The sequence below is a fragment of the Phenylobacterium sp. genome (assembly GCF_019636135.1).
GTDB lineage: Bacteria > Pseudomonadota > Alphaproteobacteria > Caulobacterales > Caulobacteraceae > Phenylobacterium.
Genome location: NZ_JAHBYD010000035.1, coordinates 1 through 45,274 on the forward strand (window position 1 = coordinate 1; position 45,274 = coordinate 45,274).

Annotated in this window: 43 protein-coding genes and 3 tRNA genes; 24 read left to right on the plus strand and 22 right to left on the minus strand. The window is 71.3% G+C overall.

Going from position 1 to position 45,274, the window contains the following annotated elements:
• Positions 1–45 precede the first annotated feature (45 nt).
• Positions 46–447, minus strand: coding sequence for a hypothetical protein (locus KF737_RS19600; protein WP_296459123.1), 402 nt, complete (start codon positions 445–447; stop codon positions 46–48).
• 156 nt (positions 448–603) lie between these two features.
• On the opposite strand from KF737_RS19600, the gene KF737_RS19605 reads away from it, so the two are divergent.
• From KF737_RS19605 to KF737_RS19615, 3 genes are all read left to right on the plus strand, one after another.
• The gene (locus KF737_RS19605) at positions 604–1,422 is read left to right on the plus strand and encodes an acyl-CoA thioesterase II (protein ID WP_296459126.1); all 819 of its coding nucleotides are present in this window, start codon (positions 604–606) and stop codon (positions 1,420–1,422) included.
• A gap of 157 nt (positions 1,423–1,579) precedes the next feature.
• Complete coding sequence (locus tag KF737_RS19610) at positions 1,580–2,386, plus strand: RNA methyltransferase (RefSeq protein ID WP_296459236.1); 807 nt, start codon at positions 1,580–1,582, stop codon at positions 2,384–2,386.
• A 59-nt stretch (positions 2,387–2,445) separates the two neighbouring features.
• Positions 2,446–4,845 (plus strand): ATP-binding protein, encoded by a 2,400-nt coding sequence (locus KF737_RS19615; RefSeq protein WP_296459129.1) that lies wholly within the window; start codon positions 2,446–2,448, stop codon positions 4,843–4,845.
• A gap of 436 nt (positions 4,846–5,281) precedes the next feature.
• Here the strand turns inward: KF737_RS19615 and KF737_RS19620 are convergent, their stop codons facing one another.
• Both KF737_RS19620 and KF737_RS19625 read right to left on the minus strand, forming a co-directional pair.
• On the minus strand, positions 5,282–6,073 hold the full coding sequence (locus KF737_RS19620; protein ID WP_296459132.1) for a class III extradiol ring-cleavage dioxygenase: 792 nt from the start codon (positions 6,071–6,073) through the stop codon (positions 5,282–5,284).
• Positions 6,074–6,107: 34 nt separating this feature from the next.
• Entirely contained in the window at positions 6,108–6,683 is a 576-nt protein-coding gene (locus tag KF737_RS19625) for an NADPH-dependent FMN reductase (protein WP_296459135.1), read from the minus strand.
• A 124-nt stretch (positions 6,684–6,807) separates the two neighbouring features.
• On the opposite strand from KF737_RS19625, the gene KF737_RS19630 reads away from it, so the two are divergent.
• Positions 6,808–7,734: a LysR family transcriptional regulator gene (locus KF737_RS19630; RefSeq protein ID WP_296459137.1), complete on the plus strand. Its 927-nt coding sequence runs from the start codon at positions 6,808–6,810 to the stop codon at positions 7,732–7,734.
• Positions 7,735–7,738: 4 nt separating this feature from the next.
• On the opposite strand, the gene KF737_RS19635 is transcribed toward KF737_RS19630, so the two are convergent.
• Both KF737_RS19635 and KF737_RS19640 read right to left on the minus strand, forming a co-directional pair.
• On the minus strand, positions 7,739–8,581 hold the full coding sequence (locus tag KF737_RS19635; RefSeq protein ID WP_296459140.1) for a DUF6644 family protein: 843 nt from the start codon (positions 8,579–8,581) through the stop codon (positions 7,739–7,741).
• Entirely contained in the window at positions 8,578–9,192 is a 615-nt protein-coding gene (locus tag KF737_RS19640) for a DUF6644 family protein (protein ID WP_296459142.1), read from the minus strand. The genes KF737_RS19635 and KF737_RS19640 overlap by 4 nt, the downstream gene beginning before the upstream one ends.
• Before the next feature lie 177 nt (positions 9,193–9,369).
• Between KF737_RS19640 and KF737_RS19645 the strand changes: the two genes are divergently transcribed.
• From KF737_RS19645 to KF737_RS19670, 6 genes are all read left to right on the plus strand, one after another.
• Positions 9,370–10,401, plus strand: a complete 1,032-nt coding sequence (locus KF737_RS19645) for an FAD-binding oxidoreductase (protein ID WP_296459144.1) — start codon at positions 9,370–9,372, stop codon at positions 10,399–10,401.
• Between the two features lie 15 nt (positions 10,402–10,416).
• Complete coding sequence (locus tag KF737_RS19650) at positions 10,417–11,586, plus strand: acyl-CoA dehydrogenase family protein (RefSeq protein ID WP_296459147.1); 1,170 nt, start codon at positions 10,417–10,419, stop codon at positions 11,584–11,586.
• A 213-nt stretch (positions 11,587–11,799) separates the two neighbouring features.
• Entirely contained in the window at positions 11,800–12,255 is a 456-nt protein-coding gene (locus KF737_RS19655) for a hypothetical protein (protein ID WP_296459152.1), read from the plus strand.
• Positions 12,240–12,671, plus strand: a complete 432-nt coding sequence (locus KF737_RS19660) for a hypothetical protein (RefSeq protein ID WP_296459154.1) — start codon at positions 12,240–12,242, stop codon at positions 12,669–12,671. Before KF737_RS19655 ends, KF737_RS19660 begins: the two co-directional genes overlap by 16 nt.
• 590 nt (positions 12,672–13,261) lie before the next feature.
• Positions 13,262–13,654 (plus strand): hypothetical protein, encoded by a 393-nt coding sequence (locus tag KF737_RS19665; protein ID WP_296459157.1) that lies wholly within the window; start codon positions 13,262–13,264, stop codon positions 13,652–13,654.
• On the plus strand, positions 13,651–14,100 hold the full coding sequence (locus tag KF737_RS19670) for a hypothetical protein (protein WP_296459159.1): 450 nt from the start codon (positions 13,651–13,653) through the stop codon (positions 14,098–14,100). The genes KF737_RS19665 and KF737_RS19670 overlap by 4 nt, the downstream gene beginning before the upstream one ends.
• 33 nt (positions 14,101–14,133) lie before the next feature.
• On the opposite strand, the gene KF737_RS19675 is transcribed toward KF737_RS19670, so the two are convergent.
• Positions 14,134–14,814 carry an energy transducer TonB gene (locus KF737_RS19675; protein ID WP_296459161.1) on the minus strand — a complete coding sequence of 227 codons (681 nt, stop codon included), beginning with the start codon at positions 14,812–14,814 and terminating at the stop codon, positions 14,134–14,136.
• 138 nt (positions 14,815–14,952) lie between these two features.
• Between KF737_RS19675 and KF737_RS19680 the strand changes: the two genes are divergently transcribed.
• Positions 14,953–15,780 (plus strand): transglycosylase SLT domain-containing protein, encoded by an 828-nt coding sequence (locus KF737_RS19680; RefSeq protein WP_296459164.1) that lies wholly within the window; start codon positions 14,953–14,955, stop codon positions 15,778–15,780.
• Positions 15,781–16,032: 252 nt separating this feature from the next.
• Here KF737_RS19680 and KF737_RS19685 read toward each other — a convergent pair whose 3' ends face one another.
• On the minus strand, positions 16,033–17,232 hold the full coding sequence (locus tag KF737_RS19685) for a CaiB/BaiF CoA-transferase family protein (RefSeq protein WP_296459168.1): 1,200 nt from the start codon (positions 17,230–17,232) through the stop codon (positions 16,033–16,035).
• A gap of 147 nt (positions 17,233–17,379) precedes the next feature.
• A complete protein-coding gene (locus KF737_RS19690) occupies positions 17,380–18,603 on the minus strand; it encodes a hypothetical protein (RefSeq protein WP_296459171.1) in 1,224 nt (407 codons plus the stop codon).
• 184 nt (positions 18,604–18,787) lie between these two features.
• Here KF737_RS19690 and KF737_RS19695 point away from each other — a divergent pair, with 184 nt between their 5' ends.
• Positions 18,788–19,927 carry a DUF2336 domain-containing protein gene (locus KF737_RS19695; RefSeq protein WP_296459173.1) on the plus strand — a complete coding sequence of 380 codons (1,140 nt, stop codon included), beginning with the start codon at positions 18,788–18,790 and terminating at the stop codon, positions 19,925–19,927.
• 38 nt (positions 19,928–19,965) lie between these two features.
• The gene (locus tag KF737_RS19700; protein ID WP_296459176.1) at positions 19,966–20,766 is read left to right on the plus strand and encodes an NUDIX domain-containing protein; all 801 of its coding nucleotides are present in this window, start codon (positions 19,966–19,968) and stop codon (positions 20,764–20,766) included.
• 141 nt (positions 20,767–20,907) lie between these two features.
• Here KF737_RS19700 and KF737_RS19705 read toward each other — a convergent pair whose 3' ends face one another.
• The 3 genes from KF737_RS19705 to KF737_RS19715 all read right to left on the minus strand — a co-directional run bounded on the left by KF737_RS19705 (position 20,908) and on the right by KF737_RS19715 (position 23,445).
• Positions 20,908–21,369, minus strand: a complete 462-nt coding sequence (locus KF737_RS19705) for an Hpt domain-containing protein (protein WP_296459238.1) — start codon at positions 21,367–21,369, stop codon at positions 20,908–20,910.
• Positions 21,370–21,485: 116 nt separating this feature from the next.
• On the minus strand, positions 21,486–22,265 hold the full coding sequence (locus KF737_RS19710; RefSeq protein WP_296459179.1) for an NAD kinase: 780 nt from the start codon (positions 22,263–22,265) through the stop codon (positions 21,486–21,488).
• A 55-nt stretch (positions 22,266–22,320) separates the two neighbouring features.
• Positions 22,321–23,445 (minus strand): DUF2336 domain-containing protein, encoded by a 1,125-nt coding sequence (locus tag KF737_RS19715; protein WP_296459182.1) that lies wholly within the window; start codon positions 23,443–23,445, stop codon positions 22,321–22,323.
• A 116-nt stretch (positions 23,446–23,561) separates the two neighbouring features.
• Between KF737_RS19715 and glpK the strand changes: the two genes are divergently transcribed.
• Positions 23,562–25,058 (plus strand): glycerol kinase GlpK, encoded by a 1,497-nt coding sequence (gene glpK / locus KF737_RS19720; RefSeq protein ID WP_296459187.1) that lies wholly within the window; start codon positions 23,562–23,564, stop codon positions 25,056–25,058.
• Here the strand turns inward: glpK and selD are convergent.
• On the minus strand, positions 25,055–26,110 hold the full coding sequence (gene selD, locus KF737_RS19725) for a selenide, water dikinase SelD (RefSeq protein WP_296459190.1): 1,056 nt from the start codon (positions 26,108–26,110) through the stop codon (positions 25,055–25,057). The two genes, glpK and selD, sit on opposite strands and share 4 nt — an antisense overlap.
• A 40-nt stretch (positions 26,111–26,150) precedes the next feature.
• Between selD and mnmH the strand changes: the two genes are divergently transcribed.
• From mnmH to KF737_RS19745, 4 genes are all read left to right on the plus strand, one after another.
• Positions 26,151–27,206 carry a tRNA 2-selenouridine(34) synthase MnmH gene (mnmH, locus tag KF737_RS19730; RefSeq protein WP_296459193.1) on the plus strand — a complete coding sequence of 352 codons (1,056 nt, stop codon included), beginning with the start codon at positions 26,151–26,153 and terminating at the stop codon, positions 27,204–27,206.
• Between the two features lie 52 nt (positions 27,207–27,258).
• Complete coding sequence (locus tag KF737_RS19735) at positions 27,259–28,029, plus strand: class II aldolase/adducin family protein (protein ID WP_296459196.1); 771 nt, start codon at positions 27,259–27,261, stop codon at positions 28,027–28,029.
• Between the two features lie 207 nt (positions 28,030–28,236).
• A complete protein-coding gene (locus tag KF737_RS19740; RefSeq protein ID WP_296459198.1) occupies positions 28,237–29,505 on the plus strand; it encodes an efflux RND transporter periplasmic adaptor subunit in 1,269 nt (422 codons plus the stop codon).
• Entirely contained in the window at positions 29,505–32,744 is a 3,240-nt protein-coding gene (locus tag KF737_RS19745) for an efflux RND transporter permease subunit (RefSeq protein ID WP_296459242.1), read from the plus strand. The genes KF737_RS19740 and KF737_RS19745 overlap by 1 nt, the downstream gene beginning before the upstream one ends.
• 401 nt (positions 32,745–33,145) lie before the next feature.
• Here the strand turns inward: KF737_RS19745 and KF737_RS19750 are convergent, their stop codons facing one another.
• Complete coding sequence (locus KF737_RS19750; RefSeq protein ID WP_296459201.1) at positions 33,146–33,640, minus strand: cytochrome c family protein; 495 nt, start codon at positions 33,638–33,640, stop codon at positions 33,146–33,148.
• A 63-nt stretch (positions 33,641–33,703) separates the two neighbouring features.
• Positions 33,704–34,156, minus strand: coding sequence for a YaiI/YqxD family protein (locus KF737_RS19755; protein ID WP_296459245.1), 453 nt, complete (start codon positions 34,154–34,156; stop codon positions 33,704–33,706).
• Positions 34,157–34,247: 91 nt separating this feature from the next.
• On the opposite strand from KF737_RS19755, the gene KF737_RS19760 reads away from it, so the two are divergent.
• The gene (locus KF737_RS19760; RefSeq protein WP_296459204.1) at positions 34,248–34,433 is read left to right on the plus strand and encodes a hypothetical protein; all 186 of its coding nucleotides are present in this window, start codon (positions 34,248–34,250) and stop codon (positions 34,431–34,433) included.
• A gap of 15 nt (positions 34,434–34,448) precedes the next feature.
• Here KF737_RS19760 and KF737_RS19765 read toward each other — a convergent pair.
• Positions 34,449–34,524: transfer RNA gene (locus KF737_RS19765), tRNA-Thr, on the minus strand.
• 102 nt (positions 34,525–34,626) lie between these two features.
• Here KF737_RS19765 and KF737_RS19770 point away from each other — a divergent pair.
• On the plus strand, positions 34,627–36,033 hold the full coding sequence (locus KF737_RS19770; protein ID WP_296459206.1) for an amidase: 1,407 nt from the start codon (positions 34,627–34,629) through the stop codon (positions 36,031–36,033).
• Between the two features lie 406 nt (positions 36,034–36,439).
• Here KF737_RS19770 and KF737_RS19775 read toward each other — a convergent pair whose 3' ends face one another.
• The 4 genes from KF737_RS19775 to KF737_RS19790 are packed head-to-tail and all read right to left on the minus strand — an operon-like array spanning position 36,440 to position 40,354.
• A complete protein-coding gene (locus tag KF737_RS19775) occupies positions 36,440–37,225 on the minus strand; it encodes an ABC transporter permease (RefSeq protein ID WP_296459209.1) in 786 nt (261 codons plus the stop codon).
• Positions 37,222–38,106, minus strand: a complete 885-nt coding sequence (locus KF737_RS19780) for an ABC transporter permease subunit (protein ID WP_296459212.1) — start codon at positions 38,104–38,106, stop codon at positions 37,222–37,224. Before KF737_RS19780 ends, KF737_RS19775 begins: the two co-directional genes overlap by 4 nt.
• The gene (locus KF737_RS19785) at positions 38,103–39,239 is read right to left on the minus strand and encodes an ABC transporter ATP-binding protein (protein WP_296459215.1); all 1,137 of its coding nucleotides are present in this window, start codon (positions 39,237–39,239) and stop codon (positions 38,103–38,105) included. The genes KF737_RS19780 and KF737_RS19785 overlap by 4 nt, the downstream gene beginning before the upstream one ends.
• Positions 39,236–40,354 (minus strand): polyamine ABC transporter substrate-binding protein, encoded by a 1,119-nt coding sequence (locus KF737_RS19790; RefSeq protein WP_296459217.1) that lies wholly within the window; start codon positions 40,352–40,354, stop codon positions 39,236–39,238. The genes KF737_RS19785 and KF737_RS19790 overlap by 4 nt, the downstream gene beginning before the upstream one ends.
• 71 nt (positions 40,355–40,425) lie before the next feature.
• Between KF737_RS19790 and KF737_RS19795 the strand changes: the two genes are divergently transcribed.
• Positions 40,426–40,779, plus strand: a complete 354-nt coding sequence (locus KF737_RS19795) for a DMT family protein (RefSeq protein WP_296459219.1) — start codon at positions 40,426–40,428, stop codon at positions 40,777–40,779.
• 73 nt (positions 40,780–40,852) lie between these two features.
• Here KF737_RS19795 and KF737_RS19800 read toward each other — a convergent pair whose 3' ends face one another.
• On the minus strand, positions 40,853–41,314 hold the full coding sequence (locus tag KF737_RS19800) for a hypothetical protein (RefSeq protein ID WP_296459222.1): 462 nt from the start codon (positions 41,312–41,314) through the stop codon (positions 40,853–40,855).
• Positions 41,315–41,491: 177 nt separating this feature from the next.
• Between KF737_RS19800 and metG the strand changes: the two genes are divergently transcribed.
• Positions 41,492–43,309, plus strand: a complete 1,818-nt coding sequence (gene metG, locus KF737_RS19805) for a methionine--tRNA ligase (protein ID WP_296459228.1) — start codon at positions 41,492–41,494, stop codon at positions 43,307–43,309.
• Positions 43,310–43,315: 6 nt separating this feature from the next.
• Here the strand turns inward: metG and KF737_RS19810 are convergent, their stop codons facing one another.
• A complete protein-coding gene (locus KF737_RS19810) occupies positions 43,316–44,029 on the minus strand; it encodes a TerC family protein (RefSeq protein WP_296459231.1) in 714 nt (237 codons plus the stop codon).
• A gap of 40 nt (positions 44,030–44,069) precedes the next feature.
• On the minus strand, positions 44,070–44,888 hold the full coding sequence (gene rlmB / locus KF737_RS19815) for a 23S rRNA (guanosine(2251)-2'-O)-methyltransferase RlmB (protein ID WP_296459234.1): 819 nt from the start codon (positions 44,886–44,888) through the stop codon (positions 44,070–44,072).
• 136 nt (positions 44,889–45,024) lie between these two features.
• On the opposite strand from rlmB, the gene KF737_RS19820 reads away from it, so the two are divergent.
• A tRNA-Tyr gene (locus tag KF737_RS19820) sits at positions 45,025–45,111 on the plus strand.
• Between the two features lie 47 nt (positions 45,112–45,158).
• Positions 45,159–45,232 (plus strand) — tRNA-Gly (locus KF737_RS19825).
• The last annotated feature ends 42 nt before the right edge of the window (positions 45,233–45,274 follow it).

The following is a 45,274-nucleotide window of genomic DNA, read 5'->3' on the forward strand; positions in this document are numbered from 1 at the left end:
GCCTTGTCCCGGCCATGACGTTCAGGCGGAGGGATCGGGGCGGCCTCAGCGTTCCGTCGCGCGGCGGCCGGCGGGGCGGATGTCGCCCTGTTGGATCTGACGCAGGCGGGCCACGTAGATCGGGCCGGCGGCCATCAGCACGCCCAGGACGTCGGCGCAGACGTTCTCGGGCGAGATGAGGTGGCCGGCGAAGCAGGGCGCGAGTTCGGAGAGCAGCACCACCCAGGCCGCCACCAGCGGGATGTCGCCGCGGCGGACGTAGGGCATGAGCGCATAGGCCAGGTTCACGCCCGCCCAGAAGATCAGGACGCGGGCGAGGAACGGCTCGGCGACGGGCGTGAGCGAGACCGCCAGGACGACGAGGCCCATGACGGCGGCCACCGGCACATAGAGCGGCCGGGGGATCGCGGCGAGCGCCGGGAGCTTGATCTGATGCCCGATCATCATCGGGCGCAGGATAGGCGGGAGCCCCTTCGCACAGGCTTAATTTTCAGGGTTGATCAAAGGTTCACCGGTTCGCGCTCCGCGCGCGGACCCTCGCGGCGCGCGGGGGCGGTGCGAAGGCCTTGCGCCGAGGCCCGCGACGGGCTTTGAGGGCGGGCGATGAGCAAGCTCTTCTTCGACCTCCAGGCGACCCACAATCCGCACCGCTGGTACCTGCCGATCACGCCCGAGATCTGCGTCGGGCCGCAGGGGAGCGAGTTCATGTTCGGCGGCGTCGGCATGGCCTCGGCGGTGGCGGCGCTGGAGCGCACGACCGGGCGGCCGGTGATCTGCGCGACGGCGCAGTACCTGGGCTATGCGCGACCGGGCAGCGTGGTCGACATCGACGTCTGGACGCCGGTACAGGGCAAGTACAACACCCAGGCCCGATCGATCAGCCACGTCGACGACAAGGAGATCATCACCGTCAGCGCCGCGCTGGGGGCCCGCGAGAGCCCGTTCGACGACCAGTGGGTCGAGGCGCCCAAGGTCCCGCCGCCGCAGGACTGCCCGGCGCGCCAGCACTGGCGCGGCGCGGGGGAAGGCGTGCATTCGCGCATGGACGTGCGGTTCGCGAAGGGGAAGTCGGGTTTCGACCGGGACGGCGCCGCCGAGCCGGACGGGCGGACGATCCTGTGGGCGCGGCCCAAGGACGACCTGGCGATCGACGCCACCATCCTGGCGGTGATGGCCGACTTCGTGCCGCAGGGCGTGGGCAACGCGCTGGGCCGCAACGCGGGCGGCAACAGCCTGGACAACACCCTGCGCATCCGCCGGATCACGCCCACCGAGTGGGTGCTCTGCGACATCAGCATCTCGGGCGTGGCGGGCGGCTTCGCGCACGGGTCGATGTCGCTGTTCGCGCAGAGCGGGGAGCTGATGGCGACGGCCAGCCAGTCGCTGATCGTGCGCGTGCGGGAGACCGCCGAGGACCGCTGACGCGCAATCGTGCGTCGCAACGCTCGCCTTGTGCCGCGCAGGGTGTAAGAAAACGGGCAAGATCATGCGCCGGCCTCGGGCCGGCCCGTGGAGCGCGGCGAATGGTTCATGACGCCCCAGACGGTGAACGCCCTGTTCGCGCCGAGCGGGTGAAGATCTGGTAGCGGTCCCGATCGAAGACCCTGCGGACCCCCGGCTCGAGCCGTACCGGGCGGTCCGCGAACGCGACCTCGCCGGCCGCGACGGGCTCTACGTCGCCGAGGGGCGGGTGGTGCTGGAGAAGGCGGTCGCGGCCGATCCCGCGGCCGTGGTCTCGGTGCTGGTCGCCGCGCACAGGCTGGAGGGCCTGGGCGAGGTGCTGGCCGGCCTGCCGGCGGCGACGCCGGTCTATGCGGCGGGGCAGGCGGCGATGGACGCGGTCGTGGGCTTCCCGATCCACCGGGGCATCCTGGCGCTGGTGAAGCGGCCCCGGCGGGATGCGGCGGCGCTGGTCGCGGGCCTGCCGGCGAAGGCGCTGGTGGTCGGGCTGGTCGGCATCGCCAACCACGACAACATGGGCGGCGTCTTCCGGAACGCTGCGGCCTTCGGGGCCGACGCGGTGCTGCTGGACGACACCTGCTGCGACCCGCTCTACCGCAAGGCCATCCGGGTCAGCGTGGGGGCCGCGCTGACCGTGCCGTTCGCCCGCGCCGGGGACGCCGCGGCGATGGGCGACCTGCTGGCCCGCGCGGGCTTCGACCTCGTGGCGCTGTCGCCGCGCGGCGAGGCCGAACTGGAGGACCATGCGCCAGGGCTGAGGACGGCGATCCTGTTCGGCGCCGAGGGGCCGGGGCTGCCGGACGCCGTGATGGCGCGTGCGCGCACCGTGCGGATCGCCATGGCCGGCGGCTTCGATTCCCTCAACGTGGCGACCACGAGCGGAATCGTCCTGCACAATCTGAGCGCGAAACGTCGCCGGCTTTAGCCCGCGCTTAACGCGTTCGGGCCGACAACGTTCGGCAACGCACGTTCCGGGGGGAGTGTATGCCGCGCGAGCGCTCGCGAGAGCCGATGGTCATGCCGCCGGGGCTGGAGGAGTCCCAGGCGGTGTTCGACCGCGCGACACGCCTGGCCCGCGCCCTGTTCGGGTCCGTCGAGGCCCAGATCACGCTCAAGATCGGCGACGGCTACTGGCGCAGCCGCACGGGCGAGACCGTGCGCGCCGCGCGCGGCGTCGAGGAGGTGATGGGCCGCGGCGAGATGGTCTGGATCGAGGACACCACGCAGGACGCCCGCGTCCGCGACGAGGCCGTGGTCACCGGGCCGCCCTACCTGCGCTTCTTCGCCGGCGCGCCGATCCGGCTGGAGGACGGCTCGACGCCGGGCGCGCTCTCGGTGGTGGGGCTGGAGCCGCGCGCCTACGACCGCGCCCTGGGGCGGCGGCTGGAGGACCTGGCCGACGTCGTCGCCGACGAGTGGGTGCGCGTGAACGCCACCCGCGCGCAGGCGGGCGCCGAGCGGACCATGTCGGCGATCGTCAACGCGATGCCGGTCTCGATGGTGCTGACCGACCGCGAGATGCGGCTGCTGTACGCCAGCCCGCCCTGGATCAAGGCGCGCGGCCTGGAGGGCCGGCCGGTGGTCGGGCGCACGCTCTACGACCTGCGCCCCGACATGTTCGAGCAGTGGCGCGAGGGCCTGGACTTCTGCCTCCTGGGCCACGCGCGGGCGATCGAGCGCCTGCAGATCCCGACGCCCGACGGCGGGACCGCCTGGGTGCGGGTGCAGCTCGCGCCCTGGTACGGCCACGACGGCGAGGTGGGCGGCCTGATCATCAGCTCCTACGAGATCACCCACATGGTCGAGGCGCTGGAGCGCACCGCGCGGTCGGAGGAGCGGCTGAAGCTGGCGGTCGAACTGGCCGAGTTGCACGTCTACGAGATGGACTACGTCCGCGGCGAACTGCTGAAGGTGGGCGCGGAGGACTCGTTCTACGAGGAGCCCAGCACCTACAAGGGCCTGCTGGAGAACATCTGGCGCGGGATCGACGCGCGCGACGTTGCCGACGTGCAGGCGGCCTGGGAGCGCCACGAGCGCGAGGGCGCGCCGTTCCAGCCCGAGCATCGGGTCACCCGGACCGACGGCCGCGAGGTCTGGGCGGCCGGGCGGGCGAAGCTGTTCGTCGACGAGGCCGGGCGGCCCCTGCGCCTGGTGGGGGCGCTGCGCAACATCACCGCCAAGAAGGCGGCCGAGCAGGCGCTGGTGCAGGCCAAGGAGGACGCCGAGGGCGCGAACCGGGCCAAGAGCGCCTTCCTCGCCACCATGAGCCACGAGATCCGCACGCCGCTGAACGGGGTGCTGGGCATGGCCCAGGCGCTGGCGGCGGACGCCGATCTGTCGAAGCGCCAGCGCGACAGGATCGAGGTCATCCGCCAGTCGGGCGAGAGCCTGCTCGCGATCCTGAACGACGTGCTGGACCTGTCGAAGATCGAGGCGGGCAAGCTGGCGCTGGAGACCGCGCAGTTCGACGTGCGCGAGGTCGCCCAGACGGTGCAGGCCACGTTCCAGGCCATCGCCGACATGAAGGGCCTCGACTTCGAGCTCAGCGTCGATCGCGTGGCCCGGGGCGTCTACGAGGGCGATCAGGTCAGGGTGCGCCAGATCCTCTGGAACCTGGTCTCCAACGCGCTGAAATTCACCGACAAGGGCGGCGTGAAGGTGCGCATCGGCCACGAGAAGGGCGCGCTGTCGCTCACCGTGTTCGACAGCGGCATCGGCATGACCGCGTCCGAACTCTCCGGCCTCTTCCGCAAGTTCGCGCAGGCCGACGCCTCGACCACGCGCAAGTTCGGCGGCACGGGCCTGGGCCTCGCCATCTGCCGCGAGCTGGCCGAGCTGATGGGCGGCGGCATCACCGCCACCAGCGCGCCCGGCATGGGGTCGACCTTCACCGCGCTGCTGCCGCTGAAGAAGGTGGCCAGGGCGCTGCCGAAGCCGAAGCCGGCGAAGAAGCCCAAGGCGGCGCCGGTCGCCGAGGCGCGGCCGGTCCGCGTGCTGGCCGCCGAGGACAACGCCATGAACCAGCTCGTCCTCAAGACCCTGCTGGAACAGGTGGGGATCGAGCCCGTGATGGTCGCCGACGGCCGCGCGGCGGTCGAGGCCTGGGAGCGCGAGCCCTGGGACGTGATCCTCATGGATGTGCAGATGCCGGTGATGGACGGCCCGACCGCCACCGCCGTGATCCGCACCCGCGAGCGCCATGAGGCCCGCGCGCGAACGCCGATCGTGGCCCTGACCGCCAACGCCATGAGCCACCAGATCGCCGAATACCTGCAGTCCGGCATGGACGCCTTCGTCGCCAAGCCCATCGAGGCCGGACGCCTCTACGAAGCGCTCCAGGCGGCCGTGGACGGCGGGGACGCTGCGCGGAGCGCGGTGGCGTAGGGGGTTGGCTCGCAGCGTGCCGGACGAGGGGTCGTGCCAGCCTTCCGGCGTCGATGGCGGGTCAGCGTCGTTTTGATTCAACCACGAACACGCACGAAGGCGCACGAACGCGTCGGGGATGATCTCGGCGCTGTGATCGCCCGTGGCCCGTTCGTGTATTTCGTGTGGGTTCGTGGTTCCGAATGACGGCGCCTGCGGCGCGCAGGAAGGTCGCGGAGATCGCAGAGGGCCGTGCCTTCCGCGCCCTCTGCGAAATCCTCTGCGTCCTCCGCGGTTCGATAGGGCGCCTGCGGCGCACACGCCCCTCGTAAGTCTGAGGGTGGATCATGGCTGGGCCGCCGTGCAGGCGGCAAGGCCTGCGTCGCCCCTCTCCCTGCCCTCTCCCCTCTCGCTTCGCGTGGGGGAGAGGAGATGGACAACGTCCGCTGGCGGCGCGTCAGCCGAATTCGACGGCGGAGAGGACCACGTCCATGACCGTGTCGCGGAACGCGACGCGGCCTGGGTCGCCCTGGGCGGCGCCGGCGGCCACCATGAGCGGCAGCAGGTGTTCCTCGCGCGGGTGGGCCTCGCGGGCGTGCGGGGCCTCGTCCCAGCGGGCGAGGGCGGCGTCGCGGGCGGCGGGGTCGGCGACCGCGGTCTCCAGCCAGGCGTCGAACGCCGCGGAGCGCGCGGTGAAGGCTGGCGTGAAGCCGCGCATGTTGTGCCAGCTCATGCCCGAGCCGACGATCAGCACGCCCTCGTCGCGCAGGGGCGCGAGGGCGCGGCCGGCGGCGAGGTGGGCGGCCGCGTCGAGGTCGGCCTTCAGCGAGAGCTGCACGACCGGGATGTCCGCGTCGGGCGTCACCAGCTTCAGCGGCACGAAGACGCCGTGGTCCCAGCCGTGGCCGGCGTCCTCGGCCGAGGCGATCCCGGCGGCGTCGAGCAGGCGTCGGACGCGCCGCGCGAGGCCGGGGGACCCGGGCGCCTCGAAGGTGAGCCGGTAGGTGTGCTCGGGGAAGCCGGAGTAGTCGTAGACCAGTTGCGGCCACTGGCCCGAGCCCACCGTGAACTCAGGCGCTTCCCAGTGGCCGGAGATGACGAGGATCGCCTTCGGCCGCTCGGGCAGGCGGGCGACCAGGCCGCGCAGGTAGGCGGCGGTGCGGTCCCAGGCGTCGGCCGGACCCCTCTGCCACTCCATGAAGAAGCAGGGGCCCGCGCCGTGGGGGAGGAAGACGGTGGGCAGGGTCATGGGCCTGGCCTGGGACCTTTCGCGGGACGGGATGTCAGGCGGCCTTCGCGGCGGGCTGGGCCGGGGCGATGGTTTCGATCCAGGCCGCGAAGGCCTGGCCGTAGGCGCGGAGGAACTCGGTCGTGGCCTCGTTCACCAGCTCGCCGCGGTCGTCGAAGAGCGAGAACGAATTGCCGATGTAGGCCTCCTGGCTGAGCAGCGGCACGTTCAGGAACACCAGCGACTGGCGCAGGTGGTGGTTCGAGCCGAAGCCGCCGATGGCGCCGGGCGACTGGCTGATGACCGCGCCGGGCTTGCCGTTCCAGACGCTCGCGCCGTAGGGACGCGAGCCCACGTCGATGGCGTTCTTCAGCGCGCCGGGGACCGAGCGGTTGAACTCGGGCGTGACGAACAGGACCGCGTCGGCCGCCGCGATCTGCTCGCGGAAGCGGACCCACTGGGCCGGCGGATCGGATTCGAGGTCCTGGTCGAAGTGCGGCAGGTCGCCGATCTCGACGATCTCGAACCTGAGGTCGGGCGTCAGCGCGGCGAAGGCCTTGGCGAGCTTCCTCGACACGCTGTCCTTGCGGAGCGAGCCGACCACGACGGCGACGGTGCGGGCTTGGGTCATGGGATGGGTCCCCTGCGAGAGATTGGGCGCCGATCGCTCGGCCTGGCGGGAAGATGGCCGCGCGCCAGGCTGTTGATAATCACCGCTGTCGGGACAACAGTGTCGCCGAACAGGAAACAATCGCATGGACCGCCTGGACGAGATCCGCGCCTTCGCCGCGGTGGCCGAAGCGCGCAGCTTCACGCAAGGCGCGCGCAAGCTGGACGTGTCGGGGGCGCAGGTCTCGAAGCTGGTCGCGCGGCTGGAGAACCGGCTGGGCCAGCGGCTGCTGAACCGCACCACGCGCGACGTGTCGCTCACCGACACCGGCCAGGCCTACCTGGAGCGGGCGCGGGACCTGCTGGAGCGGTTCGACGCCCTGGAGACGTCGGTGAAGGACCAGACGGGCCCGAGCGGCAACCTGAAGGTCTCGGCGCCGGTGTCGTTCGGCAAGAACCAGCTCACGCCGGCGCTCCTGGACTTCGCCTCGCAGTGCCTGGCGGTGTCGCTGGACGTCAGCTTCTCGGACCGGATGGTGAACCTGGTCGAGGAGGGCTTCGACGTGGCCGTGCGGATCGGCCAGCTCTCGGACTCGTCGCTGGTGGCCAGGCGGCTGGCGGCGGTGCGGATGGTGACCTGCGCGGCGCCGGCCTACCTCGCCGGGGCGGGCATGCCGGTGACGCTTGAGGACCTGGCGGGGCACGAGGCGATCCTGGACACCAACATGCGCGAGGCCACGCTGTGGCGGTTCGGGGCGCAGAGCGACGTCCGGGAGGTGCGGGTGCATGGGCGGCTGCGGTTCAACGGCGCCGAGCCCTGCGTGGCGGCGGCGGTGGCCGGGTTCGGCGTCGTGCGGACACCGGCGTTCGCGGCGGCCGAGGCCCTGCGGGACGGGCGGCTGACGCCCATCCTCTGCAACTTCGAACCCGAGCTGATCCACGTCTACGCCGTCTATCCGCACGCGCGGCACCTGGCGGCGAAGGTGCGCGCCTTCGTCGACTTCCTGGCGGCCCGCTATGCCGGCGAGCCCGAGTGGCACCAGGGCTGGGGGCGCGAGCACCCCCGGCCGTGAGCGCCTAGGCGAACGCCAGCCAGCGGCCGGCGGCGGCGGTCATGATCCAGACGAGGATGGCGGCGAAGGCCATGCCCTTCACGAACGGCCCGCTCTCCGGGCTGCGGCCCGAGGCGACCGACTGGATGACGGCGGTGAGCAGGATGACCCCCGCGAACGCCCAGGCGAAGCCCTTGTTGACCGGGTCGAGGTGGGCGAAGTCGTCGGCCTTGTAGACGAGGTGGGTGAGCACCTGCTGGGCCGCGACCATCGCCAGCATGACGCCGAGGTAGACGATCCGCGTCAGGCCGCGGGCGGCGAAGAGCACGATGAGGCCGCCCGCCATGATCACGTGCCAGAGGCCCGGGTTGGCGAGCTTCGCCTGCAGGAAGACCCAGACGGCGAACATGAAGACCGCCAAGCCGATGACGCCCATGATCCGCGAGACAGGACCCAGACGGCCGTCGTTCTTCGACGCCGGCAGCGTGATCGCGAACGTCATGATGATCCCGGCCAGCAGGCCGATCATCTTCGCGGTGAAGGCTTCCGAGGTGTAGAGCCGTTCTCCGTTCGCCGCGCCCATCAGGAGGCCGGTGATCAGGATCACGACAAGGCCCGCCCAGGTCCATCCGGCGAGGTTTCGATGCAGCACGCGCGGCGGCTCGTCGGTGAGGCCGACGCCGATCAGGCGCAGGTTCATGAGCACCGAGGTCCCCCCCAGCACGGCGAGCGCGAGCAGGTGGCCCACCTCGATCTGGGCGAAGGCGTAGACCGAATCCTTGATCGGCTTGCCCGGCAAGGTGTCGTCGAGGTTGGCCACCCAGCCCGCGAGCTGGGGGAACAGGTCCTGAGGCGCGAAGACGGTCATTGCTGCGGCGCTCCGAGGTCGAGGGCGCCGCTCTCCGAGGCCTTGCAGTCCTGGGCGACGTTGATCCAGTGGGGCAGGGGCTTGCCGCAGTTCGTCCAGTCGTAGGCGATGTAGCGGCCGAAGCAGATCACCAGCAGCCAGCTCGCCAGCGACAGGAAGGCCGAGATGCGGGCCTTGGCCGGAGGCTTCTCCAGGGTGTCCCACGCGGCGATGTCGCGTTGCACGCGATAGTGGAAGACGATGATGTTCACGAAGGCCAGCGCCAGGAACACCAGCTTCAGGCGGAACCAGATATTGTGGTAATAAAGCAAGGGTTTGGCGAAGAAGAGCGCCGTGCCCGTGGCCAGCATCATGACGATGCCGAAGATCGTCAGCGGCAGGATCCGGTCGCTGACCACCGAGACCGGCGTCTTCCTGAAGATGACGCCCAGAAGCCGCAGGTCGACCACGAAGATCGTGCCCGCGAACAGGATCAGCGTCATCACGTGGGTGCCTTCGAGCAGACCCCAGAAATTGAGCGAGCTCGCGAGCGCGTCGCTCCACGAGATGTCGATCTCGCCCGGGCCCTTGCCCAGCTCGGTGGCGAGCCACACCAGGAAATCACGGATCAAGTCGATGCGTCCCCCGCAAACATACCGGCCCTTCTATCGCGCCGGCCCGTCGTGTCCATGTCCGGTTTGCATCGCCGGCGAAACACTGTTGCGGGGAGGCTAGGTCGCGCCTCGGGGCGCGGCAAGCCGGCCGCGCTCGGCCCTTGATTTTCGGAGGCGCAGCGGGTGGTTAGGGGCATGAACCGCGGCCCCAGAGTCACCGTCGCCGGCGCGGGCGTGCTGGGCTGGACCACCGCGCTGTCGCTCGCCGACGCGGGCTGCGCGGTGACCATCTGCGATCCCGGCGGGCCGAACGCCTCCAGCGTGGCGGCGGGCATGATCGCGCCGGTGTTCGAGGCGGTGCTCGATGAGATGGCGCGGGGGCAGTTGGACCTGCTGATGGCCGCGCGCGACCTGTGGCCGGGGCTGGCCGGGCGGGCGGGCGTGGCGCTGGACCGGACGGGCGCGATGGCGGTCGGCGGGGACGACTGGCTGGAGGCGGTGGCGGCCGGGTTCGGCGGCTTGCAGATGCGGCCGACGGAGATCGGCGCCGCGACGGCGCAGGGGCTCGCGCCGGGCCTCGCGGAGGGTTTCGAGCGTGCGCTGCTGACGCGCGAGGACTGGCGCGTGGATGCGCCTGCCGCACTCTCGGCGCTGGCCCAGGCCGCGAAGGCGGCGGGCGTGACCTACGAGGCGCGTTCGGTGAAGGGACGCGGCGACGAAGACGTGCTGGTGGTCGCGACGGGCGCCTTTCAGGGGCTGGTCGACGCGGCGCCCGAGCTTTCGAAGCTGTCGCCGATCAAGGGGCACATCGTGCGCGTGGCGGCGGAAGGCCGCGGCGCGGTGATGCGGGGCGAGGGCGTCTATGCGGTCCCGGGTTCGGACACGGCCTTCGGGGCGACGATGGAGGCCGGCGTTTCCGATCCTGCCGTCGAGGGCGAGAAGGCGGCGCCGCTGCTGGCGGGCGGCCTTCGGCTCTTTCCCGGCCTGCGGGACGCGCCCGTGCAGATCGCGGCCGGCGTCCGGGCGGCCACGCCGGACGGGCTGCCGCTGGTGGGCTGGAGCGAGGCCGAGCCGGGGGCGGTCCTGGCGGCCGGCGCGCGCCGCAACGGCTGGCTGCTGGCGCCGCTGGTGGCCGGGATCGTGACGGCTTGCGTGACGGGGCGCGAACCCGGTCCCTATGCCGGGCGGATGGATCCGGCGCGGTTCCGGGCGTCTCTGTGGGACTGAGGGTTGGGGGTGACGATGAGCGGCTTCTGGTTCACCGACGAGCAGCAGGCGATCCGCGACTCGGTCGAGCGGCTGTGCGCGCGGTTCGACGCGGCCTACTGGCGCCAGACCGACGAGAGCGGGGTGTTCCCCGAGGCGTTCGTGGCGGCGATGGCCGAGGCGGGCTGGCTGGGCGTGGCCATGCCGGCCGAGCTGGGCGGCGCGGGGCTGGGGCTCACCGAGGCGGCGATCGTCATGCAGACGGTGGCCGAGAGCGGGGCGGGCTTCTCGGGCGCGAGCGCCATGCACCTGAACATCTTCGGCCTGATGCCGGTGGTGAAGTTCGGGACCCCGGCGCTGCGCGAGAAGGCGATCCCGCGGATCATCGCCGGTGAGGACAAGACGTGCTTCGCCGTGACCGAGCCCGACGCCGGTCTCGACACCACCAGCCTGACCACCCGCGCCGAGCGGACCAACGACGGCTACGTCATCCGCGGCCGGAAGATGTGGACGACCAACGCCCAGCGCGCGACCAAGATGCTGATCATCGCGCGGACCACGCCGAAGGACCAGGTGAGGAAGGCGACCGAGGGGCTCAGCCTCTTCTACACCGACTTCGACCGCAGCCGGATCACGGCCACGCCGATCCCGAAGATGGGCCGGAAAGCCGTTGAATCGAATGCGGTCTTCATCGACGACCTGCACGTGCCCGCCGAGGACCTGGTGGGCGAGGAGGGGCGCGGCTTCTACTACCTGCTGGAGGGGCTGAACCCGGAGCGGGTGCTGATCGGGGCCGAGGCGGTGGGGCTGGGCCGGGCGGCGCTGAGGCGGGCGGCGGGCTATGCGAAGGAGCGCGTCGTGTTCGGCCGGCCGATCGGCCAGAACCAGGGCGTCGCGCATCCGCTGGCCAGGGCCTGGGCCGAGCTGGAGGCGGCGAACCTGATGGCCTTCAAGGCCGCCGCGCTGCACGACGCCGGCCGCGACTGCGGGGCCGAGGCCAACGCGGCCAAGTACCTGGGCGGCGAGGCGGGTTTCCGCGCCTGCGAGGCGGCGGTGCTCAGCCACGGCGGCATGGGCTACGCCAGGGAATTCGACGTCGAGCGCTACTTCCGCGAGTCGATGATCGCCCGCATCGCGCCGGTGAGCCGCGAGATGATCCTGAACTACATCGCCGAACGCGTCCTGGGTCTGCCGAAGAGCTACTGAACGGGCGCAGGTCCTGCATCGTATGTTCTCTTTTTGTTCCTGACTTTCGAGCTGGGCCGTGAGAGGGTGGCGCCTCCCCGAAACACGTCCAGCCGGAGTCGCCATGCCCAGCCCGCCCCGTAGCGTTCCCGACGGTCCCGAAGATGTGTGGGACGCCGCCGCCCGATGGCGCGGCCGTTGAGTCGGTCGCTGGCGCTCCTGCGTTTCGTCCACATGCTGACGCAGATCGCAGCCCTCGCGGTTGTCGGCGCCGCGGCGACGTTCGCGTTGGTCGTGGCAGGCCTCTGGTGGCTCTTGTCCCAGGCCCCGACAAGCTACGTCTACGAGATCGAGCCCAGCCCCGACCGGACGATCAGTCTCGTGACGGAGGCCAGCGTTGAGGTGGCGCCCACGGCCGACACCGCGTACGACGTCTATCTTGTCGGCGGCGCGTTCACGCCGCGCGTCCAGCTCGGCAGGTACTTCCATGGAGGCCCTGAGGCCGGGGACGGGTGGCGGGAGGACAGGCGTGTGAACGTCTGCATGCTGCGCTATCCCTTCACCGGGCCTGGGGACGCTGCGGAGCTGGTCGCGAACGTGAAAGGCGCCCGCGGCGACGTCGCAAGCGTGCGGGTCACCAAGGACTGCCCACCGCCCGTCCTGAAGTCATGGAAATGGCGATGGGGCTGAAGGGCGCGGTCATGTTCGTGGCGGTCGCGGCGACGTCGGGATGTATCGAGCCCGCGCCGCGTGACACCCATCAGTATCGCTACCCGTCGCCCGATCGGCGCGTCGCCGTGGTCGTTACGCCGGACGGACGCCAGCGCGCCGCGCCCGGACGGCGCAACGATGTCTATCTGGAGGGCGAACGACTTGCGACCGAAGGCCCGGGCTACGCCCCCAACGACCGCATCCGCCTGGGCAGCTTCGAGGGGCTCTGGTCTCCCGGCGCCATCGCCTGGATCGACGAGACGACGGTGAACGTCTGCCCGTTGGAGGGGCGCCCGGCGGTCCCGAAGAGGATAAACGTCCTCGGCCAGGGCGAGCGCCGAACGTACCTCGTCACAACCGACTGTCCGGACCTCCTGCGCAGGGCGGGATCCTGACCGAGCTTGTGGGGGTCCCGGAAGCCGCCTAGAGGCCGTTAGGGCCTGCGGCTGGTCGGCGAGAGGCGGCAAAGCCCTCTCCCCCTTGCGGGGAGAGGGTTTGGGAGTGGGGGTGTCGGCGCAGCGGTCGAAGGCGAGCACCCCCACCCCCGACCCCTCCCCGCAAGGGGGAGGGGAGGCCGTGAGATATGTTTCTCCACAACTTCAATTCCTGACCCCGGCTCGCGCGGTGTCCGAAAGACCCTCAGTCCCTGACAGCCTCTAGTTCCTGGGGATGTAGCCGTCGTGCACGACACCGGCCGCGACTGCGGGGCCGAGGCGAACCCGTGCTGGGCCTGCTGAAAAGTTGCTGAAGCGGCGCTCGTTCCGCACTGGAAGTTCTTATTTTGTTCTTGAACTAGAGCTGTGCCGTGAGTAAGGTGGACGTCTCCCCGAAACGCGTCCAGCTAGAGTCGCCCATGCCTCGCCCGCCCCGCGGTGTTCCCGACGATCTCAGGAGGTGGGGGGACATCGCCGTCCCCCTCTTCAGGCTGGTCCGTTTTGCGGCTCTTGTGGTTGCGGGTCTCTTTGCGACCTATGTCGTCGCTGCGGTGGCGTTCGCCTACCTGCTCACAGGCGGCTTCGCTTCGATCTACAAGTACTATATCGAGCCCAACCCTGATCGCACGGCCAGCTTGATCACCAGGGTGGACCTGGGCGGAGGCGTGACGATCAGCGCGACGAGCGAAGTCTGGATCGCGGGAGACCGCTTGGATCGCATTGCCGAAGTCGGTTCATACGACCATGGGGGCTTCGAGACCGGCGACGGCTGGCTCGACACGCGAACGGTCAACGTATGCATGCTGCGTTATGCCCTCGGCGATCCGGGCGAGGTTCCGCGGTCTGTTCGCGTGGCCACGTCCGGCGGCGAGGTGCTGACGATCGGTATCCGCCGCGATTGCCCGCCCGAAGTTATCCGCGAGAGGGAGGGCGGCGCGCCATGACGCGACGGTTCCTGCTTGGCGGCGTCCTGGCCCTCGCCGCCTGCATGCCGACGACCCATTCGTACCGATATGTTGCGCGCGACCATCCCGTGAGCGTGGTGGTGGAGCCGACAGGCCAGCGGGTCGCCAGGCCTGGCCGCCGCAACGACGTTTTCCTGCTGGGGGAATTCAATGTCGACACGCCGACTGGCGGCCGCCTGGTTGAGGATCGTGTCCGGCTTGGCAGCTTCGCCGGGCTCTGGAACCCTGCCGCGATCGCCTGGATCGACGATACGACGGTGAACATATGTCCGCTGGCAGGTTCGCCGACCGTGCCGGCGACGGCGACCGTTCGGGTGAGCGAGACCGAGCGGAAGACCTACAGGATCACGACCGACTGTCCGGCCGCGCTCCGGAACGCTGCGCGTCGGAGAAGCGAGGCGTCAGGCCCGTCGGGGCGCTCCTGAGAACGGCGCCTCGGCAGGCCCGCCGGGCCGGTCCTACTTCAGGCTGAACCGGATCGGGATGACGACCTGGCCGCCCTCGACGGGCTGTCCGTCGACCGTCTGCGGCCGCATCCTGAAGAACTTGGCGAGCTTGAGGGCGGCGGCGCCGAAATCGGCGTCGGCGGTCTCGGAGGCGACGCGGCAGCCCGTGAGCGAGCCCGACGCGGTGACCGTGCAGGCGAGGGTGGCCACGCCTTCGGTCCCCAGCCGCACGGCGCGGTCGGGATAGTAGCGGGCGAACTCCTCGGGGCCAGGGCGCTTCAGCCAGTCGGGGCGGCCGATGACCGGCGGGCGTGGCGGCGTCGGTGTCGCGTCCGCCACTTCGAACGTGGGGGGCGACAGGACCGGGGCGAGCGGGAGGTCCTTCGGCGGCGGGTCCTGGGGCAGGGGCGGGACGGAGATGTCGTCGGGCACGGGCACGGGATCGTGCAGCCGGATCGGCGGCTTCTCGACCGGCGTCGGCGGCGGCTTGTCGCGCAGCGTGACGACATCGACCCTGATCGGCGGCGCCTCTTCGACGACGGGCGGCTTCGGCGGGGCGAACTGCATCATCGCCAGGTAGGCGGCGACGCAGGCGTGGGCGCCGAGCGAGACGGCGACGATGAGGGTGGTCTTCCTCGACAGCGGCCGGTGGGCGGGCTCGAAGTCGAAGGGGGTGGCCTGGCGGATGACCATGGGAACAGCTCCAAGCGGTTTACGCGTGTAAGCTGATACGGAATTACAGCCGTAATGTGGCGAGATCGGGCGGGCTTCGCGACGCCCAGTTCAGCAGGGTTAACGGCGGATTCACCATGATCGGCGACTCCTGCCGCCATGGCCGTCCAGGGCATCCGGGGCATCGTCGAAGCCGCCATCCAACGCGCCTCCCAGGCGACGGGGGTTGATTTCGGATTCCTGATGAAGACCGCGGGCCGCGAGAGCAGCTTCAACCCGCGCGCCCAGGCCTCGACCTCGTCGGCCGCCGGCCTCTTCCAGTTCGTCGAACAGACCTGGCTCTCCACGCTGAAGCAGCACGGGACCAAGCACGGCTACGCCCGCTACGCCGACCTGATCACCCGGGGCTCGGACGGGCGCTATCACGTGAACGGCCCGGAGGCGCGCCGGGCGGTGATGGACCTGCGCCTCGATCCGCACGCCGCCTCGCTGATGGCGGGCGAACTGGCCTCGGACCACGCGGCTTATCTGAAGGGGCGGACCGGACGGGATCCCACGGCGGGCGAGCTCTACGCCGCGCACTTCCTGGGCCCGCAGGGCTCGGCCAGGCTGATCAACGCCGTCCAGAGCCAGCCGGGCGCCTCGGCGGCGTCGCTGTTTCCGGACGCGGCGCGCTCGAACCGCTCGATCTTCTATCGCGACGGCCGCGCGGCGACGGTGGGCGAGGTCTACGCGAACCTGACGAGGACGGGGGGCGGCCAGGCGATTTCCCCGTCGTCGGCCGAGGACGCGGATGCGGCGGACGGGGGCTTCATCCAGTACGCCTCGGCGCGCCGGCTCTCGCGGCAGCGCGAGCAGGAAGCGCTGATCGCCATGATCCTGCGCGGCTCGCAGCCCTCGGACCAGGTGGGCGTCGGCAGCCGCCTCACCGGCTCGCTGTTCACCAGCGAAATGCTGAAGATGCTGAGCGACGGCCGCGATAGCTGAGGCCTTCGCCTGCGCGAGGCGCGCCTCACCTCCACACGTGTCATCCCGGTTTCGCCCCCGCTGTCATCCCGGTTTCGCCGCAAGGCGAAGACCGGGACCCAACCTTCCGGTGCTCTGGCCCTGGTCGCCAGGGCCACCCGCCAACCATCGATACGCCCGACGGTTGGGTCCCGGTCTTGGGCTCCGCCCAAACCGGGATGACAATCGGGGGCGAAACCGGGATGACGATCGGCGGCGGGGCCCGGTCGGGGGTCAGCCCGCCGCGGCGCCGGTCTCGTACATGGCGTCGATGTCGGCGTCGGCGTAGCCGAGCTCCTTCAGGACATCGCGGGTGTGTTCGCCGAGCTTCGGCGAGCGCGGCCGCACGGCGACGTCGGCGCCCGGGAAGCGCGCGGGGGCCGCGACCGAGCGGAACGTGCCGCCCTGGCCGTCCTCGATCTCGATGAAGGCGCCGGCGGCGGCGATCTGCGGATCGGCGGCGACCTCGGCCGGGACCTGGAGCGGCGCCCAGACGAGGTCGGCGTCGTTCAGGCGCCGGGCGATCTCGGCCATCGGCAGGGCCGCGAAGGCCGCCTCCAGCTCGACGGCCAGGTCGCGGGCGTTGGCGCGGCGGGCCTTGCCGCTGGCGAAGCGCTCGTCGGTGACCAGGTCCTCGCGGCCGGCCGCATGCAGGAACTTCTCCCAGCCTCCATGGCCGCCGCGCGGATTGTGGACGAACCAGTGGCCGTCCGAGCTCTTGAAGTGGTTGGCGAGCGCGTTCATCGGGTTGTCGCGCGAACGCACCGAGGCGACGCGGCCGAACTTGAGCTGCACGGCGAGGTCCGATCCCCACAGGTAGACGCCGGTGGCCAGCAGCGAGGTCTGCACCAGGCGGCCCACGCCGGTCTTCTCGCGCTCGTAGAGGGCCGCCAGGATCGCCGAGACGGTGGCGAGCGAGGTCGAGTGGTCGCCCATGCCCGAGGTGCGCATGAAGGGCTCGGCGCCCTTCGGCGCGGTCATGTAGGCGATACCGGAACGGGCCCAGAAGGCGGTGACGTCGAAGCCGGGCAGGTGGGCGTCGGGGCCTTCCAGGCCGTAGCCGGTGATCACCGCGTAGACGAGGCGAGGGTTGGCCTTGCGCAGGGTGGCCTCGTCGAGGCCGTACTTCCTGAGCGAGGCGGGGCGGGTGTTGGTCAGGAAGACGTCGGCGGTCTCGGCCAGCTTCGCCAGGGCGTCGCGGCCGGCCGGCTTGGTGATGTCGAGGACCACGCCGCGCTTGCCGCGGTTGTCGACCTCGAAGGTGGGATTGGCGCCCAGGTCGTTCTTCAGGTCGGCGAATACGTGGCGCATGTTGTCGCCCTCGGGCCGCTCGACCTTGATCACCTCGGCGCCCCAGTCGCCCAGGATGGCGGCCGTCCCCGGACCGGCGATGTAGGCGGTGAAATCGACGACCTTCAGACCTTGCAGCAACACGCTTGACCTCCCCCGAGCCTTTCCTGAAAGGCCCCTCAAAACTCCAGGATCGAGCGCGCTCACGCCTGAAGGTGGCCCAGCCTTCGACGAATGCGCCCGCGCCGCGACCCTAGCCGAGATGACGGGGCGGCGCCCAGAGTGCGAATGTCAGGCGACGGCGGCGCGATCGTTCGCGGGCGGGTTGGTGGCCAGCGCCTCGGCGAGGGCGCGCGCGGCGGCCGGAATCGCGATGGGGCGGCGCAGGAGGCTGTCGGCGCCGGCGGTCAGCGCCGCCTCGGCGTCGGCGACGTCCTGGCCGACCAGGGCCACGACGGGGGTTGCGCCCGCGCCGCCGGGCAGGGCGCGGAGCGTCGGGATGGCGCCGAGGTCGCCGCAGACCACCAGGTCCAGGTCGCAGATCCGGGCGAGCTCGACGGCGCGGGCGGCCTGGGCGGTCTGGACGACCTGGTGGCCGAGCTGCTCGAGGCTGGCCCGCAGCGCGGCGGCGGCCAGCGGGTCGGGCTCGAGGGTCAGGATCCGCAGGCGGCGGGACGGCGCCTCGGCCTCGGGCGCGGCGGGGGCGCCGCCGACGATGGCGAGGAGCTCGTTCACCGCATCCAGCGCCACGCCGATCTGGCCGCGGGAGGGTGCGGCCCGGCCGCGGGCGGCGGCGGCGAGCACATGGGCGACTCCGGTCAGGCCGTCTCGGAGCTCTTCGGACAGGGTGTCGGCGAGCTCGGCCTTCACGCGGGCGAACCGGCGGGCGGCCTCCGCCTGTTCGGCGCGCTCGGCCAGCAGGTGTTCGCGCTCGGCGGCCAGCGCGTACTGGGCGCGCAGGATGCGGTTGACCAGGAGCGCGACGGCCAATGCGAGCGCCGCGGCGGCGAGGCCGAGGCGCGCGGTGTTCGCATCCTCGGGATGCGCGAAGAGGGCGGCGAGCGGGCCGGCCAGGGCGGCGGGCGCCACGATCAGCAGGCTGGGCAGCCAGGGCGTCGTGAACGCGGTGCAGATCATCGCCGCGCCCAGCGCCAGGAGCAGGAGCGTCTCGCGCGCCGGGCCCGCGAAGTGGGCGAAGGCGGCGACCGAGGCGACCGCCGCCGCCCAGACCAGGCCGCCTGCGACCTGCATCCGCGCGCGCCGGCGCAGATCCGCCGCAGCCGGCGTCTTCAGCCAGTTCACGAGGCCGTAGAAGGCGGCCCAGCCGATCGCGAAGACGCCCAGGCAGGCGCTCATCCAGGCGGCGTTCGGGGCGTGGCTGCCGGCCCAGACGAAGATCGGCGCCGAGACGCCAAATCCCAGCAATGCATAGGGAAGCAGGGCCGCCTGGGCCTGCATGCCCTGCTCGCGGGCAGTGAACGCGAACGCGGGGTCGGCGGGCTTGGCGAGCGTCACGGGCGGCCTCTTCGCATGCGGGGCCGGCAGCGTAGGGATCCGCCCCTTGGCGGCGCTTTAAGCGAAATCCTTAATCCACAGATTCGCGCGGCAACCTCTCGTTAAGGCGCGAGTCGGCAATCTCGAATCGCGGGACTCCGGACGCGGTCCGGAACGGGTCTGACCTGGGGCGATTTTGGGAACGATGGCGACAACGCGATCAGCGCTGACGGACGAGGACATCCGTACGCTGGTGAAGGGCGCCACCCCGGACGAGCGCGCGCTCGCGGCCCGCAAGCTGTGCGGCGCCATGGACCACGCCCCCCTGTCGGACGGCGACCGCGCGCTGGCGGCCGACATCCTGCGCGTGATGGCGGCCGACGCGGCCGAACTGGTGCGCAAGGCGATCGCCGAGACGCTGCAGGCCTCGGCCGTCGTGCCGCGCGACGTGGCGCTGAAGCTGTCGCGCGACGTGGAAAGCGTCTGCCTGCCGCTGCTCACCCATTCGCCGGCCTTCTCCGACGAGGACCTGGCCGAGATCGTACGGCTGGGCGGGCCGGTCCGCCAGGTGGCCATCGCCAAGCGGCCCGAGATCTCGCGCACGGTCACCGACACCCTGGCCGAGCATGGCGGCGAGCGGGCGATCGCCACCGCCTGCGCCAACCCCGGCGCGGACTTCACCGAGACCGCGCTGCAGCGCGTGGTCGACCGGTTCGAGCAGTCCGAGCGGGTGCTGGCCGCCGTCGCCTATCGCCAGGTGCTGCCGCTCTCGATCACCGAACGGCTGATCGGCCTGGTGACCGATCAGGTGCGCGAACACCTGGTGAGCCATCACGCGGTGACCGCCGAGGCGGCCCTCGCCCTCGCCACGGGCGTCGCCGAGCGCGCGACGGTCGACATGGTGGACCAGGCGGGCAAGACGGCCGACGTGCGCGGCTTCGTGGCCCACCTGAACAGCGAGCGGAAGCTGACGCCGTCGCTCCTGCTGCGGGGGCTGGCGCATGGGCACATGGCCTTCTTCGAGCATGGCGTCGCCGAACTGGCCGGCGTGCCGCATCACCGGACCTGGCTGATGATCCACGACGCGGGCTCGCTGGGCCTGCGGGCGATCTATGAGCGGGCGGGACTGCCGGCGCGGCTGTTCCCGGCGTTCCGCGCGGCGGTCGACACCTTCCATTCGGTGGAGTTCGACGGCGGCCCGCGCGACCGCGAGCGGTTCCAGGAGCGGATGCTGCAACGCTTCCTGACCCAGCCGGACACCGCCGCCCGGGAGGACGTGGACTACCTGCTGGAACGCATGGACCGCGCCGCCGTCATCGCGAAGGCCACCGCGAAGATCGCCTGAGCTTGCCTTCCGCGCGGTCAGGGTCCCAAGCTGACGGGATGAGTGAAGCGCCCCGCCAGCCGGCCGAGATCAAACCCGCCGCCACCATCCTGCTGCTGCGCGACGAGCCGCAGTTCGAGGTGCTGATGGTCAAGCGGCATCACCAGGTCGACTTCGCGTCGGGCGCCCTCGTGTTCCCGGGCGGCAAGACGCATGCGGGCGACACCGATCCGGCATGGGCCGACCACTGCGTGGGCTGGGCCGCGTTCGACGACGAGCAGCGGACGCTGCGGATCGGCGCCATCCGCGAGGCCTTCGAGGAGGCGGGCATCCTGCTGGCGGAGCACTCCGACGGCCGGCACTTCGCCGACGCCTGCGAGCTCTCGGTGCGCGAGCAGGTGGACCGGGGCGAGGTGGCGTTCCTGAACGTGGTGAAGGGCCTGGGCGTGCGGCTGCGGCTGGACGCGCTCACGGTGTTCGCGCGCTGGATCACGCCCACCATGATGCCGAAACGGTTCGACACCTGGTTCTACGCGGTGCGCGCGCCGGCCGACCAACTGGCGGTGTGCGACGGGCGCGAGGCGGTGGACGCCGAATGGATCGCCCCCGACGAGGTGCTGCGGCTGGCCGACGCCGGCGAGCGGACGGTGATCTTCCCGACCCGGATGAACGTGCAACTGCTGGCCGAGGCGTCGAGCGCCGAGGACTGCGTGGGCCGCGCCGAGGCGCGGGAGCTGGTGACGGTGCTGCCGGTGGTCGAACTGCGCGACGGCGCGCGCTTCCTCGTGATCCCGCCGAACGCCGGCTACGGCGCCGTCGCGGAGGCGATGGACCGGGCGCAACTGGCGATGAAGGTGTAGCTGCCGCCAGGCAGGCGCGGCGCGCCGCTCACCCAGGAACGTCATCCCCGGCCCTGTGCCGGGGATGACGTTCTGGGAGGGGGAGCTGGAAGCGCGGAAGGTGCTCGCGCGCCCCTCGCGAACCCGGCTTCCGACCGGCGCCTAGGCGCCGAATTCCTTGATGCGGCCTTCCAGCTCCTGGACGAGGACCTTCCCGACCGGGTGGTCCTCGGTCTTGATGTCGTCGCGGGCGCAGGCCTTGATGGCGTCGATGTGGGCGTCGATCAGGCCGATGGGCGCCTGGAGGCGCTTGGCCTTGTCGTCGATCAGGCGGCAGAGCAGGCCGGCGATGCGGGTGATCAGCGGGAAGCCGTAGGTGGCGCCGAGGCCCTTCAGGTCGTGGGCGCGCAGGTAGAGGCTTTCCATGTTGTCGGCGGTCGGGCCCTGGACATGCACCGTCTGGCGCGCGCCCTCGAGCTTGGTGATCTCGTCGTTCAGCCACTGGGTGAAGTTGCCGGACAGGCTCTTCAGCGCGGCTTCGGCCTTGGCGATGGCGGCCGGGTCGATGGCGCCCAGTCGACCGCCGCCGACCTTCAGGCGCAGGGCGTTCGGGGCCTGGATCATCTGGCCGGGCTTGGCTTCGCTCACGTGACTCTCCCCACCGACAGGCGCCCGAAGCCTAGGATGGACGGGTTAACGGGCGGTGTCGGGTTCCTTTCCCGCTGGCGGGAAGGGCGGGCTCAGACCGAGAACTGCTCGGCCAGCACCCGTTCGCCCAGGCTGCGGCCGGCGTCGAACAGCATGCAGACCTGCACGTTGCGGTCCTCGGCGATGTAGACCTCGAGCACGTTGGGCGCCTCGAAGTTGTCGGCCACGGCGCTGACCGGGCGCTTGGCGCCCTCCAGCACCTCCAGCCGGATGCGGGCCTGGTGCGACAGCAGGGCGCCGCGCCAGCGGCGGGGCCGGAACGCGCTGATCGGGGTCAGCGCCAGGATCTGGCTGTCCATCGGGATGATGGGGCCGTGGGCCGAGAGGTTGTAGGCGGTGGAGCCCATCGGCGTGGAGAGCAGCGCGCCGTCGCAGATGAGCTCGGGCATGCGCACCTTGCCGTCGATGGAGATGCGCAGCTTGGCGGCCTGGCGGGTGGTGCGCAGCAGGCTGACCTCGTTGAAGGCGATGGCCTCGTGGCTCTGGCCGCCGACGTCGACGGCGTTCATCCGCAGCGGGTGGATGACGGCCTGCTCGGCGGCGTTGATGCGGCCCAGGAGGTCGTCGTCGGCGAACTCGTTCATCAGGAAGCCGACCGAGCCGCGGTTCATGCCGTAGATCGGCTTGCCCTGGCCCATCAGCGCGTGGACCGTCTCCAGCATGAAGCCGTCGCCGCCGAGCGCCACGATCACCTGTGCGTCGTCGACGCCGGCGTCCCCGTAGCGGGCCGCCAGGCGTTCCCGCGACTCCTGCGCTTCAGGGCGGGTGGACGCGACGAAGGTGACGCGGGTGACGAAGGCGGATCGGTTCATCGGGGGGCATAACCGCCGAACCGTGGCCGCGTGTCAAACGACGGTTTGACGTCGGTCAGGCGGCCGAGAGCGAGCGTGCGGCCTGGCGGAACGCGGCGCCGGCGACTTCGGGCGTGACGGGCGCGAAGGCGACCGAGGCCTTGCGGGCGCCGTCCGAGCCGCCGCCGGGGCGGCCGTCGTTGAGCTTGCGCGTCATCTCCAGGATGTCGGGGAAGACGCTGCGGTCGATGCCGACGGCGGCGCAGGCCAGCGCCAGCAGCTCGGGACGGTCCGAATCGATGGTGGCCTGGACGTGGACCTGGTCGAAACGGCCCAGCATGGCCAGCGCGGCCGAGAACAGGCCGAGGCGGCCTTCGCGGAGCGCGCGGATGAGGTAGCCCGGCCGGAGCTGGCCGGCGGCGTGCAGCTTGTCGATCAGCCGCCGCTCCATCGCCTCGCGTTCGCCGTCCCGCGTCGTTCGCGGCTGGGCCTCGGAGGCGGGGACGGCGACGATGTCGTGGTGGCCCTCGTTGATCGAGGCGGCGAGCGCCTGGTCGAGGATGCTGACGTCGAGGCGGAAGCGGTCGGCGAGGCCCTGGCGCAGCGCCAGGCCCACCCAGAGGTAGAGGCGCTTGGCGAGCTGGCCGGTGAGCTTCGGATGCTGCGACAGCGGCGTGCGCAGCGCCGCGATCTGGCGGGCGGCCTCGACCAGTTCCTCCATGTCGGAGGGCGAGAGGTCGGCGGTGGGGTTGCCGGCGAGCGCGGTCAGCACCGCGGGCTCGGCCTGCTCGAGGATGGCGCCGACGACGGCCTGCGAAAGGTTCGGGCGGCGCGCGACCTCGATCTGGTGCTCGATGGTGGCCTCGACCAGCAGGCGGACGAGGTCGAGGTCCTTCAGCACCGGGCTGCCGGCGATGATCGGCCGGGCGATCTCGATGTCGTCGAGGGCGAGCACGTTGACCAGCGCGTTCGGCGCCCAGTCGGCTTCGGCGAGCTTCTCGGAGAGACGGCGGCGGATGTCGCGCTCGGCCTCGACCACCAGGCTCATGAAGATGGACGACAGCAGCGCCTGGATCGCGCCCGACTTCATGACGTCGCCGGCATGCGGCGCTTCGCACAGGTCCGCGATCGCCAGGAGCAGGCGTTCACGATCCGCCGGCTGGCGGCTCTTGGCGAGATCGAGCAGACTTCCGCTGCTCATCGCGAGGCTCAAGCCAAATCCCCCTAGATCCGACACCCTGAATTCGGCGGTTCGACTCTGGGGCTCGCGAGTGAAGACATGCTTAAGGACAAGGTTGAAGGGGAGGTAACCATACCATGGCCGAGCCGCTGATCCTGGCCCTGGACCAGGGCACCACGTCGACGCGCGCGATCCTGTTCGCCGCCGACGGCGCGGCGCTCGGCGAGGCGGGCCGGCCGCTGGAGCAGCACTATCCGCACGACGGCTGGGTCGAGCACGACGCCGAGGAGATCCCCGCCGCCTCGGTGGCGGTGCTGCGGGAGGCCGTCGAGAAGGCCGGCCGGTCGATGGCGGAGGTGGCGGCCATCGGCGTCACCAACCAGCGCGAGACGGTGGTGGTGTGGGAGCGGGCCACGGGCCGGCCGATCCACAGGGCCATCGTCTGGCAGGACCGGCGCACCGAGCCCGTCTGCGCCCGGCTGCGCGACGCGGGGCGGGAAGGGCGGGTCACGGAGATCACCGGCCTGCTGCTCGACCCCTACTTCTCGGGCACGAAGCTGGCGTGGCTGCTGGACCACGTTCCGGGCGCGCGGGCGGCTGCGGAGGCGGGCGAGCTGCTGGCCGGCACCATCGACGCCTGGGTGATCTGGAAGCTGACCGGCGGCAGGGTCCACGCGACCGACGCCACCAACGCCTCGCGGACGCTGCTCTACGACATTCGCCGGCACGCGTGGTCGGCGGAGATGGGCGCGATGCTGGGGGTTCCGCTCGGGATGCTGCCGCAGGTGCGCGACTGCGCCGGCGACTTCGGCGAGACCGAGGCGGGGCTGCTGGGCCGCGCGATCCCGATCCGTGGCGTGGCCGGCGACCAGCAGGCGGCGCTGATGGGGCAGGGCTGCATCAACCCCGGCGAGATGAAGGCCACCTACGGGACCGGCTGCTTCATGCTGCTGAACACGGGCGAGGCGGCGCCGGTGAGCCAGGCGCGGCTGCTGACGACCGTGGCGGCGCAGGTGGGCGGGCGCACGACCTATGCGCTGGAGGGCGCGATCTTCATCGCGGGGGCGGCCATCCAGTGGCTGGGCGAGGGCCTGGGCGTCCAGGGCGGGCCGCAGGCCGCCGAGGCGCTGGCGGCCAGGGCCAACGACGACCTGGGCGTGGTCCTGGTCCCGGCGTTCACCGGCCTGGGCGCGCCGTGGTGGGACGCCAACGCCCGCGGCGCGCTGTTCGGCCTGACGCGCGACGCGGGGCTGGCCGAGATCTCCCGCGCCGCATTCGACGCCTGCGCGTTGCAGACCCGCGACCTGATCGAGGCGATGCGGGCCGACGCGCCGCAGGCGTTCAAGGGCGACGTGGAACTGCGCATCGACGGCGGCATGTCGCGGAGCGGCTGGTTCAGCCAGCGGCTGGCCGACCTCACCGGCGTGGGCGTGAGCCGCGCGACCTACCAGGAGACGACGGCCCTGGGCGCGGCGCTGTTCGCGGGCGTGGGCGCCGGCGTCTACCGCGACGTGGCCGAGGCGGCGGGCGCGCGGCCGCGGACCGAGGGCTACCGCCCAGCGATGGCGTCCGACCCCCGCGAACGCGCCTACGCCCGCTGGCTGGACGCCGTGAACCGGGTGCGGACGACCTAGAGCAGGCGGACCCGCGGCTTGATGCCCATCGAGCGGCCGGCGAGGCGGCCGACGGCGGCGGCGTGGGCGAAGCCGCGGGCGCGCGCGGCGGCCAGCACGGCCTCGGCGGCGGCAGGCGCGCAGGCGATCAGCAGGCCGCCGCTGGTCTGCGGGTCGGTGAGCAGGTCGCGCCTCCAGTGCGGAACGGGCGAGAGCTCCTGCACCAGGTCCTGGTAGCTGTCCCAGTTCCGCGTCGAGGCGCCCGTGCGCACCCCCGAGCGGACCAGCCGCTCGACGCCCGGCAGCAGGGGCGTGCGGTTCACCTCGATGTCGGCCAGCAGGTTCGCTCCCTGGGCCATCTCCAGCGCATGACCGATGAGGCCGAAGCCGGTGACGTCGGTGACCGCGTGGACGCCGTCCATGCCGGCGAGGTCGCCGCCCAGGACGTTGAGCTGCGTCGTCGTGGAGATCAGGGCCTCGTAGCCGCCCGGCTCCAGCCGCTCCTGCCGGAAGGCGGCCGACAGCACGCCGACGCCCAGCGGCTTGGTCAGGATCAGCGCATCGCCCTCGCGGCCGCCCTTGTTCGTCAGGATGCGGTCGGGGTGGACGAGGCCCAGCGCCACGAGGCCGTAGATCGGCTCGGCGCTGTCGATGGTGTGGCCGCCCGCGACGGGCACGCCGGCCGCGGCGCAGACCGAGGCGCCGCCGGCCAGGATCCTGCCGATCGCATCGGGCGACAGCTTGCCGACCGGCATGCCCACCACCGCCAGCGCCAGGATCGGCCGGCCGCCCATGGCGTAGACGTCGGACAGGGCGTTGGTGGCGGCGATGCGGCCGAAGTCGAACGGGTCGTCGACGACGGGCATGAAGAAATCGGTGGTGGCGACCAGCGCCTGCTCGTCGTTCAGCCGCCAGACGGCCGCGTCGTCCGAGGTCTCGGTGCCGACCAGCAGGTCCGGGAAGGCCGCGGCCTGCGGCATCCGGCTCATGATGTCGCGCAGGACGCCCGGCGCGATCTTGCATCCGCAGCCCCCGCCATGGGCCAACGACGTCAGGCGTACAGTCTCGAGCATACCGGCTCTCCCCCAGAGCAAAGCGCGCTATAGCACCACTATGGGCCTCTCGCTCACACACGATGTCTCGGCCGAAGCCCTGGCGCGCTTCGACATGCTGATCGACGTGCGCAGTCCGGGCGAGTTCGCCGAGGACCATGCGCCGGGCGCGGTTAATCTTCCGGTGCTGTCCGACGCCGAGCGGGCGGAGGTGGGCACGATCTACGTGCAGGACAGCCGCTTCCGGGCGCGCCGGATCGGCGCGGCGTATGTGGCGCGCAACATCGCCCGGCACCTGGAGACGGCGCTGAAGGACCGGCCGGGCGGGTTCAGGCCGCTGGTCTACTGCTGGCGCGGCGGCATGCGCTCGAACGCCATGGCCACGATCCTGTCGCAGGTGGGCTGGCCCACGGCGGTGCTCTCCGGCGGCTATCGGACGTATCGGCGGCATGTGACGGCGCGGCTGTACGACGGCGCGCTGTCCCTGCGGTTCATCCTGCTGGACGGGCATACGGGCTCGGGCAAGACCGAGATGCTGGGGAAGCTGGCGGCGCGCGGCTTCCAGGCGTTGGATCTCGAAGGCCTGGCCGCGCACCGGGGCTCGCTGTTCGGCGCGCTCGCCGGCCGGGCGCAGCCGAGCCAGAAGCTGTTCGAGAGCCGGCTGCTGGCGGCGCTGGACGGGTTCGATGCGGCGCAGCCGGTTGTGGCCGAGGCCGAGAGCAGCAAGATCGGCGAGCGGATGATCCCGCCGGCGCTGTGGGCGCAACTGGCCCATGCGCCGCGCATCGAACTGATCGCCGCGCCGGCGGCGCGGGCGCGCTATCTCGTCGGCGCCTACCGCGACATCGTCGAGGATCGGGCCGCGCTGGACGCGGCGCTGGCGCGGCTGCCGGTGCGGGTCGGCGGCGAGCGGTTGGCGACGTGGCGCAGGCTGGCCGATGCGGGCGACTTCGCCGGGTTGGCGGAGGCGGTCATGGCGCTGCACTACGACCCCGCCTACGACCGATCCCGCAAGAAGCACGACCGGCCGCTCCTGGGCGCCGTCGGCCTCGATCCCACCGATCCGGCGAGCTTCGAGGCCGCCGCCGACGCGGTGGCGGCCCTCGCCCGCGCTTGACGCCCGCGCGCCGGGGGACGACCCTGTCCTGAACGATGATAAGGAGAGCGCCATGGCGGACGGTTCGGTCGCAGGCGTCACCTCGCTCAAGGGCAAGGTGAGCGCGGAAGAGTGGCAGGCGCGCGTGGACCTGGCGGCGCTGTACCGCCTGGTGGCGCTCCATGGGTGGGACGACCTGATCTACACCCACATCTCGGCCCGGATCCCGGGGCCGGATCACCACTTCCTCATCAATCCGTACGGGCTGCTGTTCGAGGAGATCACCGCCTCGTCGCTGGTGAAGATCGACCTGGACGGCGCCATCCTCCAGGACACGCCCTACTTCATCAATCCGGCGGGCTTCACGATCCACTCGGCCGTCCACGCGGCGCGCGAGGACGCGAAGTACGTGATGCACCTGCATACCGACCAGGGCGTGGCCGTGGCGGCGCAGAAGGAAGGCCTGCTGCCGATCAGCCAGCACGCGCTGATCGTGATCCCGCGGCTGGCCTATCACGACTACGAGGGCATCGCCCTGAACCACGACGAGCGCGAGCGGCTGGTGGCGGACATCGGCGACAAGCCGCTGATGCTGCTCCGGAACCACGGCACGCTGTCGACCGGCGAGACGGCCGCCGACTGCTGGCTGGGGATGTTCTACCTGGAGCGCGCCTGCACCATGCAGATCCAGGCGCTTTCGGGCGGCCGCGAGCAGATCCTGCTGGCGCCGGAGGCCTCGCAGAACGAGGTGAAGGCCCAGACCGGCCGCGGCCTCGGCGGCGGGCTGGCGTGGCCCGCCTGCCTGCGCAAACTCGATCGTGAGCTGCCGGGCTACGACGCCTGAGGCGTCGGATGATTTCGGGCTAGGCGGGCCGGCGCCTTCGAGGCGCCTGCCTGTTTTTGCGGGACAAGGTTTCAGTTCCGCAACCTACAGCCATCCTCGTGTCACTGGACCGCGTGTATGGAGCGGGCTTAAGGACGCGTTCGATTTACAGTCATACGTTTGATTGCAGTCATTGCGCCCGCGGATAGGCGGGCTCCGGAGCCCCGCTTGTTGAGACGCCACTTCTTCCTTGTCGCGGCCCTGGTGATCCTGGCGGTGATGATCGTCTTCGGGGCGTTCAAGGTGCTGGCCAAGAAGGGCGGCGAGGGCGGCGGCCAGGCCGCCATGGCCCAGGGCGCCGGCGGCGGCGCGCCGCAGGGCAAGGGCGGCGGCGCGGCGGGCGGGCGGCGCGGCGCCGGCATGTTCGGCGGGCCGACGCAGGTTTCCGCCGTCGCGGTGCAGCCGCGGGTGTTCGAGGACACCATCGAGGTGCTGGGCGTGGCCAAGGGCCGCCAGTCGGTGACGCTGACGGCGGCGGCGACGCAACTGGTCGAGCGGGTGCGCTTCACCGACGGCCAGCGCGTGGCGCGCGGCGCCGTGCTGGTCGAACTGAAGGACACCGAGCAGGACGCCGGCACCGCCCAGGCCGAGGCGCGGCTGGTGCAGGCCCGGCGCGCCTACGACCGCTACAAGACGCTGGGCGAGAAGGGCTTCGCCTCGAAGGCGGCCATCGACCAGTACGAGGCGGCCTGGCGCTCGGCGCTGGCCGACGTGAACGCCGCCAAGGCCCGCCAGAACGACCGGATCATCCGCGCGCCCTTCGCCGGCGTGGTGGGGCTGTCCGACGTGGCGCCCGGCGCGCTGGTGAACCCGGGCGCGCCGATCGTGACCCTGGACGACATCTCGGTCGTGCGCGTCGATTTCCCGGTGCCCGAGCGCTACCTCGCGCAACTGCGTCAGGGCCAGCCGCTGCTGGCCACGGCCGAGGCCTTCCCGGGCGAAACCATCCAGGGCCGCATCGCCCAGCTCGACACGCGGGTCGACCAGCGCACGCGCGCCATCACGGCCCGGGCCGAGTTCCCCAACGTGGGCGGCCGGCTGAAGCCCGGCATGCTGATGCGGGTGGGCATCTCGCGCGGCCAGCGCACCAGCCCCAGCGCGCCGGAGTCGGCGATCTCGGTGCAGGCCGACAACGCCTTCGTCTACGTCATCCATTCGCGTCCGGCGCAGGGCGACCGGCCCGCCGGGGCGATGGTCGAGCAGCGGCCGGTGGTGACGGGTCTGCGCCAGCAGGGCTTCGTCGAGATCGTGGACGGCGTGAAGCCGGGCGAACGCCTCGTGGCCGACGGCCTCAACAAGGTGCAGCCCGGCCAGCCGGTCCGCGTCGCCGGCGGCGGCGCGGGCGGTCCTCCCGGCGCGCCGGGCGCGCGTCCGGCGACGCCGGCCGGCGAGGCCCCGACGGGAGCGCGGACCGAGCGTCCGCGGCCCGCCGCATGATGCTCTCCGACATCTCCGTCCGCCGGCCCGTGTTCGCGGCGGTGGCCGCGATCATCCTCTGCGTCGTGGGCTTCGCGGCGTTCAGCTCGCTCACGGTGCGCGAGCTGCCCAGCGTCGACCCGCCCGTGGTCGGCATCTCGACCACCTACCGCGGCGCCTCCGCCGAGGTGATCGAGGAGCGGATCACCGAGCTGATCGAACGGCAGGTGGCCGGCATCGAGGGCATCGACCGGGTGAACTCGTCGTCCCGCGACGGGTCCTCGCGCATCTCGATCTCGTTCAAGCTGGACCGCGACCTCGACGCGGCGGCCAACGACGTGCGCGACGCGGTGAGCCGCGTCTCGGCGCAACTGCCCGACCAGGCCGACCCGCCGCAGATCCAGAAGGCGACCGCCGACTCGTCGCCGATCATGTTCCTGAACTTCACGTCGCAGACGATGAACCGTCTGCAGCTTTCGGACTACGCCCAGCGCTACCTGGTCGAGCGGCTGTCGACCGTGCCCGGCGTGGCGACCGTCGGCGTCGGCGGCTCCCAGATCTATGCGATGCGCGTCTGGCTCGACCCGGACGCGATGGCCTCGCGCGGCATCACCGTCGAGGACGTGGAGGCCGCGCTGACCAGCCAGAACGCCGAACTGCCGGCGGGCTCGCTCGAGGCGCCGACGAAGGACTTCACGATCCGCGTGCGCCGGGGCTATGCGACGCCCGCCCAGTTCGCGCAGATGCCGATCACCGCGGCGCGGACGGCCAGCGCCGTCCAGCCCTCGGCCGCGCTCGGCGGCACGGCGGCCGGCGCCGGCGCGGCGGCCGGGACGACGCGCGCCGTCGCGCCCGTCGCGGCGGGCGGCCAGGACTACATCACCCGCCTGGGCGACATCGCCCGCGTGGAGGAGGGGCCCGACGAGCGTCGCCGCGTGTTCCGGTCGAACGGCCGCGACATGGTCGGCATCGCCATCACCCGGCAGAGCCAGGCCAACGACCTGGAGATCTCGGACGGCGTCCGCGCCGCGCTCAAGGAGATCAACGCCGGCCTGCCGAAGGGCACTCAGCTCGGCATCTCGGTGGACTACACCGAGTTCACCCGCCACGCGATCCAGGAGGTCTGGATCACCATGGCCATCTCGCTCGGCATGGTGGCGCTGGTGAACTTCCTGTTCCTGGGCACGGCCAGGGCCGCGATCATCCCGACCGTCGTCGCGCCGATCTGCATCCTGTCGACCTTCATCGTGCTGGCCCCGCTGGGCTTCTCGATCAACCTGCTGACCCTGCTGGCCCTGGTGCTCGCCATCGGCCTCGTGGTCGACGACGCCATCGTGGTCGTGGAGAACATCCAGAGACGGATCGACGAGGGCGAGCCGCCGGTGGTGGCGGCGCAGCGCGGGGCGCGGCAGGTGTTCTTCGCCGTCGTGGCGACCACGATCGTGCTGATCGCGGTGTTCGCGCCGCTGATGTTCCTGCCCGGCTTCATCGGCCGGCTGTTCGTCGAGCTGGCGGTGTCGGTGGCGGCCGCGGTGGGCTTCTCGGCGCTGCTGGCGCTCTCGCTCTCGCCGATGCTGGCGTCGAAGCTGCTGCGCCCGGCGCAGGGCGAGGGGCTGGTCGCGCGGACCGTCGACAACCTCATGCACAAGCTGAGGAGCTCGTACCACGCCTCGCTGGAGGCGATGCTGGGCAAGCGCGTCGTCTCGATCGGCGCGCTCGGCCTCGTCACCTTCCTGGCGCTGGGCGCCTACGTGACCTTCTCGGTCCTGCCGCGCGAGCTGACGCCGGAGGAGGACCGCCGGCGCGCCTCGGTCAGCTTCTCGGGGCCGGAAGGCGCGGGCTTCGACTACACGCTCGCCGCCAGCCAGCAGATTGAGAAGGTGCTGATGCGGTACGTGAACGAGGGCGTCCTGGACCGCTACGTCTTCTCGATGCCGCGGTTCGGCAACAGCTCGTTCAACAGCGGCGGCGGCAACGCGATCCTCTCCGACAAGACCAAGGTGACCGCGCCCGAGCTGTCGGCCCGGCTCAACCGGGAACTCGCCGGCGTGACCTCGGTGCGGGTGATCGTGTCGCCCGAAGGCGGCCTCCAGCGCGGCGGGTCGAGCAGCGGCGGCAGCGGCAGCTCGTACATCCAGATGATCGCCACCGGCACGGACTATCCGGAGATCGCGCGCTGGATCCAGCCGATCCTGGCGGCGGCCAACGAGAACCCGGGCCTGGCGCGGCCGCGCCTGGACTACGAGCCCACCAGCCCGCGGGTGGTGGTCAACATCGACCGCGACAAGGCCGCCTCGCTCGGCATCTCGGCGCAGACGATCGGCCGCGCGCTGGAGACGCAGTTCGGCTCGCGGCGCGTCACCACCTACATCAAGAACGGCCAGGAGTACGACGTCCTCCTGCAGGCCGACCGCGCCCGACGACAGACCGAACAGGACCTGAACCGGCTCTACGTGCGCACGGCCGGCGGCGACACGGTGCCGCTCTCGACCGTCGTGACCACCCAGGTGCGCGGCGACACGCCCGACCGCTCGCGGGTGGACCGCCTGCGCTCGATCAACCTGAACGCCCAGTTGAACCCCGGCTACTCGATGGGCGAGGCCATCGCCTTCCTGCGCGCCGAGGCGGCCAAGCAGCAGGGCGCGGTGACGGTGAAGTGGGGCGGCGGGGCGCGCGACTACCTGGAGGCGTCGGGCTCGATCGGGCTGGCGTTCGGCATGGCGCTGCTGCTCGTCTTCCTGGTGCTGGCGGCGCAGTTCGAGAGCTGGATCCACCCGGCGGTGATCATGCTGACCGTGCCGGTGGCGGCCGTCGGCGGCCTGTTCGGCCTGCTGATCGCGGATTCCTCGATCAACACCTACAGCCAGATCGGGCTGATCATCCTGATCGGCATCGCCGCCAAGAACGGCATCCTGATCGTGGAGTTCGCGAACCAGCTCCGCGACGAGGGGCTCAGTGTGCGCGAGGCGGTGATCGAGAGCGCGTCGCTGCGCCTGCGACCCATCATCATGACGTCGATCTCGGCGGCGGCGGGCGCGATCCCGCTGATCGTCTGGGGCGGCGCGGGCGGCGAGGCGCGCAAGACCATCGGGGTGACCATCTTCTCGGGCGCGATCTTCGCCACCCTGGTCACGCTGTTCATCGTGCCGGTGTTCTACAACATGCTGGCGCGCTTCACGAAGTCGCCCATGGCCACCGCCCGGCGGATCGAAGCCTTCGAGGAGGCCGAGAAGACCCGCGTCGCGAACGCGGCGGAGTGAAGCTCCGGACTCCGCAAGACACGAGCCTCCGCGCGAGCGGAGAGTCAGTCATTCGAACCGCGGAATACGCGGAATAGCGCGGAAGAAGAGGGCCGGCGCTTCCGCGTCCTTCCGCGGTTCCTTGATTTTGGGAAGACGCCGCTTCGCGGCCCTCGGGATTCGCAGTTCAGGACATGGGGGGCGCAACCATCCGGGCCGGCGCCAGGGAGCCTGGAAAAGGGGGGTGTCAGGTCCCTGGGCCCGGCCGGCGGCGGGGGGCGCCACCCTTCGGATTGGGGTGTCGATCCAGACAGATGCTCCATATCGACATGGGCACCATGAGCCGCGTGGAGTTGCGCGTCAAGGTTGAAACGCCGTCAGGCTGCAACGCTTTTCGGGCGAGAGCCGCCAAGGCGTGGCGCCTACTTGGGCGTGTGGCCTGTCTCGACCATCAGGTAGGCGATCAGGTCGGTGCGGTCCTTGGCGTCCTTGAGGCCCGCGAACGTCATCTTCGTGCCGGGCAGGAAGGTCTGCGGCTGGGCCAGCCACTGGTCGAGGTGGGCGGCGTCCCACTCGAAGCCGGCGGCCTTCAGCGCGTCGGAATACTTGAAGTCGGGGTTGCTGGCCGAGGTCTTCCCGAACACGCCGTGCAGGTTCGGGCCGGTCATGTTGGCGCCGCCCGGCGTGATCGTGTGGCACGACTGGCAGAGGCCGAACTTCGCCTGGCCGTTGGCGAGGTCGGCGGTGTTGTAGGGCGCCGGGAACGAGGCCAGCAGCTTCTGCTTCTCCTCGGCGCTCAGCGCGGGCGCCGCGGGCGCCGAGGCGGTGTCGCCGGACGTCTGCGAGGGCTGGGACGGGCTGCAGGCGGCCGCCAGCGTGGCGAAAGCGGCGGCGGCGAGGATCGGTCCCAGGCGCATCAGGTCATCTCCGGCTGAAGTCGCGCGCAAGCTAGCGCCGCGCCCCGGGGATGCAAGGCTGCGCTAGCGCTTGCGGCGGCGCTCGCGGTTCACCGCCTCGTCCAGCGCCTGCAGGAAGCGCGAGCGGTCGGCGGCGGCGAAGGGCGGTGGGCCGCCGGTGACCTCTCCGGTCGAGCGGATGTGCTCCATGATCGAGCGCTGGGCGAGCGACGAGCCGATGGAATCGACGGTGAACGCCCGGCCGTTCGGCGCGATGGCCGCGGCGCCGGCCTTCAGCACCCGGTCGGCCAGGGGGATGTCGTTGGTGACCACGATGTCGCCGGGCAGCACCTCGGCGGCGATCCAGTCGTCGGCCACGTCCGGCCCGGCCTCGACGACGCGCAGCTCGATGGCGGGCGTCATGGGCACGCGGATGAAGCTGTTGCAGACCACGAAGGTCTTCAGCGCGTAGCGGGCGGCGACCTTGTAGGTCTCGTCCTTCACCGGACAGGCGTCGGCGTCGATGAAGATGCGCATGCGACGCCCCGCATAGCCCACGGGAACCTGCGACGCCATCTACGGGTTGGGACCAGGGCGAGGGGGCGCCTCGAAATGTGGGGTCGACCCCATGCTGGACGACTGGCTGCGCGCCCTGAACAACGTGGAACTCGCCGAACTGCGCGCCCGCAGGCTGCGCGAACGCTACGGCGCCTCGGCCGAGGACGAATGCGCCTCGGAAATCCGAAGCTTCGCACCCGACGATCCGCGCCGCCGCCGGCTGGAGCAGGTGAAGAAGGCGCTGCGCTGGACGTGAGGCCTGCGCGAAGGCTGGTGCCGGATGCAGGACTCGAACCCGCGACCTTCGGTTTACAAAACCGCTGCTCTACCAACTGAGCTAATCCGGCCTCGCTGAGGTGGGCCGCTTATGCGGTGAAACGCTGCGCGGCGCCAAGGGGCTCGCGCGCCGCGGTGGCGGGCGTATGCTCTCCGAAAACGAGGGGAGAGCCATGCGTTTCGAGGAATACCGCAAGCATGACGCGGTCGGGCTGGCCGCGCTGGTCGCCAAGGGCGAGGTGACGGCGGGCGAGCTGCTGGAGACGGCGCTGGCGCGGGCGGCCGAGGTCAATCCGAAGATCAACGCGATCACGCGGGACATGAGCGGCCTGGCGCGGGGCGCCAACCTGGCGGACGGGCCGCTGGCGGGCGTGCCCTACCTGCTGAAGGACCTGGGCGCGTCCTATGCCGGCGTGCCGACGACGGGCGGGTCGCGGCTGACGGCGGAATCCACGCCGGCCGCCGACAGCGCCATGACGCGGCTCTACAAGGCGGCGGGGCTCAACATCTTCGGCAAGACGAACACGCCGGAGTTCGGCATCTGGCCGGTGACCGAGTCGCACCTGCTGGGGCCGTGCCGCAATCCGTGGGACCTGGGCCGCAGCCCCGGCGGCTCGTCGGGCGGGGCGGCCGCGGCGGTGGCGGCGGGCGTCGTGCCGGCGGCGCATGCCAGCGACGGCGGCGGCTCGATCCGCATCCCGGCGGCGGCTTGCGGCCTCTTCGGCATGAAGCCGTCGCGGGGCCGCGTCTCGTTCGCACCGGGCGGCGAGGGCTGGGCCGGCGCCTCGATCCAGCACGCGGTGACCCGCTCGGTGCGGGACTCGGCGGTGCTGCTCGACGCCACCTGCGCGCCGCAGCCGGGCGATCCCTACTTCCTGGCGCCGCCGGAGCGGCCCTACGCGCAGGAGGTCGGGCGCGATCCGGGCAAGCTGCGGATCGGCTTCTTCGACGGCGCGCTGACCGAGGGCCAGGAGGTGCAGCCCGAGGTGGCCGCGGCGGTGCGCGACGCCGCCAGGTTCTGCGAGAGCCTGGGCCATCATGTGGAGCCCGCGACCCTGCCCGGCGACCACGCGGCGATGCAGGCGGCGGCCCGCACCGTGCTCTGGGCGTCGATCGCCACGGTGGCGGACGGCGAGTGCGAACGCCGCGGCCGGCCGCTGGAGGACGGCGAGCTGGAGCCGATCACCCGCAGCATCTACGAACTGGGCAAGCGCACCTCGGGGCCGGACTACGTGCGCGCGGTGCAGACGATCCACGCCTGGGGCCGCGACTGCGCCTCGCTGTTCGAGACGTACGACGTGTTCCTGCTGGCGACCCTGGGCCGGCCGGCGATCCCGATCGGCTGGCTGTTCGAGGACCCGCGCGAGACCAACGCGCGGCTGTTCAGCTACATGCCCAACACCCAGGCGTTCAACAATTCGGGCCAGCCGGCGATGACCGTGCCGCTGGCCTGGAGTTCGGACGGCCTGCCCATCGGCGTCCAGTTCGCCGCGAAGATCGGCGACGAGGGCCTGCTGTTCCGGCTGGCGGGCCAGTTGGAGCAGGCGCGGCCCTGGTTCGACCGCGTGGCGCCGCTCTGAATAGAGCCCTGCTCCTCGATAGAGGGCAATCGCATATGGATTTGGGCGGCCGAAAGGCCGTCGGTCGAACCGCAGAGATCGCGGAGATACGCAGAGAGGGGCGCGGATCCACCGGAATCCTCTGCGTATCTCTGCGGTCTCTGCGGTTCATGAATTGGGCGGATGAGCCGCCCACAAGCCATATGCGATCGCCCTGCGCCTTGATGGAGGAAGGGCGGCACGGGCCTTGCGACCTCGCGCCGGCAAGTCGGGGGCGCGTGCCGAGACGGGACGCACAGCCTTCGAGGTCCGGTTCGCGGGGGTGGCCGGACCAGCCGACGTCGGGGGCGACGTTGGCCGCAGGCGATCCGGCAGACGGCCAGTCAGGGTCAGTCGCGCCGGGTCCGGGTCGCCTGCGGCGCTCCCGTCAGGCGGACGGGCGCCGGCGCTGCTGGATCAGGTAGGCGGCGATCACGCCGGTGGCCACGAGGCCGATCAGCAGCGTCGAGACCGCATTGATCTCCGGGTTCACGCCGAGGCGCACCTGGCTGTAGAGCCGCATCGGCAGCGTCGTGGCGCCGGGGCCGGACGTGAAGCTGGCGATGACCAGGTCATCGAGGCTGAGCGTGAAGGCCAGCATCCAGGCCGCCGCGACGGCCGGCGCGATGCCGGGCAGGGTCACCAGCGCGAACGCCTTCCAGGGCGGGCAGCCGAGGTCCTGGGCGGCCTCCTCGAGGCTGCGGTCGAAGCTCTGCAGGCGGGCCTGCACGACCACGGTGGCGTAGGCCAGCGTGAGCGTCGCGTGGCTGAGGGTCACGGTCCAGAACCCGCGCGGCAGGCCGGCGGCCACGAACAGCAGCAGCAGCGACAGGCCCAGGATCACCTCGGGTATCACCAGCGTCGCATAGACGCCGCCGGCCAGCACGACCCGGCTCCTGGCGCGGCTGCGGGTGAGCGCGACGGCCGCCAGGACGCCGAGGACCGTCGCGATCGTGGCCGAGATCACGCCGACGCGCAGGGTGACCCAGATCGCGTCCAGCATCTGCTGGTCCCGGAACAGCGCCGCGTACCAGCGCGTCGAGAAACCCGCCCAGACGGTGACCAGGCGGCTCGCGTTGAACGAATAGAGGACCAGGATGACGATGGGCGCGTAGAGGAACGCCAGGCCCAGGACCACCGAGGCGATGTTGAAGGCGGAGGGGCCTCTCTTCACCGCGTCACCTTCGCCTGCTGGCGCTCGAACAGCAGGATCGGGATGACGAGGGTGGCCAGGAGGACGATGGCCACGGCCGAGGCGGCGGGCCAGTCGCGGTTGGCGAAGAACTCGGTCCAGATGACGCGGCCCAGCATCAGGGTCTCGGAGCCGCCCAGGAGGTCGGGGATCACGAACTCGCCGGCCATGGGGATGAAGCAGAGGAGGGCGCCCGCCGCCGCGCCGGGCAGCGAGAGCGGGAAGGTCACGCGCCAGAAGGCCTGGAGCGGCGTGCAGCCGAGGTCCTGGGCGGCTTCGATCAGGCTCTCGTCCTGGCGCTCCAGCACCGCGTAGAGCGGCAGCACCATGAAGGGCAGGTAGGCGTAGACGAGGCCCAGCAGGACCGCGGCCTCGGTGTTCAGGATGTCGACCGGCGGCAGGCCGACGGCCGCGAGCAGCCCATTGAGCACGCCGGCGGGCTTCAGGATCGCGATCCACGCGTAGATGCGGATCAGGAAGCTGGTCCAGAACGGCAGGATCACCGCCATCACCAGCGCCTGGCGCAGGCGCGGCGGGCAGCGGGCGACGCCGTAGGCGATGGGATAGCCGACCAGCAGCAGCAGGCCCGCGGCGATGGCCGCGATCCGCAGGCTGGAGAGCCAGGCGTCGACGTAGAGGCTGTCGCGGGTGAGCCGCACGTAGGTCTCGCCGTCGAGGGCGGCGAAGAAGGCCCGGACGCCCGCGAGGCCCTGGCTCCAGTCGATCCGCGGGGTGTAGGGCGGGATCGCAAGCGCGCTGTCGGAGGCCGACAGCTTGGCCACCAGCAGGAACGGGAAGGCGAAGAAGATCGCGAGCCAGAGCCCCGGCAGGATCGCGGCCAGGCCCGAGCGCGCGCGCCTCACCGGGTCAGCACCACGGCGCTGGCGGGCTCGAAGCTGAGCCAGACCGCGTCGCCGCACCCCAGGGGCCGGACGACGGTGCGGGTGGCGTTGGCGCGGGCGGCGCGGATCGTGCGGCCGGGCGCGACCTCGACGAGGTAGGTCGTCCAGTCGCCGAGGTAGCCGTAGTCGAGGATGGTCCCGGCGAGCACGTTGTCGCCGGGCTGCGGCTCGGAATGGACGGCCACCTTCTCGGGGCGCACGGCGATCCAGGCGGTCTCGCCGACCGGCCCCGCGCCTTCGGCCTCGATGGGGCCGTCCTGGCTCAACAGGCGAACGCGGCCGCCCTCGGACGTCGCCACGCGGCCCTCGAACAGGTTCACGTCGCCGATGAAGCCCGCCACGTAGCGGTCGGCCGGCGCCTCGTAGACCTCGGCCGGGCGGCCGACCTGGACGATCTCGCCCGCGCGCATCACCGCGATCCGGTCGGCGACGACCATCGCCTCGTCCTGGTCGTGGGTGACGATCATGAAGGTCAGCCCCAGCGTCTGCTGGAGGTTCATCAGCTCGAACTGGGTCTCCTCGCGCAGCTTCTTGTCGAGCGCCGCCATCGGCTCGTCCAGCAACAGGATCCTGGGCCGCGGCGCGAGCGCGCGGGCCAGCGCCACGCGCTGGCGCTGGCCGCCGGAGAGCTGGTCGGGGCGGCGCCGGCCCAGGCCCTCCAGCCGCACGAGGGCCAGCATCTCCTCGACCCGGGCCGCGGCCTCGGCCCTGGCCACGCCCTGGCGCTTGAGGCCGAAGGCGATGTTCTGGGCGACGCTGAGGTGCGGGAAGAGCGCGTAGCTCTGGAACATCATGTGGACCGGCCGCCGGTGCGGCGGGTCGGCGGCGATGTCGCGGCCGGCGAGCATGACCTGCCCCGCGTCCGGCTGCTCGAACCCGGCCAGCATCCGCATCAGCGTGGTCTTGCCGCAGCCGGACGGCCCCAGCAGGGCGAAGAACTCGCGTTCGTAGATCGACAGGCTGACGTCGTTCACCGCCTGGGTGTCGCCGAACGCCTTGGAGACCCCCTCGAAGCGCACGAGCGGCCTGGCCGTGGGGTCTTCCCAGGGCGCGAAGGTCTCGCGGATGCCGCCGATGTTGGGCCGGCCGCTCAACGCCCCGTCAGCACCTTGGTCCACTGGCGGTTCACGTCGCGCAGCAGGCCCTGGTCCTTGGTGGTGGTCACGAACAGCCGCTTCGACAGCTCGGCGTTGGGGTAGACGTTCGGGTCGTCGCGGACCGCGGCGTCCACCAGCGGCGTCGCGGCGCTGTTCGCGTTGGCGTACTGGGTGAAGTTCGACGCCCTGGCGATGATCTCGGGCCGCAGCATGAAGGCGATGAACCTGTGCGCGGCGTCCGCGTGCGGCGCGCCCTTGGGGATGGTGAAGACGTCGAACCAGACCTGGCTGCCTTCCTTCGGCACGACGTAGGCGAGCTTGATGCCGTTCTTCGCCTCCTCGGCCCGCGTCCTGGCCTGCAGCACGTCGCCGGAGTAGCCGATGGCCACGCAGATATCGCCGTTGGCGAGCGCGTCGATGTACTCCGACGAATGGAACTTCTTCACGTAGGGCCGGGCCTTCAGGAGCAGGGCCGTGGCCGCCTCGTAGTCGGCCGGGACCTTCGAGTTCGGGTCCTTGCCCAGGTAGTTCAGGGCGACGGCGTACATGTCCTCGGAGGCGTCGAGGAAGTAGACGCCGCAGTCCTTCAGCCTGGCGAGGTTGGCCGGGTCGAAGACGACGGCCCAACTGTCGATCCTCACGCCCGGCAGGCGCTTGGCCACGGCGTCGACGTTGTAGCCGATCCCGATGGTGCCCTGCATGTAGGGCACGCTGTATTTCTGGCCCGGGTCGAAGGGCTCCATGTGCTTCACGACGTCCGGCGAGAGCTTGTCGAGGCCCGGCAGTTGCCCCTTGTCCAGCGGCTCGATCGCGCCGGCGGTGATGTAGCGCGGGACGTTGTGGTTCGACGGGACCACGATGTCGTAGCCGGTGTCGCCCTGCAGCACCTTGGTCTCGAGCACCTCGTTGGAATCGAAGGTGTCGTAGGTGACCTTGATCCCGGTCTCCTTGGTGAACTGCGTCAGCAGCGCCGGGTCGATGTAGTCGGACCAGTTGTAGATGCGCAGCTCGGTCGAGCCGGGGCCTGCGGCCGTCTTCCCGGCCGGCTTGGAGCAGGCGGTCATCGCAAGCGCCGCCGCGACCCCGACCGCCGCCGTCATCCATCCACGCATGGGCTCTCCCCCCTTGGTCCGCGGCTCAGGTTATAGGTCGCTCTCTCCCCTCGTTAAGCGCGAAATGGCCGATGACCCCGAACTGGACCGCGATCGCCCCCGTCCTGCTGCTGGTCGCCTCGAACGTGTTCATGACCTTCGCCTGGTACGGCCACCTCAAGGTCGAGCACAGGCCGCTCTGGATCATCGTGATGGTGAGCTGGGGGATCGCCTTCTTCGAATACTGGCTGGCGGTGCCGGCCAACCGCATCGGCCGCGCCGTCTACAACCCCGCCGAGCTGAAGACGATACAGGAGGTCATCAGCATCGCCGTCTTCGGCGTCTTCTCCGTGCTCTACCTGGGCGAAAAGCTGACGCTGAACCACGCGGTGGGATTCGGCTTCATAGTCCTGGGGGCATGGTTCGTATTCAGAGGCCCGCTCTGACCGGGAGGCAAGGGACGCCATGAGCCCGTCCCGGCCGGGACGGGCTCGTGCGCGCGCCTGCTCGGCGGTGGGGCTAGCCGCCCACCATGGCGACGACCTCGTTGGTCTTGGAGATGAACTTCACCCCCTTGACCCGGCCGTCCCTGTAGCGGTCCCAGGCGCTCTTCACGTCGACGGGCGTCGGGCCGGGCTTGCCGGCCGCGGCGGGCTTCTGGGCGACGACGTCGATCTCGTAGATGCCGTCGGGCGGGGTGGCCGCATAGACGCGCGGCAGGAAGCCCACCTGGGTCCAGCCGCCGCCGTCGGTCGAGGCCTTGGCCTCGAGGTCGAGGCCGCCGCCCGAGGCCGCCTTCGCCGTCCCGGACTGGATCGAGAGCACCTGCTCCTGTCCGGCGTACATGGGCGCCTGTCGGGCCAGGGACTTCCTGGGCGCCTCGGCCGCCGGGGCCGCTGCGGTGTCGGCCGCCGGCTTTTCGCTGCAGGCGGCCAGAGAGAGACCGGCGAGGACGCCGGCCGCAAGGATGAGCTTGCGCAACGTATCACTCCCTTCTCGGGCGGGTTTCTTCTGGCGACTCGGACCGTCGCATGCTCGCCCCTCAGGGGAGTTTGCGCCGATAGGTCGAGTTGGCGAGCATTTCTTGCGCCGACGGCTTTGGCGAACGATCTCCAACGCCTATAAGCCCCGCTCCCTCATCGAAGACGTCCTCCGGCCATGTCGCGCATCCTCATCACCTCGGCCCTGCCGTACGCCGCCGGCGCAAAGCACCTGGGGAACCTGGCGGGCTCGATGCTGCCGGCCGACGTCTACGCGCGGTTCCAGCGGTCGCGGGGCCGCGAGACGCTCTATATCTGCGCCACCGACGAGCACGGCACGCCGGCCGAGCTGGCCGCCGCGGCCGCCGGCCTGCCGGTCGCCGACTTCTGCGCCCAGGCGCATACGAAGCTCTACGAGATCGGCCGGGGCTTCGGCCTGTCATTCGACCACTTCGGACGTTCGTCGTCGCCGCAGAACCATCGCCTGACCCAGCGCTTCGCCCAGTCGCTGTGGGAGGCCGGCTTCATCGAGGAGCGGGTGACCCAGCAGGTCTATTCGCTGGCCGACAGGCGCTTCCTACCCGACCGCTACGTCATCGGGACCTGCCCGCACTGCGGCTACGACGCGGCGCGCGGCGACCAGTGCGAGAACTGCACGCGGGTGCTGGACCCCGCCGACCTCATCCACCCGCGCTCGGCGATCTCGGGGTCCACCGAGATCGAGATCCGGGACTCCAAGCACCTGTTCCTGCGCCAGAGCCTGTTCGCGGGGAAGCTGCGCGCCTGGATCGAAGGCAAGCGGTCGGAGTGGCCCAACCTCGTCACCTCGATCGCGCTCAAGTGGCTGGACGAGGGGCTGCAGGACCGCGGGATCACGCGCGACCTCTCGTGGGGCGTGCCGGTCAACGCCATCGACTGGGGGCCGGACCCCGAAGGGCGGCGCCCCGACGCCGCGGGCCTGGCGTCGAAGGTGTTCTACGTCTGGTTCGACGCCCCCATCGAGTACATCGGCGCGACGTGGGAGTGGGCCGACGCCCAGGCCCGGGAGGCCGGCCGCGAGCCCGACGACGCCGACTGGGAGCGCTGGTGGCGCGCGCCGGGCGCGGCGGACGTGACCTACGTGGAGTTCATGGGCAAGGACAACGTGCCCTTCCACACCGTGGGCTTCCCCTGCACCCTGTTCGGCGTGAACGAGAAGGTCGACGCCGGGGGCCGGTTCACGCCGCGCGAGAACGCGCCCTGGAAGCTTGTCGACGAGCTGAAGGGCTTCAACTGGTTGAACTACTACGGCGGCAAGTTCTCGACCTCGCAGAAGCGCGGCGTCTTCATGGACCAGGCGCTGGACCTGCTGCCCGCCGACTACTGGCGCTGGTGGCTGACGGCCAACGCGCCCGAGAGCGCCGACAGCTCGTTCACCTGGGAGCAGTTCCAGGACCAGATCAACGCCGACCTGGCCGACGTGCTGGGCAACTTCGTCAACCGCATCTGCAAGTTCGCGGAGAGCCGGTTCGAGGGCGTCGTGCCCGAAGGCGGCCAGCCGGGCGCCCTGGACGAGAAGCTGGAGGCCGACGTGCTGGCCAAGCTGCGCGAGTACACCGGCCACATGGAGGAGCGCGAGTTCCGGAAGGCCACGGCGGCGCTGCGCCAGCTCTGGGTGCTGGGCAACCAGTACCTGACCGAGGCCGCGCCCTGGACGGCGATCAAGACCGACCGCGACCGCGCGGCGGTGGCGGTGCGCTACGGCCTGAACCTGGCGGCGTTGTTCGGCAAGGTGAGCGAGCCCTTCATCCCGTTCGCGGCGGAGAAGATCGCCGACGCCCTGGGCGAGCCCTATCCCGGCCGCTGGCCGTCGCTGGAGGGCGGCGTGCTCGGGACGCTGGAGCCCGGACGGCCGGTCCGCGCGCCCGAGGTCCTGTTCCGCAAGGTGGAGGCCGACCAGGTCGCGGAATGGCGCGAACGCTTCGGCGGGCCGGAGGCGGCGGCCGAGCCCGCCTGACCTCGGTCAGGGCGTCGGGGCCGGCATCTTCGGGTGGATGTCCATGAAGTCGGGGACGGCGGCGTTGTACTGGGCTGCGTAGCCGAGGTCGTCGATCACGTCGCGGCCGCCCTGCCAGACCATGTGCAGCGCCACGTAGAGCACGATGAGCAGGCCGATGTAGCCGATCCAGCGGTAGCGATGCAGCAGGCGGGCGATCGCGTGGGCGGCGACGCCCATCAGGGCGATCGACAGCAGCAGGCCGATCACCAGGACCCCCTTGTGGTCGCGCGCGGCGCCGGCCACGGCCAGCACGTTGTCGAGCGACATCGAGACGTCCGCGACCAGGATCTGGATCAGCGCGTCCTTGAAGGTCTTCGGCTTGACCTTGGGTTCCGTGGCGGGGTCGGAGTCCATGGCCGCCTCGGCCGCGACTTCCTCGTGGACGGCCTGGTCGCGCAGCTCGCGCCACATCTTCCAGCAGACCCAGAGCAGGAGCACGCCGCCGGCGAAGAGCAGGCCGATGATGCCGAGCAGCTCCGTGGTGATGAGCGCGAAGCCGATGCGGGTCACGACGGCCGCGGCCAGGCCCCAGAAGATCGCCTTGCGCCGCAGGGCCGGCGGCAGCCCGCCGGCCGCGAGGCCCACCGCAACGGCGTTGTCTCCGGCCAGGACCAGGTCGATCATCAGCACCTGGAACAGGGCGGTGAGCGCGGACGCGCTGAACAGGCTCTCGAACATCGGCGTCTCAATGCGTCACGCCGCGGCCCGCCGCAACTGTTCAGCGGGGGCGGGCGGCCTCGTAGAGGGCGATGGCGGCGGCCGCCGAGACGTTGAGGCTCTCGAACCCGCCCGGCATGGGGATCTTCGCGAGCTCGTCGCAATGCTCGGCGACCAGGCGGCGCAGGCCTTCGCCCTCCGAGCCCAGGACCAGCACGGTCGGCGCCCCGTCGAGGACGTCGTGCAGCCCGCGCTCGGCCTCGCCGGCCAGCCCCACGGCGCGCCAGCCGGCGGTGGTGAGTTCGTCCAGGGCGCGCGAAAGGTTCACCACCCGCGCGATCGGCGTCTTCTCGACGGCGCCGGCGGCGGCCTTGGCGAGCGCGCCGGCCAGCCTGGGCGCATGGCGCTCCTGCAGGATCACGCCCGCGACGCCGAACGCGGCGGCCGAGCGCAGGATCGCGCCGACGTTCTGCGGGTCGGTGACCTGGTCGAGCACCAGCAGCACCGCGCCGGGCGTGGGCTCGAAGTCGGCGATGTCGGCCTCGTCCAGCGGGGCAGGGCGCAGGGCGACCCCCTGGTGGACCGCGCTCTGCGGCAGGGCGTTGCCGATATGATGGGCGTCGGCGATCTCCAGCCCCTTCTGGCGGCCGAACCTCGCCTCGATCTGCCGGGCCTTCTCGGGCGTGGCGAGGAGGCGGATCGGGGTTCCGCGGGCGGGATTCGCCAGCGCCGCCTCGACGGCGTGCCAGCCCCAGATCCAGTCGTCGGCCGGCGCCGCGTGCGGGCGCTGCGGACGCGGGTGGCCGGCGCCTTGCGGCCGGCCTTTCGGGCCGGATTTCCGGCCCTTTCGGGCGTCGTTGCGTTCCGTAGGCGAGGCCACTATAAGACGCGCTCCGATTTGGGGCCCCCCTCGGCGGGCCGCTGCTTTTGGACTGTGAGACCGGCGCTTTAAGCCCCTCCGATCCTCGGGCGGAAGCTCTTTCTGGAAAGGGCCCCAACTAGGCTCCGAGCGCGCTGGGGGAATGTCCCGAGTGGCAAAGGGGGGGGACTGTAAATCCCCTGCTGTAATGGCTTCGTAGGTTCGAGTCCTACTTCCCCCACCACGCGCTCGAAGTTCACTGAGGAGTTGCGGCGGCCCCGCAGATGTCTGGCGGGTATAGCACAATGGTAGTGCAGCAGCCTTCCAAGCTGAGGATGCGGGTTCGATTCCCGCTACCCGCTCCAGCTCCTTGAACCGCAAGACTAGGCAACGCCGGCAGGATCCCC

Excerpts from the sequence above, each read along its gene's own strand:
- KF737_RS19600 (WP_296459123.1), bottom strand. The coding sequence starts at position 447 with ATGATGATCGGGCATCAGATCAAGCTCCCGGCGCTCGCCGCGATCCCC.
- KF737_RS19605 (WP_296459126.1), top strand. The coding sequence starts at position 604 with ATGAGCAAGCTCTTCTTCGACCTCCAGGCGACCCACAATCCGCACCGC.
- KF737_RS19615 (WP_296459129.1), top strand. The coding sequence starts at position 2,446 with ATGCCGCGCGAGCGCTCGCGAGAGCCGATGGTCATGCCGCCGGGGCTG.
- KF737_RS19620 (WP_296459132.1), bottom strand. The coding sequence starts at position 6,073 with ATGACCCTGCCCACCGTCTTCCTCCCCCACGGCGCGGGCCCCTGCTTC.
- KF737_RS19625 (WP_296459135.1), bottom strand. The coding sequence starts at position 6,683 with ATGACCCAAGCCCGCACCGTCGCCGTCGTGGTCGGCTCGCTCCGCAAG.
- KF737_RS19630 (WP_296459137.1), top strand. The coding sequence starts at position 6,808 with ATGGACCGCCTGGACGAGATCCGCGCCTTCGCCGCGGTGGCCGAAGCG.
- KF737_RS19635 (WP_296459140.1), bottom strand. The coding sequence starts at position 8,581 with ATGACCGTCTTCGCGCCTCAGGACCTGTTCCCCCAGCTCGCGGGCTGG.
- KF737_RS19645 (WP_296459144.1), top strand. The coding sequence starts at position 9,370 with ATGAACCGCGGCCCCAGAGTCACCGTCGCCGGCGCGGGCGTGCTGGGC.
- KF737_RS19650 (WP_296459147.1), top strand. The coding sequence starts at position 10,417 with ATGAGCGGCTTCTGGTTCACCGACGAGCAGCAGGCGATCCGCGACTCG.
- KF737_RS19655 (WP_296459152.1), top strand. The coding sequence starts at position 11,800 with ATGCTGACGCAGATCGCAGCCCTCGCGGTTGTCGGCGCCGCGGCGACG.
- KF737_RS19660 (WP_296459154.1), top strand. The coding sequence starts at position 12,240 with ATGGCGATGGGGCTGAAGGGCGCGGTCATGTTCGTGGCGGTCGCGGCG.
- KF737_RS19670 (WP_296459159.1), top strand. The coding sequence starts at position 13,651 with ATGACGCGACGGTTCCTGCTTGGCGGCGTCCTGGCCCTCGCCGCCTGC.
- KF737_RS19675 (WP_296459161.1), bottom strand. The coding sequence starts at position 14,814 with ATGGTCATCCGCCAGGCCACCCCCTTCGACTTCGAGCCCGCCCACCGG.
- KF737_RS19680 (WP_296459164.1), top strand. The coding sequence starts at position 14,953 with ATGGCCGTCCAGGGCATCCGGGGCATCGTCGAAGCCGCCATCCAACGC.
- KF737_RS19695 (WP_296459173.1), top strand. The coding sequence starts at position 18,788 with ATGGCGACAACGCGATCAGCGCTGACGGACGAGGACATCCGTACGCTG.
- KF737_RS19700 (WP_296459176.1), top strand. The coding sequence starts at position 19,966 with ATGAGTGAAGCGCCCCGCCAGCCGGCCGAGATCAAACCCGCCGCCACC.
- KF737_RS19705 (WP_296459238.1), bottom strand. The coding sequence starts at position 21,369 with ATGATCCAGGCCCCGAACGCCCTGCGCCTGAAGGTCGGCGGCGGTCGA.
- KF737_RS19710 (WP_296459179.1), bottom strand. The coding sequence starts at position 22,265 with ATGAACCGATCCGCCTTCGTCACCCGCGTCACCTTCGTCGCGTCCACC.
- KF737_RS19715 (WP_296459182.1), bottom strand. The coding sequence starts at position 23,445 with ATGAGCAGCGGAAGTCTGCTCGATCTCGCCAAGAGCCGCCAGCCGGCG.
- glpK (WP_296459187.1), top strand. The coding sequence starts at position 23,562 with ATGGCCGAGCCGCTGATCCTGGCCCTGGACCAGGGCACCACGTCGACG.
- selD (WP_296459190.1), bottom strand. The coding sequence starts at position 26,110 with ATGCTCGAGACTGTACGCCTGACGTCGTTGGCCCATGGCGGGGGCTGC.
- mnmH (WP_296459193.1), top strand. The coding sequence starts at position 26,151 with ATGGGCCTCTCGCTCACACACGATGTCTCGGCCGAAGCCCTGGCGCGC.
- KF737_RS19735 (WP_296459196.1), top strand. The coding sequence starts at position 27,259 with ATGGCGGACGGTTCGGTCGCAGGCGTCACCTCGCTCAAGGGCAAGGTG.
- KF737_RS19745 (WP_296459242.1), top strand. The coding sequence starts at position 29,505 with ATGCTCTCCGACATCTCCGTCCGCCGGCCCGTGTTCGCGGCGGTGGCC.
- KF737_RS19750 (WP_296459201.1), bottom strand. The coding sequence starts at position 33,640 with ATGCGCCTGGGACCGATCCTCGCCGCCGCCGCTTTCGCCACGCTGGCG.
- KF737_RS19755 (WP_296459245.1), bottom strand. The coding sequence starts at position 34,156 with ATGCGCATCTTCATCGACGCCGACGCCTGTCCGGTGAAGGACGAGACC.
- KF737_RS19760 (WP_296459204.1), top strand. The coding sequence starts at position 34,248 with ATGCTGGACGACTGGCTGCGCGCCCTGAACAACGTGGAACTCGCCGAA.
- KF737_RS19770 (WP_296459206.1), top strand. The coding sequence starts at position 34,627 with ATGCGTTTCGAGGAATACCGCAAGCATGACGCGGTCGGGCTGGCCGCG.
- KF737_RS19790 (WP_296459217.1), bottom strand. The coding sequence starts at position 40,354 with ATGCGTGGATGGATGACGGCGGCGGTCGGGGTCGCGGCGGCGCTTGCG.
- KF737_RS19795 (WP_296459219.1), top strand. The coding sequence starts at position 40,426 with ATGACCCCGAACTGGACCGCGATCGCCCCCGTCCTGCTGCTGGTCGCC.
- metG (WP_296459228.1), top strand. The coding sequence starts at position 41,492 with ATGTCGCGCATCCTCATCACCTCGGCCCTGCCGTACGCCGCCGGCGCA.
- KF737_RS19810 (WP_296459231.1), bottom strand. The coding sequence starts at position 44,029 with ATGTTCGAGAGCCTGTTCAGCGCGTCCGCGCTCACCGCCCTGTTCCAG.